Source organism: Streptomyces naganishii JCM 4654 (assembly GCF_014650575.1).
Classification (GTDB): Bacteria; Actinomycetota; Actinomycetes; order Streptomycetales; family Streptomycetaceae; genus Streptomyces; species Streptomyces naganishii.
In genome coordinates, this window is the sequence record NZ_BMVF01000002.1 from 170,371 (window position 1) to 226,893 (window position 56,523).

General features: G+C 71.5%; 54 protein-coding genes and 1 tRNA gene (1 of these 55 only partly in view). 31 read left to right on the top strand and 24 right to left on the bottom strand.

Annotated elements, in window-relative coordinates:
• Positions 1–52: 52 nt before the first annotated feature.
• On the top strand, positions 53–1,351 hold the full coding sequence (locus tag IE217_RS03630; RefSeq protein ID WP_190176218.1) for an MFS transporter: 1,299 nt from the start codon (positions 53–55) through the stop codon (positions 1,349–1,351).
• Here the strand turns inward: IE217_RS03630 and IE217_RS03635 are convergent.
• A complete protein-coding gene (locus IE217_RS03635; protein WP_190176219.1) occupies positions 1,314–1,760 on the bottom strand; it encodes an ATP-binding protein in 447 nt (148 codons plus the stop codon). The two genes, IE217_RS03630 and IE217_RS03635, sit on opposite strands and share 38 nt — an antisense overlap.
• Positions 1,761–1,982: 222 nt before the next feature.
• Between IE217_RS03635 and IE217_RS03640 the strand changes: the two genes are divergently transcribed.
• The 9 genes from IE217_RS03640 to IE217_RS03680 all read left to right on the top strand — a co-directional run bounded on the left by IE217_RS03640 (position 1,983) and on the right by IE217_RS03680 (position 12,150).
• On the top strand, positions 1,983–2,879 hold the full coding sequence (locus IE217_RS03640) for a hypothetical protein (protein WP_190176220.1): 897 nt from the start codon (positions 1,983–1,985) through the stop codon (positions 2,877–2,879).
• Positions 2,880–3,072: 193 nt separating this feature from the next.
• A complete protein-coding gene (locus IE217_RS03645) occupies positions 3,073–3,807 on the top strand; it encodes a YcnI family copper-binding membrane protein (RefSeq protein ID WP_190176529.1) in 735 nt (244 codons plus the stop codon).
• A 105-nt stretch (positions 3,808–3,912) separates the two neighbouring features.
• A complete protein-coding gene (locus IE217_RS03650; RefSeq protein ID WP_190176221.1) occupies positions 3,913–4,566 on the top strand; it encodes an SCO family protein in 654 nt (217 codons plus the stop codon).
• The gene (locus IE217_RS03655; RefSeq protein WP_190176222.1) at positions 4,563–5,072 is read left to right on the top strand and encodes a copper chaperone PCu(A)C; all 510 of its coding nucleotides are present in this window, start codon (positions 4,563–4,565) and stop codon (positions 5,070–5,072) included. Before IE217_RS03650 ends, IE217_RS03655 begins: the two co-directional genes overlap by 4 nt.
• A gap of 13 nt (positions 5,073–5,085) precedes the next feature.
• Positions 5,086–7,164: a copper resistance CopC/CopD family protein gene (locus IE217_RS03660; protein ID WP_190176223.1), complete on the top strand. Its 2,079-nt coding sequence runs from the start codon at positions 5,086–5,088 to the stop codon at positions 7,162–7,164.
• An 8-nt stretch (positions 7,165–7,172) separates the two neighbouring features.
• Complete coding sequence (gene efeB / locus IE217_RS03665) at positions 7,173–8,459, top strand: iron uptake transporter deferrochelatase/peroxidase subunit (protein ID WP_190176224.1); 1,287 nt, start codon at positions 7,173–7,175, stop codon at positions 8,457–8,459.
• A gap of 110 nt (positions 8,460–8,569) precedes the next feature.
• The gene (gene pheA / locus IE217_RS03670) at positions 8,570–9,502 is read left to right on the top strand and encodes a prephenate dehydratase (RefSeq protein ID WP_190176225.1); all 933 of its coding nucleotides are present in this window, start codon (positions 8,570–8,572) and stop codon (positions 9,500–9,502) included.
• 537 nt (positions 9,503–10,039) lie between these two features.
• Positions 10,040–11,317, top strand: a complete 1,278-nt coding sequence (serS, locus tag IE217_RS03675) for a serine--tRNA ligase (protein WP_190176226.1) — start codon at positions 10,040–10,042, stop codon at positions 11,315–11,317.
• Complete coding sequence (locus IE217_RS03680) at positions 11,314–12,150, top strand: HAD family hydrolase (protein WP_190176227.1); 837 nt, start codon at positions 11,314–11,316, stop codon at positions 12,148–12,150. Before serS ends, IE217_RS03680 begins: the two co-directional genes overlap by 4 nt.
• Positions 12,151–12,440: 290 nt before the next feature.
• Here IE217_RS03680 and IE217_RS03685 read toward each other — a convergent pair.
• From IE217_RS03685 to IE217_RS03710, 6 genes are all read right to left on the bottom strand, one after another.
• Positions 12,441–12,527: transfer RNA gene (locus IE217_RS03685), tRNA-Ser, on the bottom strand.
• A 291-nt stretch (positions 12,528–12,818) separates the two neighbouring features.
• Entirely contained in the window at positions 12,819–13,061 is a 243-nt protein-coding gene (locus IE217_RS03690; RefSeq protein ID WP_190176228.1) for an SGM_3592 family protein, read from the bottom strand.
• A 119-nt stretch (positions 13,062–13,180) separates the two neighbouring features.
• Positions 13,181–13,900 carry an ABC transporter permease subunit gene (locus IE217_RS03695; RefSeq protein ID WP_190176229.1) on the bottom strand — a complete coding sequence of 240 codons (720 nt, stop codon included), beginning with the start codon at positions 13,898–13,900 and terminating at the stop codon, positions 13,181–13,183.
• A gap of 10 nt (positions 13,901–13,910) precedes the next feature.
• On the bottom strand, positions 13,911–14,822 hold the full coding sequence (locus IE217_RS03700) for an ABC transporter ATP-binding protein (protein WP_190176230.1): 912 nt from the start codon (positions 14,820–14,822) through the stop codon (positions 13,911–13,913).
• Complete coding sequence (locus tag IE217_RS03705) at positions 14,819–15,736, bottom strand: ABC transporter permease (RefSeq protein ID WP_190176231.1); 918 nt, start codon at positions 15,734–15,736, stop codon at positions 14,819–14,821. Before IE217_RS03705 ends, IE217_RS03700 begins: the two co-directional genes overlap by 4 nt.
• Positions 15,726–16,700 carry an ABC transporter ATP-binding protein gene (locus tag IE217_RS03710; protein WP_190176530.1) on the bottom strand — a complete coding sequence of 325 codons (975 nt, stop codon included), beginning with the start codon at positions 16,698–16,700 and terminating at the stop codon, positions 15,726–15,728. The genes IE217_RS03705 and IE217_RS03710 overlap by 11 nt, the downstream gene beginning before the upstream one ends.
• Positions 16,701–16,926: 226 nt before the next feature.
• Here IE217_RS03710 and IE217_RS03715 point away from each other — a divergent pair, with 226 nt between their 5' ends.
• The 5 genes from IE217_RS03715 to IE217_RS03735 all read left to right on the top strand — a co-directional run bounded on the left by IE217_RS03715 (position 16,927) and on the right by IE217_RS03735 (position 21,858).
• Positions 16,927–18,684: an SDR family oxidoreductase gene (locus IE217_RS03715; RefSeq protein WP_190176232.1), complete on the top strand. Its 1,758-nt coding sequence runs from the start codon at positions 16,927–16,929 to the stop codon at positions 18,682–18,684.
• 209 nt (positions 18,685–18,893) lie between these two features.
• On the top strand, positions 18,894–19,442 hold the full coding sequence (locus IE217_RS03720) for an RNA 2'-phosphotransferase (protein WP_190176233.1): 549 nt from the start codon (positions 18,894–18,896) through the stop codon (positions 19,440–19,442).
• Positions 19,443–19,455: 13 nt separating this feature from the next.
• A complete protein-coding gene (locus IE217_RS03725) occupies positions 19,456–19,917 on the top strand; it encodes a hypothetical protein (RefSeq protein WP_190176234.1) in 462 nt (153 codons plus the stop codon).
• A 40-nt stretch (positions 19,918–19,957) separates the two neighbouring features.
• Positions 19,958–20,860 (top strand): LLM class flavin-dependent oxidoreductase, encoded by a 903-nt coding sequence (locus IE217_RS03730; RefSeq protein WP_190176235.1) that lies wholly within the window; start codon positions 19,958–19,960, stop codon positions 20,858–20,860.
• A 71-nt stretch (positions 20,861–20,931) separates the two neighbouring features.
• A complete protein-coding gene (locus IE217_RS03735) occupies positions 20,932–21,858 on the top strand; it encodes an HAD hydrolase family protein (protein WP_190176236.1) in 927 nt (308 codons plus the stop codon).
• 3 nt (positions 21,859–21,861) lie between these two features.
• On the opposite strand, the gene cydD is transcribed toward IE217_RS03735, so the two are convergent.
• From cydD to hisC, 4 genes are all read right to left on the bottom strand, one after another.
• Positions 21,862–25,386 (bottom strand): thiol reductant ABC exporter subunit CydD, encoded by a 3,525-nt coding sequence (gene cydD / locus IE217_RS03740; protein WP_190176237.1) that lies wholly within the window; start codon positions 25,384–25,386, stop codon positions 21,862–21,864.
• Between the two features lie 61 nt (positions 25,387–25,447).
• Positions 25,448–26,452: a cytochrome d ubiquinol oxidase subunit II gene (gene cydB, locus IE217_RS03745; RefSeq protein WP_190176238.1), complete on the bottom strand. Its 1,005-nt coding sequence runs from the start codon at positions 26,450–26,452 to the stop codon at positions 25,448–25,450.
• A 20-nt stretch (positions 26,453–26,472) separates the two neighbouring features.
• Positions 26,473–27,981 carry a cytochrome ubiquinol oxidase subunit I gene (locus tag IE217_RS03750; protein ID WP_190176239.1) on the bottom strand — a complete coding sequence of 503 codons (1,509 nt, stop codon included), beginning with the start codon at positions 27,979–27,981 and terminating at the stop codon, positions 26,473–26,475.
• 250 nt (positions 27,982–28,231) lie between these two features.
• Positions 28,232–29,311, bottom strand: a complete 1,080-nt coding sequence (gene hisC / locus IE217_RS03755) for a histidinol-phosphate transaminase (RefSeq protein WP_190176240.1) — start codon at positions 29,309–29,311, stop codon at positions 28,232–28,234.
• A gap of 421 nt (positions 29,312–29,732) precedes the next feature.
• On the opposite strand from hisC, the gene IE217_RS03760 reads away from it, so the two are divergent.
• From IE217_RS03760 to IE217_RS03770, 3 genes are all read left to right on the top strand, one after another.
• Positions 29,733–30,845, top strand: a complete 1,113-nt coding sequence (locus tag IE217_RS03760; RefSeq protein ID WP_190176241.1) for a LacI family DNA-binding transcriptional regulator — start codon at positions 29,733–29,735, stop codon at positions 30,843–30,845.
• A gap of 203 nt (positions 30,846–31,048) precedes the next feature.
• A complete protein-coding gene (locus IE217_RS03765; RefSeq protein ID WP_268249128.1) occupies positions 31,049–32,266 on the top strand; it encodes a metallophosphoesterase in 1,218 nt (405 codons plus the stop codon).
• Between the two features lie 192 nt (positions 32,267–32,458).
• On the top strand, positions 32,459–33,319 hold the full coding sequence (locus IE217_RS03770; RefSeq protein ID WP_190176243.1) for a hypothetical protein: 861 nt from the start codon (positions 32,459–32,461) through the stop codon (positions 33,317–33,319).
• 61 nt (positions 33,320–33,380) lie between these two features.
• Here the strand turns inward: IE217_RS03770 and thiC are convergent, their stop codons facing one another.
• Positions 33,381–35,165 (bottom strand): phosphomethylpyrimidine synthase ThiC, encoded by a 1,785-nt coding sequence (gene thiC / locus IE217_RS03775; protein ID WP_190176244.1) that lies wholly within the window; start codon positions 35,163–35,165, stop codon positions 33,381–33,383.
• 241 nt (positions 35,166–35,406) lie between these two features.
• Here thiC and IE217_RS03780 point away from each other — a divergent pair, with 241 nt between their 5' ends.
• Entirely contained in the window at positions 35,407–36,858 is a 1,452-nt protein-coding gene (locus IE217_RS03780) for a YibE/F family protein (protein ID WP_190176245.1), read from the top strand.
• A gap of 129 nt (positions 36,859–36,987) precedes the next feature.
• On the opposite strand, the gene IE217_RS03785 is transcribed toward IE217_RS03780, so the two are convergent.
• The 4 genes from IE217_RS03785 to IE217_RS03800 all read right to left on the bottom strand — a co-directional run bounded on the left by IE217_RS03785 (position 36,988) and on the right by IE217_RS03800 (position 39,320).
• Positions 36,988–37,425 (bottom strand): SsgA family sporulation/cell division regulator, encoded by a 438-nt coding sequence (locus IE217_RS03785; protein ID WP_190176246.1) that lies wholly within the window; start codon positions 37,423–37,425, stop codon positions 36,988–36,990.
• Between the two features lie 97 nt (positions 37,426–37,522).
• On the bottom strand, positions 37,523–38,413 hold the full coding sequence (locus IE217_RS03790; RefSeq protein WP_373297953.1) for an IclR family transcriptional regulator: 891 nt from the start codon (positions 38,411–38,413) through the stop codon (positions 37,523–37,525).
• A gap of 198 nt (positions 38,414–38,611) precedes the next feature.
• A complete protein-coding gene (locus IE217_RS03795; RefSeq protein ID WP_190176247.1) occupies positions 38,612–38,824 on the bottom strand; it encodes a DUF5326 family protein in 213 nt (70 codons plus the stop codon).
• 178 nt (positions 38,825–39,002) lie between these two features.
• Positions 39,003–39,320, bottom strand: coding sequence for a cupin domain-containing protein (locus IE217_RS03800; protein ID WP_190176248.1), 318 nt, complete (start codon positions 39,318–39,320; stop codon positions 39,003–39,005).
• Positions 39,321–39,368: 48 nt separating this feature from the next.
• On the opposite strand from IE217_RS03800, the gene IE217_RS03805 reads away from it, so the two are divergent.
• From IE217_RS03805 to IE217_RS03825, 5 genes are all read left to right on the top strand, one after another.
• Entirely contained in the window at positions 39,369–39,746 is a 378-nt protein-coding gene (locus tag IE217_RS03805; protein WP_190176249.1) for a phage holin family protein, read from the top strand.
• 88 nt (positions 39,747–39,834) lie between these two features.
• Positions 39,835–40,974, top strand: a complete 1,140-nt coding sequence (locus IE217_RS03810; protein ID WP_190176250.1) for a cystathionine gamma-lyase — start codon at positions 39,835–39,837, stop codon at positions 40,972–40,974.
• Positions 40,975–41,205: 231 nt separating this feature from the next.
• On the top strand, positions 41,206–42,111 hold the full coding sequence (locus IE217_RS03815) for a LysR family transcriptional regulator (protein ID WP_190176251.1): 906 nt from the start codon (positions 41,206–41,208) through the stop codon (positions 42,109–42,111).
• Positions 42,112–42,199: 88 nt separating this feature from the next.
• Positions 42,200–42,682 (top strand): NUDIX domain-containing protein, encoded by a 483-nt coding sequence (locus tag IE217_RS03820; RefSeq protein ID WP_190176252.1) that lies wholly within the window; start codon positions 42,200–42,202, stop codon positions 42,680–42,682.
• Between the two features lie 176 nt (positions 42,683–42,858).
• On the top strand, positions 42,859–43,725 hold the full coding sequence (locus IE217_RS03825; protein WP_190176253.1) for a GNAT family N-acetyltransferase: 867 nt from the start codon (positions 42,859–42,861) through the stop codon (positions 43,723–43,725).
• A 33-nt stretch (positions 43,726–43,758) separates the two neighbouring features.
• On the opposite strand, the gene IE217_RS03830 is transcribed toward IE217_RS03825, so the two are convergent.
• Positions 43,759–44,967, bottom strand: coding sequence for an MFS transporter (locus IE217_RS03830; RefSeq protein ID WP_190176254.1), 1,209 nt, complete (start codon positions 44,965–44,967; stop codon positions 43,759–43,761).
• A 143-nt stretch (positions 44,968–45,110) separates the two neighbouring features.
• Between IE217_RS03830 and IE217_RS03835 the strand changes: the two genes are divergently transcribed.
• Both IE217_RS03835 and IE217_RS03840 read left to right on the top strand, forming a co-directional pair.
• Positions 45,111–45,575 carry a MarR family winged helix-turn-helix transcriptional regulator gene (locus IE217_RS03835; RefSeq protein ID WP_190176255.1) on the top strand — a complete coding sequence of 155 codons (465 nt, stop codon included), beginning with the start codon at positions 45,111–45,113 and terminating at the stop codon, positions 45,573–45,575.
• A gap of 48 nt (positions 45,576–45,623) precedes the next feature.
• Positions 45,624–46,076 carry a GNAT family N-acetyltransferase gene (locus IE217_RS03840; RefSeq protein ID WP_190176256.1) on the top strand — a complete coding sequence of 151 codons (453 nt, stop codon included), beginning with the start codon at positions 45,624–45,626 and terminating at the stop codon, positions 46,074–46,076.
• 67 nt (positions 46,077–46,143) lie between these two features.
• On the opposite strand, the gene IE217_RS03845 is transcribed toward IE217_RS03840, so the two are convergent.
• Together IE217_RS03845 and IE217_RS03850 are read right to left on the bottom strand one after the other, a co-directional pair.
• The gene (locus tag IE217_RS03845; RefSeq protein WP_190176257.1) at positions 46,144–47,532 is read right to left on the bottom strand and encodes a serine hydrolase domain-containing protein; all 1,389 of its coding nucleotides are present in this window, start codon (positions 47,530–47,532) and stop codon (positions 46,144–46,146) included.
• A 105-nt stretch (positions 47,533–47,637) separates the two neighbouring features.
• Positions 47,638–48,276 (bottom strand): winged helix-turn-helix transcriptional regulator, encoded by a 639-nt coding sequence (locus IE217_RS03850; protein WP_190176258.1) that lies wholly within the window; start codon positions 48,274–48,276, stop codon positions 47,638–47,640.
• A gap of 108 nt (positions 48,277–48,384) precedes the next feature.
• On the opposite strand from IE217_RS03850, the gene IE217_RS03855 reads away from it, so the two are divergent.
• On the top strand, positions 48,385–49,176 hold the full coding sequence (locus tag IE217_RS03855) for an SAM-dependent methyltransferase (RefSeq protein WP_190176259.1): 792 nt from the start codon (positions 48,385–48,387) through the stop codon (positions 49,174–49,176).
• Positions 49,177–49,242: 66 nt separating this feature from the next.
• Here the strand turns inward: IE217_RS03855 and dnaB are convergent, their stop codons facing one another.
• On the bottom strand, positions 49,243–50,721 hold the full coding sequence (gene dnaB / locus IE217_RS03860; RefSeq protein ID WP_190176260.1) for a replicative DNA helicase: 1,479 nt from the start codon (positions 50,719–50,721) through the stop codon (positions 49,243–49,245).
• 460 nt (positions 50,722–51,181) lie between these two features.
• On the opposite strand from dnaB, the gene IE217_RS03865 reads away from it, so the two are divergent.
• Positions 51,182–52,519: an MATE family efflux transporter gene (locus tag IE217_RS03865; RefSeq protein WP_190176261.1), complete on the top strand. Its 1,338-nt coding sequence runs from the start codon at positions 51,182–51,184 to the stop codon at positions 52,517–52,519.
• A 131-nt stretch (positions 52,520–52,650) separates the two neighbouring features.
• Here the strand turns inward: IE217_RS03865 and rplI are convergent, their stop codons facing one another.
• From rplI to rpsF, 4 genes are all read right to left on the bottom strand, one after another.
• Positions 52,651–53,097, bottom strand: coding sequence for a 50S ribosomal protein L9 (gene rplI / locus IE217_RS03870; RefSeq protein WP_190176262.1), 447 nt, complete (start codon positions 53,095–53,097; stop codon positions 52,651–52,653).
• An 18-nt stretch (positions 53,098–53,115) separates the two neighbouring features.
• Positions 53,116–53,352, bottom strand: a complete 237-nt coding sequence (rpsR, locus tag IE217_RS03875) for a 30S ribosomal protein S18 (RefSeq protein ID WP_003949403.1) — start codon at positions 53,350–53,352, stop codon at positions 53,116–53,118.
• Between the two features lie 40 nt (positions 53,353–53,392).
• Positions 53,393–53,968, bottom strand: a complete 576-nt coding sequence (locus IE217_RS03880; RefSeq protein WP_190176263.1) for a single-stranded DNA-binding protein — start codon at positions 53,966–53,968, stop codon at positions 53,393–53,395.
• Between the two features lie 74 nt (positions 53,969–54,042).
• On the bottom strand, positions 54,043–54,333 hold the full coding sequence (rpsF, locus tag IE217_RS03885; protein ID WP_019324683.1) for a 30S ribosomal protein S6: 291 nt from the start codon (positions 54,331–54,333) through the stop codon (positions 54,043–54,045).
• A 277-nt stretch (positions 54,334–54,610) separates the two neighbouring features.
• Between rpsF and IE217_RS03890 the strand changes: the two genes are divergently transcribed.
• From IE217_RS03890 to IE217_RS03900, 3 genes are all read left to right on the top strand, one after another.
• On the top strand, positions 54,611–54,940 hold the full coding sequence (locus IE217_RS03890) for a hypothetical protein (protein WP_190176264.1): 330 nt from the start codon (positions 54,611–54,613) through the stop codon (positions 54,938–54,940).
• A gap of 173 nt (positions 54,941–55,113) precedes the next feature.
• The gene (gene femX, locus IE217_RS03895; RefSeq protein WP_190176265.1) at positions 55,114–56,235 is read left to right on the top strand and encodes a peptidoglycan bridge formation glycyltransferase FemX; all 1,122 of its coding nucleotides are present in this window, start codon (positions 55,114–55,116) and stop codon (positions 56,233–56,235) included.
• Positions 56,236–56,330: 95 nt separating this feature from the next.
• Positions 56,331–56,523, top strand: the 5' portion of a protein-coding gene (locus IE217_RS03900; RefSeq protein ID WP_190176266.1) for an alanine racemase. 839 nt of this gene lie beyond the right edge of the window; 193 of the gene's 1,032 nt are visible here — the first part of the coding sequence; it begins with the start codon at positions 56,331–56,333; its stop codon lies off the right edge, out of view.

The window sequence follows — 56,523 nt, forward strand, 5'->3', positions numbered from 1 at the left end:
GGCTCGGGAATGGGTCTGCCGAGGGGTCCGCCCACTTCCTAGAGTCGTCGGCATGACGGCCTCTCCCGCCCCGCCCGCAGGGCCGCAACGGCTGCTGGCGCTCGCCCAGTTGAGCAACTCCATCGGTGACGGCGCCTTCTACGTCACCTCCGCGCTGTACTTCACGCGTGTCGTGGGGCTGACGCCCGCGCGCGTGGGACTCGGACTGACCCTCGCCTGGGCGGTCGGCTCGCTGGCCGGGGTGCCGCTCGGGCGGCTCGCGGACCGGCGTGGGCCGCGCGGCGCGGCGGTGCTGCTGGCCCTGGCCACCGGTCTGTCGGTGGCGGCCTTCCTCGTCGTGCGCGGCTTCCTGCCCTTCGTGGCGGCCGCCTGCACCTACGCCTGCGCGCAGTCCGGGCTCGCCGCGGCCCGCCAGGCGCTGCTGGCGGGACTCGTAGCGTCCGGGCAGCGCACCCGGCTGCTGGCGTACCTGCAGTCGACGCTCAACGCCGGCCTCGCGGCGGGCGCGGCGCTCGGGGGCCTCGCCCTGCACCTGGGGACGCGGACGGCCTACCTCGGCGTGTTCGCGCTCGACGCGGCCGGCTTCCTGCTGTGCGGCGCGTTGCTGCTGCGGGTGCCGGCGGTGCCGGGGCGGGGGACGGCGGTGCCGCCGGCCGGGGAGCACGGGTGCGAGTGCGAGTGCGAGAACGGGAGCGGGCGCGGGCGCGAGCGGTCGCGGCCTGCCGTGGTGCGGGACCGGCCGTACATCGCGCTGACCCTGCTCAACACCGTGCTGCTGCTGCGGATGCCGCTGCTCAGCCTCGGGCTGCCGCTGTGGATCACCCAGCGGACCGGCGCCGCCGACTGGCTGGTGTCCGCGCTGTTCGTGCTGAACACCGGGGCGGTGACGCTCTTCCAGGTGCGCGTGGCCCGCGGGATCGGCTCGCCGGGTTCGGCCACGCGCGCGGTGCGGCGCTCGGGGTGGGTGATGCTGGCGGCCTGCGCGGTGTTCGCGCTGTCGGCCGGGGTCCCCGCACCGGTGGCGGCGGCCGTGCTGGTGGCCGGGGCCGCGCTCCAGGCGGCCGCCGAGATGGGGCAGTCGGCGGGCGCCTGGCAGCTGTCCTTCGACCTCGCGCCGGCCGACCGCGTCGGCGAGTACCAGGGCTTCTTCGGCACCGGCGTCACCGTGGCCCGCACCCTCGGCCCGCTGGTCCTGACGTCGCTGCTGGTGGAGTGGGGCACGCCGGGGTGGCTGCTGCTCGGCGGCGCGACGCTGGCCGCCTCGTACGCGATGGGCCCCGTCGCCCGCCGGGCGGCCGTCCGGACCGAGCGCCCTACACCGCTACCAGCGGCGCGTCCTTGCGCCACTTGAGCATCTTGTCGAAGCTCACCACGGCGCCCTCGCGCCCCGGTGTGCTCCCGATGTGGACGTGGTCGGCGAGTGCCTGGATCAGGCACAGGCCCCGGCCGTGCTCGGCCTCGGGGTGCGCGGCGCGCACCGGCGCCCGGCGGCCCGCGGCGGGGAAGCCGGGCCCCGCGTCGGCCACCTCGATGCGGCACCGCTCCCCGTCGAGGTAGGCGGTGACCCGGTAGGGCTCCGAGGAGCCGGCGTCCCCGCCGTGCTCGACGGCGTTCGCGCAGGCCTCGCTGAGGGCGACGGACAGGTCGTAGGAGATGTCGGGGTCGACGCCGGCGGTCTCCATCGTGCCGAGGAGGAGCCGCCGGGCGAGGGGAACGCTCGCAGCGTCACGCCGCAGATGGAGTGACCACCAGATGCTCATGCTCCAGCCTCCCGGCCGCGGCTCGACATACCGTTACGTATTGCCCCCCGTGCCCACTCGTAAGCACCGAGTTGACGCCATCCCGCACGATCGGCGGATGCGGCGGGGACGGAATCGGTGTATGCGCGCGCCCCCGGCCGACGAGTCCGGCCATTCAGACGTACGGCATCTTGTGGACCTGCCGTACGGCGGCCGGGGCGCCAGTGGGATGATGAGGCCGCCATGACTGCCCCCCACCCGCGCACGGCACGCACCGGACGCGATCTGCGGATGCTGCGGGCCGCGGTGTTCGCCGCGGTCTGCGTCGTGCTTGCCGCGGCCGGGCACACCCTGGCGTCCTGCGCCACGGTGCCGCTGTGGACGCTCGGCGCGGGCTTCCTGGGGGCGCTCGCCGTCGTCGTGCCGCTCGCGGGTCGGGCCCGCTCGCTGCCGGGGATCGTGACGCTGCTCGCGGTCGGCCAGACCCTGCTGCACACGCTGTTCGGCATGGGCCAGCTCACCACCGGCGGCGGCACCGGCTCCATGAGCGGCATGGGCTCGATGAGTTCCATGGACGCCATGGGGTCGATGGGGTCGGTTGGGTCGATGGGATCCATGCCCGCGATGTCGGGCACCGAGATGGTCGCGCGGGCCGCGCACCTCATGTGCGGGGTCTCGGCGGCGTCGCTCACCCCCGGCCAGGCCTACCGGATACTCGTCACCGCGCACGTCTACCAGGGCGGCACGGACACGGGGTCCATGGGCGCCACACACCACCCGGCGGACGCGCCGGCCTCCGCCGGCCCGGCGGCCTCGCTGCTGCCGTCCCTGCCGATGCTCCTCGGTCACCTGCTGGCCGCGCTCGCCGCGGGCTGGCTGCTGCGGCGCGGCGACCTCGCGCTGCTGCGCCTGATCGAACTGTCGGCGCAGGGCGTCGCCGAGACCGCTCTCGTACGGTCCCTGCGCGGGGCCCTCGCCCTGGTGCGCGCCCTGACCGCCGGACTGCCGGCCGCGCCCGCGACCGGCCCGCGCTACCGGCGCGCCGCCGACCACCCGGTCCCCGCGCCGCACACCACCGCGCTCCAGCACTCCGTGATCCGCCGCGGCCCGCCCGCCGCCGCCTGCCTCCTCGCTGCCTGACGCGACGCGACCAGCACCCCACGACCGGGCGGGTTCCGCCCACGGGAGCGGCCGCCGTCGTGCGGCACACGCGCGTGCCCCGAACCGGGGCTCTCGTCCCGGAAAGGCCCTCGGGCCCGTGCACGCGCTCCCTCTCGTCAACGGAACCCTTCCTCCACAGGAGTGCTTTCCCGTCATGAAGACCCTCAGGACCATCAGGGCGTCCCGTCTCGCCGCCGCCGGCGCCCTCGCGGGCTCGGCCGTCCTCGCCCTGTCCGCCCCCGCGTTCGCCCACGTCACCGTGCAGCCGGAGACCACCCCGGCCAAGGGCGGCTACGTCGTCGTCGACTTCAAGGTCCCCAACGAGCGCGACAACGCCTCCACCACCAAGGTCGAGGTCAACTTCCCCACCGACCACCCGCTGGCCTCGGTGATGCCGGAGAAGATCGACGGCTGGAGGACCGACGTCACCAGGTCCAAGCTCGCCAAGCCGATCGAGATGCACGGCGAGAAGATCTCCGAGGCCGTCACCAAGGTCACCTGGACCGCCGACGGCAAGGGCATCGAGCCCGGCTACTTCCAGAAGTTCCCGGTCTCCGTCGGCGCGCTCCCCGAGGACGCCGACCAGCTCGTCTTCAAGGCGCTGCAGACGTACTCCGACAAGCAGGTCGTCCGCTGGATCGAGGTCCAGGCCAAGGGCGGCCCGGAGCCGCAGAACCCGGCGCCGGTGCTGGAACTGGCCGCCGCCAAGGACGGCGACGCCCACGGCACGGCGGCGAGCGCCGCCGGCGACGCCGAGCCCGCCGCCCGGACCGCGGCCGCCGCGGCCTCCGGATCGAAGGGCGGCAGCGACACCACCGCCCGCGTGCTCGGCGTCGTGGGCATCGTCGTCGGCGCGGCCGGAGTGGCCTACGGCGTGCTCGCCGGCCGCAGGCGCACCACCGCCTGACCCCCGCCAGCCCGTCCCGCGCACCAGGGGTCGTACGACGGTCGTGCGACCCTGGCGTACGACCCCGGTGCGCGCCGGAGCCATCACAACTGGGACATTTTTTCTATGCGCAAGAAGACGTTCGCCGCGGCCGCCCTGCTCGCCGCCGCCACCCTGACCCTGTCCGCCTGCGGCAGCGGCGACGACGGCGGCAAGCCCGTCGTCTCCGTCTCCGAGGACAGTGCCCAGCACCGGGCGGTGACGGTCCTCGACCAGCCCTTCGAGAAGCCGGACCTGGTCCTCACCGACACGCACGGCGGGAAGTACGACCTCCGCAAGGAGACCGCGGGCCGGCCGACGCTGCTGTACTTCGGCTACACCCACTGCCCCGACATCTGCCCGCTGACGATGAACAACATCGCGGTCGCCAAGAAGGCGCTGCCCAAGGCCGACCAGGACAAGCTGCGCGTGGTGTTCGTCACCACCGACCCCGCCCGCGACACCCCCGCCGAACTGGGCAAGTGGCTCAAGGGCATCGACCCCCAGTTCATCGGTCTGACCGGCGACTTCGCCACCATCCAGGCCGCCGCGCGCAGTGTCGGCATCTCCATCGAGCCGACGACGAAGGACAAGAACGGCAAGCTCGTCTCGGTGCACGGCACCCAGGTGGTCGCCTTCTCCCCGAAGACGGACGGCGGCTACCTGTTCTACGGCGAGGACGCCTCCGTCGACGACTACACCAAGGGCCTGCCCAAGATCATCAAGGGGCAGAACCCGTGAGGCGCCCGGCAGCCGCGGCCGCGCTGCTCGCCGGCGCCGTCGCCGCGAGCGCCCTGCTGACCGGGTGCGGCGGCACCGCCTCGGGCGCCACCTCCGGTTCCGGGTCCGCTTCGGGTTCCGGTTCGGGCGGGAAGCCGGAGCTGTCCGTGAGCGGCGCCTACATGCCCCAGCCGGTCTCGGACTCCATGGCGGCGGGCTTCCTGGTCATCACCAACAAGGGCGGCGCCAAGGACGAACTGACCTCGGTCACCAGTCCCGACGCCGGCGACGTCACCGTGCACGAGACGGCCGGCGGCGCGATGCGGGAGGTCAGCCGCCTCGCCGTGCCCGCCCACGGCCGGCTGGTGTTCAGGAGCGGCGGCAACCACCTGATGTTCGACCGGCTCGCGCACAAGCCCGTCCAGGGCCGCACGGTCACCGTGAAACTGCACTTCGCCGCCTCCGGTGACCTCACGGTTGAGATGCCGGTCAAGCCGGCCACGTACAACCCCGCGACCGGACACTGAGGGAGGCTCCATCTTGACGCAGACCATCACCCCCCGCGTCCGGACCCTGGTACTGCTGCTCCTGGCCGTCACCGGGATCCTCCTCGCCGGCGCCGGCCCGGCCTCCGCGCACGCCGCGCTGACCGGCAGCGACCCCCAGCAGGGGGTGGTGGTCGACAAGGCGCCCACCCAGGTGTCGCTGACCTTCTCCGAGAAGGTCGCCATGAACGACGACTCGCTGCGCGTCCTCGACCCGCAGGGCAAGCGCGTCGACACCGGGAAGCCCTCCAACATCAGCGGGACGACGTACGCCGTGCGGCTGCGCGCCGGACTGGCCAAGGGCACCTACACCGTCACCTACCAGGTGGTCTCCGCCGACAGCCATCCGGTCGGCGGCGCCTACACCTTCTCCGTGGGCGCCCCCTCCAAGACCTCGGTCGCGGTCGGCGGGCAGGACGTGGGCGGCACAGCCGTCGGCCGGCTCTACGGGTTCGGGCGCTATCTGTCGTACGCCGGTTTCATCGTCCTGGTCGGCGGCGCCGCCTTCGTGCTGGCCTGCTGGCAGCGCGGGGCGGGTGTGCGGGCCGTGCAGCGGCTGGTCGTCTCCGGCTGGGTCACCCTCACTGCGGCCACGCTCGCGCTGCTGCTCCTGCGCGGCTCCTACACCACCTCCGGCCGACTCGGCGACGTCCTCGACCTGAACCTCCTGGGCCAGGTGCTCCAGACCAAGACCGGCGCGGCCCTGGTCTCCCGGCTGTTGCTGCTCGCCGCGGCCGCGCTGTTCGTCGCGGTGCTCTTCGGGGCGTACGAGAAGCGCGAGGAGGAGGAGAAGCGGGACCTGACCTTCGGGCTCGCGATCGGCGGTGTCGTGGTCGCCGCCGGGCTCGCGGCGAGCTGGGCGATGGCCGAGCACGCCTCCACGGGACTCCAGCCGGGCATCGCCATGCCGGTCGACGTCGTCCACCTGCTGGCGGTGGCCACCTGGCTCGGCGGGCTGGCCGCCCTCCTGGCCGGGCTGTACCGGGCGCCCGCGCGGACCCCGGTGACGACGGCGGCCGTGCGCCGCTTCTCGCGCGTCGCCTTCGGCTCGGTCGTCGCGCTCGTCGCCACCGGGATCTACCAGTCCTGGCGCCAGGTCGGCTCCTGGTCGGCCCTCACCGGCACCCGCTACGGGCAGCTGCTCCTGGTCAAGGTCGGGCTCGTGGTGGTGCTGGTCGGCATCGCCTCCGTCTCCCGCCGCTGGACCGGCCGGCTGACCGAGGCACCGGCCGCGAAGGCGGGCAAGGACGCGGCGGGCAAGGCCGCGGCGGCCAGGGAGGCCGTCAAGCAGAAGGAGCCCGCGGGCAAGGGGGCTTCGGGCGGCGGCGGTGCGCCGGGGGGCAAGGGCGCCGTGAGCGGCAAGGGGGCGGTGGCCGGCGAGGGCGCGGCCGGCGGGAAGGGTTCCGCCGGAGGCGAGGCCCCGGCCACGACCGTCGGCGGCAAGAAGTCCGGCGGCGCGGCCAAGGCGGCGGGCGGCGACTCGCGGCGGGCCGCCCAGCTCGCCCGGCAGCGTGCCGCCGTGGACGCGACTCGCCGGAAGCGGCTGCGCGACGCCGATTCCGGCCGGTCCGGGCTGCGCCGCTCCGTGCTGGCCGAGGCCGGTGTCGCCGTCGTCCTGCTCGCCGTCACCACCGTGCTGACGCAGACCGAGCCGGGCCGCACGGAGGAGGAGGCCAAGGCGGCCACCTCGTCCTCGTCGTCCTCGTCGTCCTCCGCGTCCTCCTCCTCGTCGGGCGCGGTCACCCTGGACATGCCCTTCGACACCGGCGGCCAGAACGGCAAGGGCGTCGTACGGCTCGACATCGACCCCGCGCGCGTGGGCGGCAACGAGATGCACGTCTACGTCCAGCGGCCCGACGGGCGGCCCTTCGACATCCCCGAGGTCAAGATCGCCTTCACCCTCACGGCGAAGAAGATCGGCCCGCTGCCGGTGGCGCCCGACCGCATCACCACCGGGCACTGGGCCGCGAGCCGGGTGCAGATCCCCATGGCGGGCGACTGGAAGATCGCCGTGACCGTGCGGACCTCCGACATCGACCAGACGACCGTCACCAAGAACGCGCAGATCGGCTGAGCACCGCCATGACCGACCAGTCCACCCCGGCCGTCTCCTCCTCCCCCGTGCCCCGCCAGTCCGGGGGCGGCGACTCCGCGCGGGCGGGTGTGTCGCGCCGGCGGCTGCTGGGCACCGCCGGCGCCACCGGGCTCGTCCTCGGCGCGGCGGGCGCGGCCGCGGGGTACGCGAGCGCGCCCGCGGGGGCCACCCCGCTCACCTCGCTCGGCGCCGGCCGGGCGATGTTTCACGGGAAACATCAGCCCGGCATCACCGACCCCCTCCAGTCCTGCGGGCATCTCATCGCCTTCGACCTGGCGGCGGGCGCGGGCCGCAAGGAGGCCGCCGCGCTGCTGCGCCGCTGGTCGGCGACGGCCGAGCACCTGATGGCGGGCGAGCCGGCCCCGCACGGCGACACCGGCGTCGCCCGCGATGCCGGCCCCTCCTCCCTGACCCTCACCTTCGGCTTCGGCCGGACCTTCTTCGACCGCACCGGCCTCCAGGGGCAGCGGCCCGCCGCCCTCGACCCGCTGCCGGACTTCTCCTCCGACCACCTCGACAAGTCCCGCAGCGAGGGCGATCTGTGGGTGCAGATCGGCGCCGACGACGCGCTGGTCGCCTTCCACGCCCTGCGCGCGGTGCAGAAGGACGCCGGAAGCGCCGCCCGGGTGCGCTGGCAGATGAACGGCTTCAACCGCTCGCCGGGCGCCACCGCCCACCCCATGACGGCCCGCAACCTGATGGGCCAGATCGACGGCACCCGCAACCCCAAGCCCTCGGACGCCGACTTCAACAAGCGGATCTTCGTGCCCGCCGCCGGTGAGCCCGCCTGGATGGCGGGCGGCTCCTACGCCGTCGTACGCCGGATCCGCATGCTCCTGGACGACTGGGAGAAGCTCTCCCTCACCCAGCAGGAGAACGTCATCGGCCGCCGCAAGGCCGACGGCGCCCCGCTGAGCGGCGGCACCGAGACCACCGCGATGGACCTGGAGAAGACCGGCGCGGACGGCTCCTACGTCATCCCGGTCAACGCCCACGCCCGCATCACGCGCCCCGACCAGAACGGCGGCGCCGCCATGGTCCGCCGCCCCTTCTCCTACCACGACGGCTTCGACGCGGACGGCGCCCCCGACGCGGGCCTGCTGTTCATCTGCTGGCAGGCCGACCCGCTGCGCGGCTTCGTGCCGGTGCAGCGCAAGCTCGACCGCGGCGACGCGCTCTCGCAGTACATCCGGCACGAGGCGAGCGGCCTGTTCGCGGTGCCCGGCGGTGCGGCGAAGGGCGAGTACGTGGGCCAGCGGCTCCTGGAGGGGTGAGCACGCGGGAGCGAGCGGGGAAAGGCGGCCAGGGGTGAGCGGGAAGGGGTGAGCGGGGAGGGTGCGCACCGCGCGGACGGCCATGCCCGCGGTTGGCCTAGGGTGAGGTCATGCCAGCGAGCTACGCGTATCTCGGCCCCGAGGGGACCTTCACCGAAGTCGCCCTGCGCACGCTTCCCGAGACGGCCACCCGGGAGCTGATCCCGTACGTGTCCGTGCAGTCCGCGCTGGACGCGGTCCGCGCCGGTGACGCCGAGGCCGCGTTCGTGCCGATCGAGAACTCCGTCGAGGGCGGGATCACCACCACCCTGGACGAGCTGGTCGCGGGCGAGCCGCTGATGATCTACCGCGAGGTGCTGCTGTCGATCACCTTCGCCCTGCTGGTGCGGCCCGGCACCAGGCTGTCGGACGTCAAGACGGTCACCGCCCACCCGGCGGCCCAGCCGCAGGTCCGCAACTGGCTGAAGGCGAATCTTCCCGACGCCGTCTGGGAGTCGTCGGCCTCGAACGCGGACGGCGCCCGTCTGGTCCAGGAGGGCCGCTACGACGCCGCGTTCGCGGGCGAGTTCGCCGCCGCCCGGTACGGGCTCGAGCCGCTGGTCACCGAGATCCACGACGCGGAGAACGCGCAGACCCGGTTCGTGCTGGTCGGCCGTCCGGCCCGGCCCGCCGCGCCGAGCGGCGCCGACAAGACGTCCGTGGTGCTGTGGCAGCGCGACGACCATCCCGGGGGCCTGCGCGACCTGCTCGGCGAGTTCGCCACCCGGGGCATCAACCTCATGCTGCTGCAGTCCCGCCCTACGGGCGCGGGGATCGGCAATTACTGCTTCTGCGTCGACGCCGAGGGCCACATCACCGACCGCCGGATGGCGGAGGCCCTGATGGGGCTGAAGCGGATCTGTTTGCAGGTGCGCTTTCTCGGTTCGTACCCGCGTGCGGGTCTCGGACCGGCGGACGTACGGCCGCCGCTGGCCGGCACCTCGGACGAGGAGTTCGTGGCGGCGGCGGACTGGGTGGCCCGCTGCCAGGACGGACGTTTCTGAGCCCCACCTGTGGGTCTTCGTTGTCCACAGAAGTTATCCACAGGCCTGCCGGTCTACCTGGGGACAAGTCGATACGGAGGAGCGACTCGGTCGACAAATCGCCCTACGACCGGCACGCACCCCCCTCGTCGCGCAACTCACCCTTCGTCCACCTGTTTCCTTTGGTTCATCTTTTGGGGCGACCCTTTTCCACCCGAAAGTGGGGGTCAGCGCCCTTTGGGCCAGGAATTCTTCCTTCCACTGCAGACTTCCGGAGTGATCAATTCCGACTTCCACAGATCATGCACACAGCCTGTGGATAACTTTCCACGGCGGTGGATTCCTGTGGACAACCACACCGCGGCGGGCTTCCCCAAGTCCCGTTCCGCGCAAGGGAATCCAGTCAACCCCACGCCCGCGCCCTGCCTCGTTCCAGGGAGCCGGATGTGATCTCATTGACGACACGGACGTGCGGATCAATCCCCCATAACGGTACGTAATAGGCGGTTCGGAATACCGAGTCGTGACGTGGAAGGCCGCACCGGTAGCCTTGACCGCGTGATTGACCTTCGCCTGCTCCGTGAGGACCCCGACCGTGTGCGCGCCTCCCAGCGTGCCCGTGGAGAGGACGTCGCGCTCGTCGACTCCCTCCTGTCTGCCGACGAGCGGCGCAGGTCGTCCGGCGTCCGCTTCGACGAACTGCGCGCCGAGCAGAAGGCGCTGGGCAAGCTCATCCCCAAGGCCTCCGGCGACGAGAAGGCGGAGCTGCTGAAGAAGGCCGGCCAGCTGGCCGCCGACGTCAAGGCGGCCGACGCCGAGCGCGACGAGGCCGACGCCCGGACGCAGGAACTGCTGCTCCAGCTCGGCAACATCGTGCACCCCGACGTGCCCGTCGGCGGCGAGGAGGACTTCGTCACGCTGGAGACGCACGGCGAGCTCCGCGACTTCGCCGCCGAGGGCTTCGAGCCCAAGGACCACCTGGAGCTCGGCCAGCTGCTCGGCGCGATCGACGTGGAGCGCGGCGCGAAGGTCTCCGGCTCCCGCTTCTACTTCCTCACCGGCGTCGGCGCCCTGCTGGAGCTGGCGCTGGTGAACGCGGCGATCGCCCAGGCCACCGCCGCCGGCTTCACGCCGATGCTGACCCCGGCACTGGTCCGCCCCCAGTCGATGGCGGGCACCGGCTTCCTCGGCCAGGCCGCCCAGGACGTCTACCACCTCGACAAGGACGACCTGTACCTGGTCGGCACCTCGGAGGTGCCGCTGGCGGCCTACCACATGGACGAGATCCTCGACGCCGAGCGCCTGCCGCTGCGCTACGCGGGCTTCTCGCCGTGCTTCCGCCGCGAGGCCGGCTCGCACGGCAAGGACACCCGCGGCATCTTCCGCGTGCACCAGTTCGACAAGGTGGAGATGTTCTCCTACGTGCGGCCCGAGGAGTCGCAGGAGGAGCACCGCCGGCTGCTGGCGTGGGAGAAGCAGTGGCTGACCTCGCTGGAACTGCCGTTCAGGGTCATCGACGTCGCCACCGGTGACCTCGGCTCCTCCGCCTCGCGCAAGTTCGACTGCGAGGCGTGGATCCCGACCCAGGGCAAGTACCGCGAGCTGACGTCCACCTCCGACTGCACCGAGTACCAGTCCCGCCGGCTGTCCATCCGGTTCCGCGAGGGCAAGACGGTCCGCCCGCTGGCCACGCTCAACGGCACCCTGTGCGCCGTGCCCCGCACCATCGTCGCCATCCTGGAGAACCACCAGCAGGCCGACGGTTCCGTGCGCGTGCCCGAGGTGCTGCGTCCCTACCTCGGCGGCCGGGAGGTCCTGGAGCCGGTGGCCAAGTGACCGCCACGGTGCCCGCGCCCGCCGGTGAGGCGACCGGGGGCTTCCCCTTCACGCTGGTCGCGACCGACCTCGACGGCACGCTCCTGCGCTCCGACGGGTCGGTCTCCCGGCGCACCCGTGAGGCACTGGCCGCGGCCACCGCGGCCGGCGCCGCGCACATCGTGGTCACGGGCCGCGCGGTGCCCTGGACCCGGCACATCCTCGACGACCTCGGCTACCGGGGCCTCGCGGTCTGCGGCCAGGGCGCCCAGGTGTACGACGCCGGCGAGCACCGCCTGCTGACCTCGGTGACCCTGGACCGGAAGGTGGCCGCGGTCGCCCTGGCCAAGATCGAGGCCGAGACCGGCCCGCTGCGTCTGGCGGCGAGCCGTGACGGGCTGGACGGCGAGGTGCTGGTCGGGCCGGGCTACCGGGTCGGGGGCCCGCTCCCGGCGACGCCGTTCACCGACGTGGCCGACCTGTGGAGCGCCCCCCTCAACAAGATCTACATCCAGCATCCGGCTCTCACGGACGACGAACTGGCCGACGTGGCCCGCCGCAGCGCCGGCGGCCTGGTGTCGGTCACCATGGCCGGCGAGGGCATAGTCGAACTGCTGCCGCTCGGCCTGTCGAAGGCGACGGGCCTGTCGCTGGCGGCCCGGCGGCTGGGCGCGAAGGCGTCCGGCACGGTCGCCTTCGGCGACATGCCCAACGACGTCCCGATGTTCGCCTGGGCGGCCCACGGCGTCGCCATGGCCAACGCCCACGAGGAGCTGAGGGCGGTCGCCGACGAGGTCACCGCGTCCAACGAGGACGACGGCATCGCGGTGGTCCTGGAGCGGTTGCTCGGCTGAGGGCCGGCCGGGCCCTAGGCTACGGCCTCTCTTCCGGATCTTGCCGCCGGTCGCGGGGTCTGGCACGCACTCCCCCAAGCTCTTCGAGCAGGGGGACCCCCAGCGGCGTTGTCGTCACTCGCCGACTCCCCCAAGCTCTTGACGAGCAAGGGGGGACCCCCATCGTGTCGACTCCCTCCTCCGCCTTGCAGCTGCACGCACCAGACCCCGCTCGAGTCGGCCAAGAGGTGAGGTGACTCGGGGCCGGCCTGATCCGGAAGAAAGACCCTAGCCCTGAGCGGGGTTGTTCGCGGAGGATGCACGGATCGAACGTGCGCGGGCTGTCACACCCGACCACGGCTTAGCAAGCCGGTGCCTTGCCACTCGGCCAATCCTCCGGGTGGGCGGCCCACGCGAGGCGAGTCGCGTGCTCGAAGCGGCCGCCCCGGGCAGTCCCGGTGCGGAAGCGGGGTCGACGGAGCGGTGGCGACTACTCCGGAGCCCGCCGCGGGCTGCCCTGCCGGGAACCCCGCGTACTGCCGTGCATGGGCATCGCCGGGCTCCTCTCCCAGAACGTGACGCCGGCTCGGCCCGGCGCTGTGGACACGACTACTGTGCCCGCGCGCCGGCCCGGGCGCCACCGAATTACCGGCCGCCCGGCCGCGTACCGCCGCGCCTCGGCCGGGCGGTCAGTGCCGGCGCCACCTGCGCCGGCGGACCCTGCTGAAGAACCACCCGGCGGGCGGCTCGTCCGAACGCCACGGCTGCGGCTCCGGCCGCTCACGGCGCCAGCGGGCCGCGAGCATCCGGGCCCGCGCGGAGGGCTCGGCGGTCTCGGCGGCCCGTATGAAGGCGGCGTCCAGGACGACGTCGTCCCACTCGTCGCCGGGAGCGCCTCCCGCCTCGCTGCCCGGCTGCCCGTCGCCCGCCATCCCCGTCCTCCCGGTCGTCCGAGGTCCGCTTCGCCCGTCTGCGCCCAGTCTGACCGGGTGCGGGTGAAGCCCGCGTCAAGAGCGGGCGACTGGGCCCGCTCCCGGCGCGGGCCGGAGTCTCACTCCTCTCCGGCCAGGGTCAGCGACCGCAGCTTCTGTCCCGCGTACCAGGTGGCCAGCACGGTCACCGCCACGAGCAGCACCGTCGCCGTGGTCAGACTCACGTCGGAGGTGACCAGGTCCCCGCCGGCGACCCGGTGCGCCACCGCCAGCGCCCACTGCTGGATGCTCAGGGTGCGCGCCCCGGGCACCAGGGAGCCGAACAGCGCCTCCCAGACCAGCGCGTAGACGAGGCCGAAGACCACCGCGTGCCGGGACACCGTGCCCAGCAGGAGGAAGAGGGCGGCGTACGCGATGGAGGCGACCAGCGCGGCCACCGTGTAGGCCACGGCTATCCGCTGCCCGTTGCCGTTGAGGATCAGCCCGGCGATCATCGTGGGCACCGCCGAGAAGACCATGGTCACCGCGATCGCCACGATCAGCTTGGTGAAGATGATCGTCGGCCGCTTCAGCGGCTTGGACAGCAGGTAGACCACCGAGCCGTCGTCGATCTCCGGCCCGATGGCGCCGGTGCCGGCGATGACGCCGATGATCGGCACCATCGTGGCTAGGGCGAACCCGCCCAGGACGTTCACCGCGGTCTGGTCGTCCGCGCCGGTGAGGCCGCGGACCACCACGGCGATCACGATCAGCAGCAGCGGCAGCGCGCCGAGGATGAGGGCCCGGCGCCGGCCGAGCAGGGCCCGGTAGGTGAGCCGGGCGACTGTGGGGTCGTACATCTTCGGCCTCCTACGCCGCGACCAGATACGAGAAGACGGACTCGAGGGACTCGTCGGACGGCGAGACCGTGTGCAGCCGGATGCCGTGGTCCCGCGCCACCCGGGGGAGCAGGGCCGTGAACCGGCCGAAGTCGACGGCCTGGACGCGCAGCGCGCCCTCGGCGAGGTCGACCTCGATCCCGGAGGTGGAGGGGTCGGCGATCAGCGCGGCGGCGAGCGCCCGGTCGTCGCTGGAGCGGACGAGGTAGCGGTGCGGCCGGTCGGTCATCAGGCGGCGGATCTTGCGGAAGTCGCCGCTGGCCGCGTGCCGTCCGGCGACGACGACCTCGATGTGCCAGGCGAGCTGCTCGACCTCTTCCAGGATGTGGGAGGAGAACAGCACGGTGCGGCCCTCGTCGCCCATGCGCCGCAGCAGTTCCATCAACTGCATGCGCTGGCGTGGGTCCATGCCGTTGAACGGCTCGTCGAGCAGGAGCAGCGAGGGGTCGTGGACGAGCGCGGAGGCCATCTTCACGCGCTGCCGCATGCCCTTGGAGTACGTGGAGATCTTCCGGTCCTGCGCGTACTCCATCTCCACCGTGGCCAGCGCCTTCTGGGCCGCCTTGGCGCCGAGGCCGTGCAGTTCGGCGTTGGCGACGACGAACTCGCGGCCGGTGAGGAAGTCGTACATCGCCTCGCGCTCGGGGACGACGCCGATGTGCCGGTAGATCTGCTCGTTGCGCCACACCGGCTGCCCGTCGAGCGTGACGGAACCGGTGGACGGCGCCAGGAAGCCGCCCATCATGTTGATGAGCGTGGACTTGCCGGCGCCGTTGGGGCCGAGCAGGCCGGTGACGCCGGGGCCGATCGTCATGGTGATGTCGTTGACGGCGACCACGTTGCCGAACCAGCGCGAGACGTGGTCGATGCTGAGGGTCGTCACAGTCCCACCTTCTTGTAGCGGCGCAGCAGGAGGCCGTAGGCGGCGGCGATCAGCCCCAGGACGACGAGGACGTAGACCACGCCCTGCCCGCTGCCGGGGCCGACGGCGCCGGGTGCCGACGAGGTCGCGCCGAGGAAGGCGGTCTGTACGCCGTCGATGAGGGTGACCGGCGAGAACAGGCCGATCCAGGGGATGGCGGCGGTGTTGTTCTGGGCGTCGGCGATGGCCTGGAGGGTGGACACCGCGCCGTAGGAGATGATCAGCACGGCGATCACGGCGGCTATGCCGAAGCCGCGGCGCGGGGTGACGGCGGCGATGACCAGGCCGATGCCGGCGAAGAGCAGGGAGAGCAGTGCCACGGAGACCAGCCCTTCGGCGAATCCCTTGCTCTGGTCGGCGAAGTCCAGCTTGGCCAGCAGCGCGCCGATGTAGAGCACGAGGAGCGGCGCGGCGGTCAGGACGAACATCGCCGAGGCCAGCGCCGCGTACTTGGCGCGGACGTAGTCGGCGGTCTCGATCGGGCGCGAGAAGTACAGCGGCACGGTCTTGAAGCGCAGGTCGCGCGAGACGGACTGGGGTGCCTGCGAGGCGACGTACAGGCTGATGACGCCCTGCATGATGATCGCGTAGCGCGTGTACTCGACGGGCAGGTCCTTGGCCTTGGTGGCGACCGCGACGGCGACCATGATGGCCGCGGGCACGCACATGACCACGAACAGCAGCATCGGCAGGACCTTGGACTTGACCGAGCGGCCGAGGCCGTAGGCGCCGCGCAGGGACTGCGAGTACAGCGAGCGGCGGGCGTAGGCGCGGCCGAGGCGGGGGCCGTCGTAGTTGCGGTACCCGATGTTGTGGATGCGGGTCTGGTCCCCCGGGGGTGGCGCCGGTGATGCCAGGGGCTGCTCAACCGCCATGGCCGACCGCCTCCTTCCGCTGCTCGTCGCGCTGTTCGTCGCTGTCCCGGAAGACCTCCGAGATGTGGTGCCGGCGCTGCTCCATGCGGACCAGGCCGAGGCCGAGGTCGGCGATCACGTCCCGCACCAGGTCGTAGGTCTCCTCGCCCTTCGCGGTGAGCAGCAGGACGTGGCCGGAGCCCGGCAGGCCGGTGCCGTGCTGGGTCTCCACCCCGCGCTCGTGCAGCGCCTCGCGCACCGCGCGGGTGCCGTCCGGGTGCTCCTCGCTGTCGGTGACCTCGATGGCGAGGGTGGTCGTGGTCTGGGTGAAGTCGGTGGTGGAGCTGGAGCGCAGCAGCTTGCCGCCGTCGACGACGACCACGTGGTCGCAGGTGCGCTCGAGCTCGCCCAGCAGGTGGGAGGTGACCAGGACCGAGATGCCGAAGTCGGTGTGGATGCGGCGGATCAGGCCGAGCATCTCGTCGCGGCCGACCGGGTCGAGGCCGTTGGTCGGCTCGTCGAGGAAGACGAGCTGCGGGTCGTGCACCAGGGCCTGGGCGAGTTTGACGCGCTGCTTCATGCCGGTGGAGTAGCCGCCTATGGGGCGGTACCGCTCCTCGTACAGACCCACGTGGCGCAGGGTGTCCGCGGTGCGCTCGCGGGCGGCGGCCGGGGGCAGGCCGGACATGCGCGCCATGTGGACGACGAACTCGGTGGCCGAGACGTCGGGCGGCAGGCAGTCGTGCTCCGGCATGTAGCCGACGCGCTCGCGGATGGCGGCGCCCTTGGTGGCGACGTCGAGGCCGAGCACCTCGGCGCGGCCCTCGGTGGCGGGGGACAGACCCAGCAGGATCTTGATCAGTGTGGACTTGCCGGCTCCGTTGGCGCCGACGAGTCCCGTCACACCGGGTCCGACGTCCACGGAGAGCCGGTCAAGCGCGGTCACCCGGGGGAACCGCTTGCTCAGGCTTTCGGTCGCGATCACAGTCACGTCCTAGACGATAGTGACGCGCGCCACGCCGGTCGTCAGACCCCAGAGCCGTCTTGCCGTCCGCCTCGAGTATTACGGGACCCTGGGGGACGCAGCTCTCAGGTCTTACCCGGAGTGGGACATTCCGGCCGCCCAAGGCCCTGTTGACGTTCGGTCTAACAACTGCGACAGTCGCCGGACGGGATTCCCGAGGGGGAAGCGGCACAGGAAGGCGGCACACGTGACGTCACTGGAAGGCGCGCGCGAGCGGCGGATCCGCACCGGCGGGGTCGAGCTGTGCGTGGCCGAACTCGGCGACCCGGGCCGGCCGACGGTCGTGCTGGTGCACGGCTACCCCGACAGCAAGGAGGTCTGGTCGGAGGTGGCCGGGCGCCTCGCCGGCCGCTTCCACGTCGTCCTCTACGACGTCCGCGGCCACGGCCGCTCCACCGCGCCCTCGCCGCTGCGCGGCGGCTTCACCCTGGAGAAGCTCACCGACGACTTCCTGGCGGTCGCGGACGCGGTCAGCCCGGGCCGGCCGGTGCATCTGGTCGGGCACGACTGGGGCTCGGTGCAGGGCTGGGAGTTCGTGACCGTCGGGCGCACCGAGGGCCGGATCGCCTCCTTCACCTCCGTCTCCGGGCCGTCCCTCGACCACTTCGGCCACTGGCTGGGCAAGCGCGTCAAGCGCCCGACCCCGCGCCGGGTGGGCCAGCTCCTGGGCCAGGGCGCCAAGTCCTGGTACGTGTACCTGCTGCACACGCCGAAAGTGCCCGAGCTGGCCTGGCGCGGCCCGCTCGGCCGGGCCTGGCCGAAGATCCTCGCGCGCACCGAGCGGATGCCGCGGGGCGACTACCCGACGCGGTCCCTGCCGCAGGACGCGGCGCACGGCGCGTGGCTGTACCGGGACAACGTGCGGGCCCGGCTGCGCGACCCGCGCACGGACGCCCACGCCCACGTCCCCGTCCAGCTGATCACGCCCCTTCAGGACGCCTTCCTGTCGGAGCGGCTTTACGACGAACTGGAGCAGTGGGTCCCGCAGCTGGTCCGCCGCACCCTTCCGGCCGGGCACTGGGTCCCGCGCACCCGGCCCGACCAGCTGGCCGCCTGGATCACGGAGTTCGTCACGGCCACCGAGGACGGTCGCACGCAGCCCGCGGCCACCGGGAGGCACGCCGACCGCTTCGGCGGGCAGCTCGTCCTGGTCACCGGCGCGGGCGGCGGCATCGGGCGGGCCACGGCCCTCGCGTTCGCCGCGGCCGGGGCACGCGTCGTCGCCGTCGACCGCAACGCCGAGGCCGCCGTCGACACCGCCGAGCGGGCACTCCTCGCCGGCGCGCCGGCCGCCTGGGCGGAGACGGTGGACGTGTCCGACGAGCAGGCCATGGAGAAGCTGGCCGAGAAGGTCACCGCCGACCACGGCGTGGTCGACGTGCTGGTGAACAACGCCGGGATCGGGCTGGCCGGCGCCTTCTTCGACCACACCACCGAGGACTGGAAGCAGGTCCTGGACGTCAATCTGTGGGGCGTGATCCACGGCTGCCGGCTGTTCGGCGCCCGGATGGCCGCGCGCGGGCAGGGCGGGCACATCGTCAACATCGCGTCCGCCGCCGCCTACCAGCCCTCCAGGGCGCTGCCCGCCTACAGCACCTCCAAGGCGGCGGTGCTGATGCTGAGCGAGTGCCTGCGCGCGGAACTGGCCGGTCAGGGGATCGGCGTGACGGCGATCTGCCCCGGCTTCGTCAACACCGGCATAACGTCGGCCGCGCACTTCGCGGGTGTGGACGCCGAGGAGGAGAGGCGCCGGCAGCGGCGCACCGCCCGGCTGTACGGGCTGCGCAACTACCCGGCGGAGAAGGTCGCCGACGCCGTGGTACGCGCGGTGGTGCGTAACGAGGCGGTGGTGCCGGTGACGCCGGAGGCCCGGCTCCTGCACGCGATGTCCCGCTTCGCCCCGAGAGCGCTGCGCAGGCTCGCGCGGGTCGAACCGCGGCTGTGATCGGCGCGCGACCCGCCCTGGAGGCGCCGCGGTGCGCCTTGGGGAGGCCGGGAGGCGGCGCGCCTTGGGGAGGCCGGGAGGCGGTGGACGGGTCCGGTTGTCCACAGCATCGCCGCTTCCGGCTGTGGACAACACGGTTCGGCTGTGGACCAAACCTCCGCGGCGAAATTCACCTGCGTGATCCGTGTCTCGCGCGGCACGCTGACGGCATGGACGAAAGACGCCTCGTCAAGGTCTCGAAGTACCTCTCCAAGCACCTGCGCCACCAGCCGGAGCGGATCGGGCTCACCCTCGACCCGGCCGGCTGGACGGAGATCGATGCGCTGATCGCGGCGGCGGACGCACACGGGTTCCGGTTCACCCGCGAGGAACTGGACGAGGTGGTCGCCGGCAACGACAAGCGGCGCTTCGCGATCGAGGGCACCCGTATCCGCGCGAGCCAGGGCCACAGCGTCGAGGTCGAGCTCGGACTGCCGCCGGCGACCCCGCCGCCGTACCTCTACCACGGGACGGTGGCCCGCAGCCTGGAGCCGATCCGCGCCGAGGGGCTGCGGCCCATGAACCGGCACGACGTGCACCTCTCGCCCGACCGGGAGACCGCGGCGCGCGTCGGCGCCCGTCGCGGCCGCCCGGTCGTCCTCGCCGTGGACGCCGGCGCCATGCACCGCGACGGGCACGTCTTCCACGTCAGCGCGAACGGCGTCTGGCTGACGAAGGCCGTGCCCGTGCGCTATCTGCGGTTCCCGAAGGGCCACTGACGGCGGGTCGGGCATGATCGGCGGCATGGACGACCACCTGCCCAGCACCGAGGCCGCCGTCACCGCCTGCCGCGCCATAGCCGACGAGTACGCCCGCGAGATCTCGGTGACGCACGACATCGGCGCCGACGAGACCTCCCGCCGCACCGCCGCGGGCGTCGGCGTCACCACCGACCCGGACGGCTCGCTGCCGCACGAGGCCTTCGTCGAGTTCGGCGGGCTGCCCCGGGTGACCGTGCGGCTCTTCCCCGAGGACGACGCCCTGATCACCGTGGAGGGCATCGACTTCCCCGACCTTCCCCGTGACGAGGTGTCCGCCTTTCTCCACGCCGTCTTCGGCGACAGGGCCCATGTGAAGGCGCGGCGCTTCCCGCCCGGCTACCGCCTGGTCGTGCCCCTGCCCGCCGATCGCACGTACAAGGAGTACGTCCCGATGTTCGGCCTCACCCCGTGGCTCAGCAGCCGCGTCCAGTGATGTTTCACGTGAAACTGCCGCGGCGCTTAGGCTCGGGCCCATGAGTCTGCGCCTGAGCACCGTGATCCTTCCCTACCGCCGCTGGCACGAAGGCGGCCGTGCGGCCTGGACACGTGCCGAGGAGCTCGGCTTCCACACCGCCTACACCTACGACCACCTGTCCTGGCGCACCTTCCGGGACGGCCCGTGGTTCGGTGCCGTGCCCACCCTGACCGCCGCCGCGGCCGCGACCGGGCGCCTGAGGCTGGGCACTCTGGTCACCTCGCCGAACTTCCGCCATCCGGTCACCCTCGCCAAGGAACTGATCTCCCTGGACGACATCTCCGGCGGCCGGATCACGCTCGGCATCGGTGCGGGCGGCACCGGCTTCGACGCCACCGCGCTCGGCCAGGAGCCCTGGACGCCCCGCGAACGCGCCGACCGCTTCGCCGAGTTCGTTCCGCTCCTCGACCGGCTGCTGACCGAGGACGCGGTGTCCCACGACGGCGACTTCTACTCGGCGCACGAGGCCCGCAACATCCCCGGCTGTGTGCAGCGCCCCCGGCTCCCGTTCGCCGTGGCGGCCACCGGCCCCCGGGGACTGCGGCTCGCCGCGCGGTACGGGCAGGCCTGGGTGACCACGGGCGACCCGAAGCTGTACGAGGACGGCACCCCTGAGCAGTCGGTGCGGGCCATCCGCGGCCAGGCCGAGAAGCTCGCCGACGCCTGCGCCTCCGTCGGCCGGGACGTCTCGGAACTCGGCAAGGTACTGCTCACCGGGTTCACCCCGGACCGCTCACGTCCGCTGGAGTCCCTCGACGCGTTCGTCGACTTCGCGGGCCGGCACCAGGAGCTCGGCTTCACCGAGATCGTGATCCACTGGCCGATCCCCGACTCCGACTTCGCGGCCGACCAGAAGGTCTTCGAGCGGATCGCCATGGAAGCGCCCACCCAGCTGACGTGACCGGGCCCGGCTGCTCACGTGACCGAGTCGACTACTCACATGTGCGCACTCTCGCACGACCGTGCGGGCATATGCGGGACAATGCCCCGGTGACCTCAGCGACTCGAAAGCCCGAGCCCCCGGCCTCCCCCAAGCTCTCGGCCTCGTTCGACCAGGAAGGTGCCCCCGTCGTGCCGCCGCGGCTGATCGCCACCGACCTCGACGGGACCCTGCTGCGCGACGACAAGTCGGTGTCCCCCCGCACGGTCGCCGCCCTGGCCGCGGCCGAGGAGGCGGGCATCGAGGTCTTCTTCGTGACCGGCCGCCCGGCCCGCTGGATGGACGTCGTCAGCGACCACGTGCACGGCCACGGCCTCGCCATCTGCGGAAACGGCGCCGCCGTGGTCGATCTGCACGGCGGCCCGGGCGCCCACAGGTTCGTGAAGGTGCGCGACCTCGCCCGGGAGAACGCGCTGGACGCGGTCGGCCTGCTGCGCGACGCCGCGCCGGGCACCGTCTACGCGGTCGAGCAGACGTACGGCTTCTACCAGGAGCCGGCGTATCCCAAGCTGCACATGGAGATACCGGACGCGCTCGCCCCGGCCGAGGACCTGCTGGCGCCGGACGGAGCCGGCACCGGCCAGCCGATCCTGAAGATCCTCGCCTATCACCCGACGCTGGACCCGGACGCCTTCCTGACCGTCGCCCGCCTCGCGGTCGGCGGACGTGCCACCGTCACCCGCTCCAGCCCCAGCGCCCTGCTGGAGATCAGCGGCCCGAGCGTCTCCAAGGCGAGCACGCTCGCGCTGTGCTGCGCCGAGCGCGGCATCTCGCACGAGGAGGTCGTCGCCTTCGGCGACATGCCGAACGACGTCGAGATGCTCACCTGGGCCGGCCGCTCCTACGCCATGGGCAACGCGCACCCGGACGTGCTCGCCGCGGCCTCCGGCCGGACGGTCGCCAACAACGAGGACGGCGTCGCGGTCGTGATCGAACGGCTGCTGGGGGAGCGGGGGTAGCCGCTACCGCGCCGCGACCAGCAGCTCCGCCTCACTCTCGCGTTCGATCATCCCGCGCAGCGGTCCCGGCGCGGCCGCCAGTTCCGCGTACGGTCCCCGCTGGACGACCCGCCCCGCGTCCAGCACGAGCACCTCGTCCACCGCCTCCAGTCCGGCCAGGCGGTGGGTGATGAGCAAGGTCGTACGGCCCTCGGTGGCGGCCAGCAGATCGGCGGTGAGCTCGTCGGCGGTCGCCAGGTCCAGGTGTTCCGCCGGCTCGTCGAGCACGAGGACCGGGAAGTCGGCGAGCAGCGCCCGGGCCAGCGCCAGCCGCTGCCGCTGTCCTCCGGACAGCCGGGCGCCATGCTCGCCGACGAGCGTGTCGAGCCCGTCGGGGAGGGTGCCGGTCCAGTCGAGGAGCCGGGCCCGCGCGAGCGCGTCCCGCAGTTCGGCCTCGGTGGCGTCCTTCTTCGCCAGCAGCAGGTTCTCCCGTACGGAGCTGTCGAAGAGGTGCGCGTCCTGGGCGCACAGCCCCACGAGCCGCCGTACGTCGTCGCCGTCCAGTGCGGAGGCGTCGACGCCGCCGAGGGTGTACGTGCCCGTCTCCGCGTCCAGGAACCGCAGCAGCACCTGTGCGAGGGTCGTCTTGCCGGACCCGGACGGCCCGACCACGGCCACCCTGCGGCCCTTGTCCAGGGTCAGGTCGAGCCCGGCGAGCGCCGGGAGGCGCCGGCCGGCGTGCCGGGCGCCGAGGTCCCTGACGACGAGCGGGAACGGCGACGCGGGCGCCTGCCGCGGCCGCTCCGGCTCACGAACGGGCACGGGAGCGTCGAGGACCTCGTACACGCGCTCCGCGCTGCGGCGGACGCGCTGGCGGTGCTGGACGGCCAGGGGCATGCCGAGGACGGCCTCAAAGGCGGCCAGCGGGGTGAGCACGACGACGGCCATGGCCACGCCCCCGAGCCGGCCGGCGGCGACCGCCTGGGCGCCGGCCAGGGCCGCCGCGGCCACCGTCAGCCCCGAGACCAGCGCGGTGAGCCCGTCCCCGAGCGCGGTGGCCGTGGCGGCGCGCGAGGCGATCCGGGTGAGGACGGAGTCGGCCCGCCGCGCCTCGGCGGTGCGGGCGGGCAGGGCGCCGGCGACCGTCAACTCGGCCGTGCCGGTGAGCAGGTCGCCCACGCGGGTCGCCAGGACGCCCCGGGCGGGCGCCAGCCGGTGCTCCGCACGGCGTGCCACGGCCGCGGTGAGCAGCGGGACGCCCGCCCCGGCCGCGAGCAGACCGGCGGCGAGCACCGCCCCCGCCTCCGGCAGCAGCCACGCCGTGAAGGCGACCGACGCGGCGGACACCGCGAACGCAGCGCCCGCGGGCAGCAGCCAGCGCAGCCAGTAGTCCTGCAAGGCGTCCACATCGGCGACGAGCCGCGTGAGCAGATCACCGCGGCGGGTCCGGCGCAGCCCGGCGGGGGCCAGCCGCTCCAGCCGCCGGTAGACGGCGACCCGGGTGTCGGCCAGCATCCGCAGCACCGCGTCGTGCGACACCAGCCGCTCCCCGTACCGGAAGACGGCCCGCCCGATGCCGAACGCCCGCGTCGCGGTGACGGCCACCATCAGGTACAGCACCGGCGGGTGCTGGGAGGCGCGCGAGATGAGCCAGCCGGAGGTGGCCATGAGGCCGACCGCGCTGCCGAGCGCGAGGGCGCCCAGCAGCAGGGCGAGGGCCAGACGGCCGCGCCGGGCACCTGACATCCCCCGGACGCGGGCGAGGACGTCACCGCCGGCCTTCGCGGAACCGGCCCCGGCCTCTGACGGGACACCCGATGCGGTGGCCCGGACGCCGTCCCCCGCTGTCCCGGCCTCCCGTGGCGCCGAGGATGCCGCGGAGGCACCGGGCTTCGGCAGGGCGGCTCCGGAGGACTCGCCGCCTTCGAGGCGCACCACACGGTCGGCCACACTCAGCAGCGCCGGCCGGTGGACGACGAGCAGTACCGTCCGCCCTGCGGCGAGCCCGCGCACCGCTTCCACCACCTCGGCCTCGGTGGCACCGTCGAGCGCGGCGGTCGGCTCGTCGAGCAGCAGGACGGGCCGGTCCGCGAGGAAGGCCCGGGCCAGCGCGAGGCGTTGGCGCTGCCCGGCGGACAGCCCGCCGCCGTCCTCGCCGAGCACGGTGCCCGCCCCGTCCGGCAGGGCGTCGACGAACTCCAGCGCGCCCGCGTCCCTGAGCGCCCGGCGCACGGCGTCGTCGTCGGCGTCGGGCCGGGCGAGCCGGACGTTCTCGGCGATCGTCCCGGCGTACAGGTGCGGCCGCTGGGGCACCCAGGCGACACGTGAGCGCCACTGCCCGGGGTCGATGTCCGAGAGATCCACTCCCCCGATGCGGACCCGGCCCCCGGTGGGCCGTACGAACCCCAGCAGGACGTTCAGCAGCGTCGACTTCCCGGCGCCGCTGGGGCCGACGAGCGCGACCGTCTCCCCGGGCAGCACGGTGAAGGACACATCGGTCACGGCGTCCGTGGACCGGCCGGGGTAGCGCACGCTCACGCCCTCGAGGGCGAGCGACGCCCGGGCCGGGACGGCCCCGCTGCCGGTCCGCGGCAGCGGTGTCTCGAGCACGGCGAAGATGTCCTCGGCCGCCGCCAGTCCCTCCGCGGCCGCGTGGTACTGGGCGCCGACCTGGCGCAGCGGCAGGTAGGCCTCGGGGGCGAGGACGAGGATGACCAGGCCGGTGTAGAGGTCCATGTCGCCGTTGACCAGCCGCATGCCGATGGTCACGGCGACGAGGGCGACCGACAGCGTGGCGAGCAGTTCCAGGGCGAAGGAGGAGAGGAAGGCGATCCTCAGGGTGCGCATCGTCGCCCGCCGGTACTCGGCGGTGATGCGCCTGATCGACTCCGCCTGCGCCCTGGCCCGGCCGAACACCTTCAGGGTCGGCAGTCCCGCCACCACGTCGAGGAAGTGCCCGGACAGCCGTGACAGCAGCCGCCACTGCCGGTCCATCCGGGACTGCGTGGCCCAGCCGATCAGCATCATGAAGACGGGGATGAGGGGAAGGGTTCCGACGATGATGGCCGCCGAGACCCAGTCCTCCGTGACGACCCGCGCCAGCACGGCCGCGGGTACCACCACGGCGAGGCCCAACTGCGGCAGATAGCGGGAGAAGTAGTCGTCCAGGGCATCGACGCCCCGCGTGGCCAGCGCGACCAGTGAGCCGGTCCGCTGCCCGCTCAGCCAGCCGGGGCCGAGCGCCGCCGCGCGTTCCAGCAGCCGCCCCCGCAGTTCGGATTTCACCGCCGCCCCGGCCCGGTGCGCTGCCAGTTCGGTGAGCCAGGACACCAGTGCGCGGCCGAGGGCCACGGCCACCAACAGCAGCAGGGGAGTGCGCAGTTCGGCGACCGTGAGGTGGTGCTGGAAGGCGCCGACCACCACCTCGGCGATGAGCATCGCCTGGGCGATGACCAGGCCCGCTCCGAGGGCGCCCAGGCCCACGACCGCGATCAGGAAGAGCCGGGTGGCACGGGCGTAGCGGAGGAGGCGGGGATCGATCGGTTTCACGTGAAACATGCCCTTCGGTCCACAGGGGTGTGTTTCACGTGAAACGCACCCCTTTCCGGACTCAGTGCGCGGCTTCGGCGAGGTGCTGTGTGCCGATCCGCTTACGGAAGACCCAGTAGGTCCATCCCTGGTAGAGCAGGACGATCGGCGTGGCGACGCCCGCGCACCAGGTCATGATCTTCAGGGTGTAGGGGCTGGAAGAGGCGTTGGTCACCGTCAGGCTCCAGTCCGCGTTGAGGGTGGACGGCATGACGTTCGGGAACAGCGAGAGGAACAGCATCGCCACGGCGGCCACGATCGTGACGCCGGACAGTGCGAACGACCACCCCTCGCGTCCCGCCTGGTTGGCGACGAGCGCGGCCACCAGTGCGATCACCGCCACGATCAGCGCCACCAGGCTCCGGCCGTTGCCCGTGTCGGCCTGCGTCCACAGCAGGAAGGCGAGCGCCACGACGGCCGTGACGAGGCCGAGGCGCAGGGCCAGCTTCCGCGCCCGCTCCCGGATGTCACCGACGGTCTTCAGGGCGGTGAACACCGCGCCGTGGAAGGTGAACAGCGTCAGCGTGACCAGCCCGCCGAGCAGTGCGTAGGGGTTGAGCAGGTCCCCCAGGTTGCCCACGTACTCCAGGTTCCGGTCGATCTTGACGCCCCGGACGATGTTGCCGAAGGCCACGCCCCACAGGAAGGCGGGGATCAGCGAGCTCCAGAAGATCGCGGTCTCCCAGTTGCGCTGCCAGTTCTCCTCGGGCCGCTTGGCGCGGTACTCGAAGGCGACACCCCGGACGATCAGGCTGACCAGGATGACCAGCAGCGGCAGGTAGAAGCCGGAGAAGAGCGTGGCGTACCACTCGGGGAAGGCGGCGAAGGTGGCGCCGCCCGCGGTGAGCAGCCACACCTCGTTGCCGTCCCAGACGGGTCCGATGGTGTTGATCAGCACCCGCTTCTCGGGCCGGTTCCGGGCGAGCAGCTTGGTGAGGATGCCGACCCCGAAGTCGAAGCCCTCCAGGAAGAAGTAGCCGGTCCACAGGACGGCGATGAGGACGAACCAGACGTCGTGCAGTTCCATGACTGTGTGGCTCCCTTGGCCTAGTACGAGAAGGCCATCGGCTTGTCGGCGTCACGGACGTCGCCGCCGATCTTCGTGGGCGGGTTGAGGTCGGCCTCCGTGAGCTCCGGCGGGCCGGCCTTGACGTACTTCGCGAGCAGCTTCACCTCGACGACGGCGAGGATGGCGTAGAGCAGCGTGAAGACGGTCATCGAGGTGATGACCTCGCCCTGGGAGACACCGGGGGAGACCGCGTGCCGGGTCTGCAGCACGCCGTAGACGGCCCACGGCTGGCGGCCCATCTCGGTGAAGATCCAGCCCCAGGAGTTGGCGATCAGCGGGAAGGCCAGCGTCCAGACGGCGATGCGCCAGTACCACTCGGTCAGCCGGGGGCTGAGGGCCTTGCCCGGGAGCAGGACCAGGTGCGGCACCTCGTCCTCGCCGACCCGCAGGTGCTGGGGCAGCATGAACTTCTTGCGGGTGAGCCAGAGCCCGGCCAGGCCGACACCGAAGGACGCCATGCCGAAGCCGATCATCCAGCGGAAGCCCCAGAAGGTCACCGGGATGTTGGGCCGGTAGTCGCCGGGCCCGAACTGCTGCTGCTCGGCCTTGTTGACGTCGTTGATGCCGGGGATGTACGAGCTGAAGTCGTCGTTGGCCAGGAAGGACAGCAGTCCGGGAATCTCGATGGCCACCGAGTTGTGGCCCTTCTCGACGTCGCCGTAGGCGAAGACCGAGAACGGCGCAGGCTTCCGGCCGTCCCACAGGGCCTCGGCCGCCGCCATCTTCATCGGCTGCTGCTTGAACATCACCTTGCCGAGGACGTCACCGCTGACCGCGGTGAGCAGACCGGCGATGACGACGGTGACCAGGCCGAGCCGCAGCGAGGTCTTCATCGTGGCGACGTGCTTCTTGCGGGCCAGGTGGAAGGCGGCGATGCCGATCATGAAGGCGCCGCCGGTCAGGAAGGCCGCGGAGAGTGTGTGGAAGACCTGGCTGAGGGCCGTGTTCTGGGTGAGCACCGCCCAGAAGTCGGTGAGCTCGGCGCGCCCCTTGGCCTTGTTGATCCGGTAGCCGACGGGGTGCTGCATCCAGGAGTTGGCAGCGAGGATGAAGTACGCGGAGAGGATGGTGCCGATCGACACCATCCATATGCACGCCAGGTGGATCTTCTTGGGCAGCTTGTCCCAGCCGAAGATCCACAGCCCGATGAACGTGGACTCGAAGAAGAAGGCGATCAGGGCCTCGAAGGCGAGCGGGGCACCGAAGATGTCACCGACGAAGCGCGAGTAGTCCGACCAGTTCATGCCGAACTGGAACTCCTGGACGATGCCGGTGACCACGCCCATGGCGATGTTGATCAGGAAAAGCTTGCCCCAGAACTTGGTGGCTCTGAGGTACTTCTCCTTGTCCGTGCGCACCCAGGCGGTCTGCAAGCCGGCCGTCAGGGCGGCCAGCGAGATCGTCAGGGGTACGAACAGGAAGTGGTAGACGGTCGTGATGCCGAACTGCCAGCGCGCCAGTGTCTCCGGCGCCAAAGCCAGGTTCACGTCGTCACTCTCCTTACGCCGCCGGGGTCTCAGCGGCGGTTTGCCCCGGTACGGCCTGCACAACAGGGCAGCAATCGGACTCGCTTGTGAACGCGTTCACATTCACAAGCAATTATGACTCACCCGATTTCCAGCGGCGACGGGGGGTCCCTGTGACGTGGGTCGCTCGAACGCCTGGAGGGCCCCGCGCCGAGTGCGCGGGGCCCTCCAGGACCGTCGGACCGCTCGTGACCCGCGAGCGGGGGGACCGTCACATCTCCCTGCGGAACGCCTCCGCCGCCTTGAGGAAGATGTCGTTCGCCTCGGCCTCGCCGATCGTCACCCGCACGCCCTCACCCGCGAACGGCCGGACCACCACGCCCGCCTGCTCGCAGGCCCCGGCGAAGTCGGTCGTGCGCTCCCCCAGCCGCAGCCACACGAAGTTGGCCTGGGTCTCCGGCACCGTCCAGCCCTGCGCGCGCAGCGCGTCGACCACCCGGACGCGCTCGCACACCAGCGAGCCGACCCGGCCCAGCAGCTCGTCCTCGGCACGCAGCGAGGCGATCGCCGCCTCCTGCGCCAGCTGGCTCACGCCGAAGGGCACCGCCGTCTTGCGCAGCGCCGCCGCCACCGGCTCGTGGGCGATGGCGAAGCCGACCCTGAGCCCCGCGAGGCCGTAGGCCTTGGAGAACGTGCGCAGCACGCAGACGTTCGGGCGCTCGCGGTACAGCGTCACGCCGTCGGGCACCTCGGGGTCGCGGATGAACTCGCGGTAGGCCTCGTCGAACACCACCAGCACGTCGGAGGGCACCCGGTCGAGGAAGCGCTCCAGCTCGGCCCGGCGCACCACCGTGCCGGTGGGGTTGTTCGGGTTGCAGACGAAGATCAGACGGGTGCGGTCGGTGATCGCGTCCGCCATCGCGTCCAGGTCGTGCACGTCGCCCGGCGTCAGCGGCACCTGGACGGAGGTCGCCCCGCTGATCTGCGTGATGATCGGGTAGGCCTCGAAGGACCGCCAGGCGTAGACGACCTCGTCACCGGGGCCGCTGGTCGCCTGGATCAGCTGCTGGGCGACCCCGACCGAGCCGGTGCCGGTGGCCACGTGGGAGGCCGGCACGCCGAAGCGTTCGGCCAGCTCGGCGGTGAGCGCCGCGCACGCCATGTCCGGGTAGCGGTTGAAGGAGCAGGCGGCCGCGGTCACCGTCTCCATCACGCCCGGCAGCGGCGGGTAGGGGTTCTCGTTGGACGACAGCTTGTAGGCCACCGGACCGTCGGCCGCGGCGGGCTTGCCCGGCTTGTAGGTGGGGATACCCTCCAGCTCGGCACGCAGCTTCGGGCTCGTCTCGCTCACCGCAGTCCTCCTCGTGACCACCACCGGCTTTCCAATACTGCTCACCTTAAGAGGATTGGGCGCCGCTGCGTATGGGTCGGGAGAGATCACCATCGGCGAGACGCATCTCGTCCGTCACAGCGGCATCAGGGGCACCGCTGTACGAAGGTGTACGAATTGGGGGGCGTGCCACACATATATCTACGCGCCGGTGGCTCACGCCGTGGCGCGCATCCCCCGTGCAGGTGAGTTGAGACCTCTTCGAAACATGGCGGGCTCAACAGGCCCATGCGCGCCGACACGCCACGTACTGGCATCGAATCGCCCAACTTACTTACTTTCAAAGGCAGTTGGACCGTGATGACCATGCAGAAACGTGCCTGTCAACGCGTGCATATGCGTCCGCACTACCCCACCTCATGAGCCCTACTATCGGCTCGCCATGACAGCAGCAGGGAAGCACCAGGTGAGCCGCGCGGAAACCTCCCGTCGAGGCAGCCGGCCGGGCCGAGCGGGCATCAGAGACGTGGCCGCCGCCGCCGGAGTCTCCATCACGACCGTCTCCGACGCCCTCAACGGCAAGGGCCGGCTCCCGGACGCCACCCGACGCCATGTGCGCGAGGTCGCCGACCGGCTGGGCTACCGCCCCTCGGCCGCGGCCCGAACCCTCCGTACCGGGAAGTCAGGACTCATCGGCCTGACCGTGACGACGTACGGGGATGAACCTTTCACCTTCACCGAGTTCGCCTACTTCGCCGAGATGGCCCGCGCCGCCACCTCCGCCGCACTCGCCCGGGGCTACGCCCTGGTGATCCTGCCCGCGACCTCGCGCCACGACGTGTGGTCGAACGTCGCACTGGACGGCACGGTCGTCATCGACCCCTCCGACCAGGACCCGGTCGTCAGCGAGCTGGTCCGCCAGGGATTACCGGTGGTCAGCGACGGCCGCCCGGCCGGCACCCTCCCGGTGACCGCCTGGGTCGACAACGACCACGAGGCAGCCGTACTCGACATCCTCGACCACCTCGCCGAGGCCGGCGCCCGCCGCATCGGCCTGCTCACCGGCACCACCACCGACACGTACACGCACCTGTCGACCACGGCCTACCTGCACTGGTGCGAGCGCATCGGCCAGGACCCGGTGTACGAGGCCTACCCGGCCCACGACCCCTGTGCGGGCGCCGTCGCCGCCGACCGGCTGCTGGCCCGCCCCGACCGCCCGGACGCCGTCTACGGACTGTTCGACCCCAACGGCACCGACCTGCTCGCCGCCGCCCGCCGCTACGGCCTGCGCGTCCCGGAGGACCTGCTGCTGGTGTGCTGCAGCGAGTCCACCGTCTACGCCAACACCGAGCCGCCCATCACCACCCTGTCCCTCAAGCCGCGGCGCATCGGCACGGCGGTGGTCCAGCTCCTGATCGACGCCATCGAGGGCGTCGACTCCGACCAGCCGGTCGAGCAGGTCATACCGACCGAACTGATCGTGCGCACGTCGTCCCAGCGGCGGCCGCCGCGCACGACCGTCAGCCCGCCGCGCGCGCCGGAAGGACGGTAGGCGCACCGAAGGAGCAGGACGAACAGCCGGTCGCGTGACCGCCGAAGAGTGCCCAATCGGGGCGAAAGCCCCGGTGAACCTGAGGACTGCTCCGATTCACCACCCCTGGGTCATCACATGGCGCGATCCGCATTCCTATGATGGGCCCACGACACCGCGGGCCGCTGCGACCAGGCAGTCCGAAGCGGTGCAGATGCGGCGCGATGGTGGAGGGGTCGATGACTCAGGGGGCCGGTCAGGGGCCCGAGATGGAGCGCACGGCGACGCTGCGCGACTTCCGGGTGCCCGCGTACGTCAACGAGACCGGTCCGTACGCCCACAGCCCCCACCCCGCCGAGGCGGCCCCGTACCCCGGCGGTCCGCACACGGACGAGAACGGTGCGTACGGCGGCGCCGCGCACACGGGCGAGAACAACCCCTACGCCGACGCCCCGCGCGCCGCCGAAAGCGCCCCGCCCGTCGAGGAGGGCCCTCCGGCGAGCCCTGAGGGCTACCCGGACGCGTACACGCCCACCCAGCGCGACCTGCCCGTCATCACCCGCACGGACACCGTCCAGGTGACCGTGGACCCGGCCTCGGCGCCGACGGCACAGCCCGGCACCGGCTCCGGCCCCCTGTACGTCGTCGGCGACGTACACGGCTACCTCGACCAGCTGGTCGCCGCCCTCCAGGACAAGGGCCTCGTCGACGCCGCCGGCCAGTGGTGCGCGGGCACGGCGCGGCTGTGGTTCCTCGGCGACTTCACCGACCGCGGCCCGGACGGCATCGGCGTCATCGACCTGGTGATGCGGCTGTCCGCGGAGGCCGCCGCGGCCGGCGGCTACTGCAAGGCCCTCATGGGCAACCACGAGCTGCTGCTGCTCGGCGCCAAGCGCTTCGGCGACACCCCGGTCAACTCCGGCGCGGGCACCGCCACCTTCCAGGCGGCCTGGCTGCTCAACGGCGGGCAGAAGTCGGACATGGACCGCCTCCAGGACCACCACCTGCAGTGGATGGCCCGCCTGGACGCCGTCGAGGAGGTCGACGGCTACCTGCTCGTCCACTCCGACACCACCGCCTATCTCGACTACGGCGACTCGATCGAGGCGGTCAACGACACCGTCCGCGAGACGCTCACCCGCAACGACGCGGACGAGGTCTGGGACCTGTTCCGCAAGTTCACCAAGCGCTTCTCCTTCCGCGACGACGGCGCCGACGCCGTGCGCTCCCTGCTCGATACGTACGGCGGCACCCGGATCGTTCACGGCCACAGCCCGATCCCCTACCTCCTGGGCGAGGTCGGCTCCGAGGACGGCGAGGACACCGCGGGCCCGGTGGTGGAGGGACCGCACGTCTACGCCGACGGACTCGCCATCGCCATGGACGGCGGCGTCACCATGGCCGGAAAGCTGCTGGTCCAGCAACTTCCCCTGGAGAACTGACCGTTCACCGGCGCGTCCGGCCGCGCCGGTGGGCACCGGCCGACCGCCCAGGTCGGCGGCCAATTTGTGGAAACCCCCTGTCACCGCGCGCCGTCACGGCTCTACCATCGGCTTATCCGTAGCAGGCTCCCCTCCGTTTCTGCCCGACGGCTCGCCGCCATGCGAGCCCCAAGCCCTACGGAGCATCGGGGGATGCACATGAACAGCGTTCCGCAGCACCTGCTGAGCGAGGACCGCCAGGAATACGAGCGGATCCTCGATGAGGCGCTGCGCTCCGCCCCACACCGCCCGGAGTCGGCCGGCGTGGGACAGCGGCTCAACTCCGAACAACTGCGCACCATGGCACTCGACGCCACCGCCCTGATAACGGCGGCCGCGGCGAGCGAGTACCAGCACTACGTGAAGGTCCGCGAGGAACTGCGCCGCCCGGCCGCCACCCAGCCGACCCTGCGCGGCGCCACAACCGCCGAGCCGGACGGCGCCACGGTGTCGCTCGCCGCCGCCGTGGGGGAGGCCGCCGAGACCACCGGCGCGGGCGCGGGCGCCGTCGTCGCCGTCCTCGCACCCGTGCTCGCCGGCGTCGCCGCGGCGCTCTTCCTCCTCGTCGGCTACGCGCTCAAGATGCTCGACCCTGCCCCCGCCTTCGCCCAGACGATGATCACCACCGGCTGGGTGTTCGGCGCGGTGACCGCCGCGGCGATCCTCGTGGCGGCCGTCGGACTGCTCCTCACCGCCCTGCGCAACCGCCCCTCGCCGGCGGCCGGACCCTACGGCGAACTGGGCGAGGAGGTCGCCCGCGCCAGGGACGCCTGGCACGACGCCCTGCTCGAACGGGGCATCCTGCCCTTCCTGCGTGACGCGCTCGCCGACCCCGGCTCGGCCGCACTGCACCCCACGGCCCCCTCCGCGCCGGCCGGCCGCATCCCGCAACTGGGCTACGACCGGCCGGGCTTCAGCAGCCCCGGCGACGGGGCCCCGGGACCCCGCCCCAGCTACACCAGCCCCGACTTCACCAGCCCGGACTTCGGAGGCCCCGAACACCAGCCGGAGTGAGCGCCCCACCGCGAAACGGTGCGGCGCCGGCCGGTCGGGACACCCGGCAGGCCTGCCGGAATCACTCCGTGACCGGCAGATACACCCGATTGCCCGCCGCCGCGAACTCCTCCGACTTCCGCGCCATGCCCTCCTCGATCTCGACGGCCGTGGCCCCGTGCTCCCGGCGGATGTCCTGCGAGATCTTCATCGAACAGAACTTCGGACCGCACATAGAGCAGAAGTGGGCCGTCTTGGCGGGCTCCGCCGGGAGGGTCTCGTCGTGGAACTCGCGGGCCGTGTCGGGGTCCAGGGCGAGGTTGAACTGGTCCTCCCACCGGAACTCGAAGCGGGCGTCGGACAGCGCGTCGTCCCACTCCTGCGCACCGGGGTGTCCCTTGGCGAGGTCGGCCGCGTGGGCGGCGATCTTGTAGGTGATGACGCCGGTCTTGACGTCGTCGCGATTGGGCAGGCCCAGGTGCTCCTTGGGCGTGACGTAGCAGAGCATGGCCGTGCCCCACCAGGCGATCATCGCGGCGCCGATGCCCGAGGTGATGTGGTCGTACGCCGGGGCGACGTCCGTCGTCAGCGGCCCGAGCGTATAGAACGGGGCTTCATCGCAGATCTCCTGCTGAAGGTCGATGTTCTCCTTGATCTTGTGCATCGGGACGTGTCCCGGGCCCTCGATCATGGTCTGCACTTCGAAACGCCTGGCGATCCGGTTGAGTTCCCCGAGCGTGCGCAACTCCGCGAACTGGGCCTCGTCGTTGGCGTCCGCGATGGAGCCCGGCCGCAGGCCGTCACCGAGGGAGTAGGTGACGTCGTAGGCGGCGAGGATCTCGCAGAGTTCCTCGAAGTTCTCGTAGAGGAACGACTCCTTGTGGTGGGCCAGGCACCAGGCCGCCATGATGGAGCCGCCGCGCGAGACGATGCCGGTCTTGCGGTTGGCCGTCAGCGGGACGTACGCCAGGCGCACGCCGGCGTGGACCGTCATGTAGTCCACGCCCTGCTCGGCCTGCTCGATGACCGTGTCCTTGTAGATCTCCCAGGTCAGCTCCTCGGCCCTGCCGTCGACCTTCTCCAGCGCCTGATAGAGCGGCACCGTGCCGATGGGGACGGGGGAGTTGCGCAGCACCCACTCGCGGGTGGTGTGGATGTTGCGGCCGGTGGAGAGGTCCATCACCGTGTCGGCGCCCCATCGGGTCGCCCACGTCATCTTCTCGACCTCCTCCTCGATGGAGGACGTCACGGCGGAGTTGCCGATGTTGGCGTTGACCTTGACCAGGAACCGCTTGCCGATGATCATCGGCTCGATCTCCGGGTGGTTGACGTTGGCCGGCAGCACGGCCCGGCCGGCCGCGATCTCCTCGCGGACGACCTCGGGAGAGACGTTCTCCCGGACCGCCACGAACTCCATCTCCGGTGTGATCTCCCCACGGCGCGCGTAGGCGAGCTGGGTCACCGCCCGGCCGCCGCGTGCGCGGCGCGGCTGCCGCGGGCGTCCCGGGAAGACCGCGTCGAGGTTGCGCAGCCCTCCGCGCGGGGAGGTGTGCTTGAGGCCGTCGTCCTCGGGACGGACGGGACGGCCCGCGTACTCCTCGGTGTCGCCGCGGCTGATGATCCAGTTGTCCCGCAGCGGCGGCAGACCCCTGCGGACATCGGTGTCGACGAGTGGATCGGTGTACGGGCCCGATGTGTCGTACAAGGTGACCGACTGCCCGTTGGTGAGGTGCACCTGACGGACCGGCACCCGCAGGTCGGGGCGCGAGCCCTCGACATACGCCTTGTGCCAGCCGACGGACTTCCCGGCCTCCTGGGACGTGTCGTCCTGGGCGGAGGCAGGCGTGCGTGCGTCCTTGTTGGTCATGAGACCTACTCCCTACGCCGGCATTACCCGGTAACAGGTTCGGCGGTCGACGCAGCGGTTCTCGTCTGTCGGTGTTTCATGTGAAACGACGGATGTTCCACGTGAAACATCGCGAAGACGAAGTTCAGCGCCCTCTCAGCCCGGTGCTCCGAGCTCCCGCGTGTGCAAAGGTGCCTCCACGCTAGCGCCATGTGTGGCACGGTGAACAGTGGGCCTCCACCGTTCTTGCGATGATCGGGCGGTGACCACGACAGAGCAGTTCCCGCAACCGCACGGCCCGGAGGACGGTGGCCGGCGCGGACCGGGCCGGCAGCACCCGCCGCAACAGGGGCACGGCCACAGGCACGAGCCGGGGCACGGAGGCGGGCACGAGCCTGGGCACGGGGGCGGGCAGGAGCCTGGGCACGGGGGCGGCCACGGACATGGGCACTCGCACAGTCACAGCCACGGGCCCGCCACTCCCGTCTCCCAGCACCTCCGCAAGGTCATTGCGGCCATCCTGATCCCGTTCGCCGCGGCGGTGCTGGTCGGACTCGCGGTGCTGTGGCCGGGCGGCGCGCCCTCGCACCAGCGCACCGGTGTCGGCTTCGACCGTCAGACGCAGCGGGCGACGGTCACCGAAATGGCCGAGGTGAGCTGCAAGACCGTGAACGCCTCCGGCAGTTCGCCCACGCAGGCACGGTCCTCCGGCGACTGCAAGAAGGCCACGATCCGGGTCGACACCGGCAAGGACAAGGGCCGTACCTTCACCGAGATCGTGCAGCCGGACCAGCCACGGCAGTTGCACCAGGGGCAGAAGGTCGTGGTCGCCTACGAGCCCTCGGCACCCAGGGATCTGCAGTACTCGGTCGCGGACGTCGACCGGCGCCTTCCCGTGGCGCTCCTGGCCGGCATCTTCGCGCTCGCCGTCGTGGTCGTCGGGCGGATGCGCGGTGTCATGGCGCTGATCGCGCTGGCCATCAGCTTCCTGGTGCTGAGCCTCTTCGTCCTGCCCGCGATCCTTCAGGGCTCGAATCCGCTTCTCGTGGCGGTGGTGGGGTCCAGCGCCATCATGCTGATCGCCCTGTACATGTGCCACGGTCTGTCCGCCCGCACCTCTGTCGCGGTGCTCGGCACGCTGATCTCGCTGGTGCTCATCGGCGTTCTGGGCTCGCTGTTCATCGGGTGGGCCGCGCTGACCGGCAACACCGACGACAGCACCGGTCTGATCCACGGCCTGTACCCGTCGATCGACATGAGCGGGCTGCTGCTGGCCGGCGTCATCATCGGCTCGCTCGGTGTCCTGGACGACGTGACGGTGACGCAGACGTCGGCCGTGTGGGAGCTGCACGAGGCCAATCCGGCGATGGGCTGGCGCGGGCTCTACCGCGCGGGCATCCGGATCGGGCGCGACCACATCGCCTCCGTCGTCAACACCCTCGTCCTCGCCTACGCGGGCGCCGCGCTCCCCCTGCTGCTGCTGTTCTCCATCGCGCGGAGCGGTGTGGCGACCGTGGCCAACAGCGAACTCGTCGCCGAGGAGATCGTGCGGACGCTGGTGGGCTCGATCGGCCTGGTCGCCTCGGTGCCGGTCACCACGGCGCTCGCCGCCCTGGTCGTCTCGGCCGACCGCCCGGCGCACGGGCGGCCCAGCGCACCGCCGGCCGTGCCGGCTGCGGCGCGGGGAGGACGGGGGCGGCGGCGCAAGCGATGACCGGCGGGCCCGTCACGGGACGCCGTTGGCGCGGCGCCGGTGTCAGGGCGCAGGGCCCCGGCGTCACTCCGCGTCCGCCCGGCGGCCGGTGAAGCGTTACGCCGGTGCACGCGCCGTTGCCGTAACGCTTCAGCCCGCGCTCTGCTCCTCGGCCAGGATGCGGTCCAGGGCCTCGTCGAGGTGGGCGTCGAAGTCGGCGAGGGCGCCCTCCTGACCGAGCGGCACCAGCTTGTCCGTACGGTCGAGGAACGCCACCAGCGGCGCCGTGGAGGAGCGGAACAGGGCGCGGTCCCCGCCGACCTGAAGACGGATCAGCACCTCGCTCAGTGAGTCGCTGTCCGCGGGCGAGATCCGCACATCACCGTCGCCGCACGGGGTGCCCACCCCGTCGATCAGCAATTCCCGGCCGAAGGCCCAGGTCACAGGGGCGTCCCCGGGAAGGTGGAAGGTGAGCCGTACGGCGTAGGGATCACAGGTCTCGTACCGCAGCTCCACCGGGATGCGGAAGGAGAGCTCCTCGGACACGAGAAAGCTCATCATGACCTCTGCCTGTACGGACTCGCGCATCGCTACCCCGTGATCTGCCGTCGACTGGCCGGGAATCATCCCCGTGACACTGTGGCATCTTGCTGAACGTACACGGTAGATCACAAGGAGTGAGTTTTCAGATACTGATAGAGAGCGCGAGCGCGCCCAGGTGTTCTCCGACCTCGCTCTGCAGCTGCCGTGCCGCGGGCATCAGCCGGCCGGCCTGGCGGGCCGGCAGGGAGAGGGCCACGGTGGCCGCGACCGCGCCCGCCGTGATGGGGACGGCCGCGCAGACGGTCCCGAGCGCGTACTCCTGCCGCTCGGTGACCGGTTCCGTCCGCCGCAGCCGCCCCAGGCGCCGCAGGAGGGTGTGGTCGTCACGCACCGTGTACGGGGTCAGCGAGCTCACGGGATGGCGGTCGAGGTGGTCGCGGCGGGCGTCCTCGTCGAGCTGGGACAGCAGGCACTGGCCGACGGCGTGCGCGTGCCCGGTCTCGCGGAAGTCGGCCCACTCCTCGACCGCCGGGCTGCCGGGGCTGTCGGAGACGCACAGGACGTCGATCTCGCCGTCCTGGTAGGCCGCGTAGTACACCGGCGCACCGATCAGATCCCGCCACTGCGCGAGCAGGCCGGCGATCGTGCTGCGACGTTTCTGCGCCGCTCCGCTGCTGCCCAGCCGCTCCGCCGCCTCACCGAGGAAGAACAGCCCGCGGTCGCGCTGGAGATAGCCCTCGTGGACGAGGGTGCGCAGCAGGTGGTAGGTGGTCGGCAGGGCCAGGCCGGTCTCGCGGGCCAGTTGCTTCGCGGGGGCGCCGTACTCGTGCCGGGCGACGGTCTCCAGCAGGCGCATAGCGCGCTGCACGGAGGCGATGAGGGTGGTCGGGGACTGCTGCTCCGGCACCGAGGCGCAGGGCCGCTCCGCGGGGTCCGAGGAGCGCGGCTGGGCGGGGAGCGCCGTCGAGTGGCCGGGGGCCCTGGGTGCGGGCGGCACGAGCCGTTGTGCGGAGGCGGTGTCAGCCGTGGCCAAGGGGCACTCCCGTAGCGCGAGGGGGCAGCCCGTGCGGGGGAACACGGGGAGGGCGTGTACGCCGCTCGCGGGGTCCGGCCCCGCGTTGACTCCGGACCTTATCCGCCTGTCGCCGCTCGGGGGCCGTTCGTGCGCGAAACTTCCCTCCCGCGAGGGAACCGGTGATTCCTGTTACCGGTCACCGGTGCCCCGCGTTCCTCACCAGTCGCCGCGCGAGGACGAGCTCGAGGTGAACTTGCGCACGATGTAGATGAGGCCGCCGACCAGCGCCACGAAGACCAGCAACTTGAACAGCAGGCCGATCACGACGCCGACCACGCTCACGATCACGCTGCCGAACACGACCAGGGCGATGACCGGCACCGCGACCCACTTCACCCACCACGGCAGACCCGCGAAGATCTCTCGCATTGTCCTCGTCCTTACCTCTCCGCCCGCCCAGTACCGGGTCCTGTCGGTGCCCGCGCCGCCAGGCGCGGGCCCTCGTCGATGTCCTGCTTCGATGCTAGGGGCGGGCAGGGGTCCGGCGGGGGGTCCGCGTCCCTTGTCCTCCCCTGACCGTTCCCCTAGGGAACCCCGAGACGGCGCCTCAGGCTTCGGGTGGAGAGAACACCACCAGGACCCTCAGGTCCTCGCTGATGTGGTGGAACTTGTGGGCGACCCCGGCCGGCACGTACACCACGCTGCCGCGCGCCACCTCGGTCGTCTCCAGGCCGACGGTGATCGAGGCGCGTCCGCTGACGACGACGTACACCTCGTCCTGGCTGTGGGGGTTCTGCGGGTCGTGCGCGCCCGCGTCGAGCGCGTAGAGGCCGACCGACATGTTCCGCTCCCGCAGGAACTGAAGGTAGGCGCCCTCGTTGGCGGCTCGCTCCGCCTCCAGTTCGTCCAGCCTGAATGCCTTCATCGCCCTCGCCCGTATTCGTAGTCGATCTCGTCTGCCACGATCAGACACATGAAGAATTTCGTAGTCAAGACGATCGCCAACGCGGGCGCCCTGGCGGTCGCCGTCTGGCTGCTCGACAAGATCACCCTGACCGGCGACAGCACGGCGAAGGAGGCCGGCACGCTGATAGTCGTCGCCCTGGTCTTCGGGCTGGTGAACTTCCTGGTCAAGCCGATCGTGAAGGTGCTGACCTTCCCGCTGTTCATCCTGACGCTCGGACTGATCACCCTGGTCGTCAACGCGCTCATGCTGCTGCTGACCTCGTGGGTGTGCGGCAAGCTGCACCTGAGCTTCCACGTCGAGGGCTTCTGGACCGCCGTCCTGGGCGGCCTGATCATCTCGGTCGTCTCCTGGGCCCTGCACATGATCCTGCCGGACGAGGACTGAGCGGGTCCGGAAGGTCTTCTGAGATGGTGGAGACGGCGGGCACCTGCGTGCTCGCCGCGGAAAGGGAGCAAGTGGAGGGACGGGCGGCATGAGCGATTCGACTGCGGGCGACCGGGACGGCACGCGCGTGGTGCGCGCCGGGCTGCCCGAACCGGTCAAGCACGAACCGACGCTGCCCGGCCCGGTCTTCGCCGCCCACTTCCACCTGCCGGGCGACCCGACCGGCCCATACGCCTACGGACGGGACGAGAACCCCACCTGGACGCTGCTGGAGCGGGCCATCGGCGAGCTGGAGGCCCCCGGGCAGGGGGACGTGGAGACCTTGGCGTTCGGCTCGGGCATGGCCGCCATCTCCTCGGTGCTCTTCTCGCAGCTGCGCGCGGGGGACGCGGTGGTCCTGCCGGACGACGGCTACCAGGCGCTGCCGCTTGCCGGGCAGCAGCTCGAGGCGTACGGCATCGAGGTGCGCACCGCGCCGACCGGCGGGGACGCCCAGCTCGAGCTGCTGGAGGGCGCCCGGCTGCTGTGGATCGAGTCCCCGTGCAACCCGGGGCTCGACGTGTGCGACATCCGGCGGCTGGCCGAGGCGGCGCACGCGCGCGGCGCGCTGGTCGCCGTCGACAACACGCTCGCCACCCCGCTCGGGCAGCGTCCCCTGGAGCTGGGCGCGGACTTCGCCGTGGCCAGCGGCACCAAGCAGCTCACCGGGCACGGCGACATCCTGCTGGGCTATGTGGCGGGCCGTGAGGGCGAGGCCATGGCGGCCGTGCGCCGCTGGCGCAAGATCGTCGGGGCGATCCCGGGCCCCATGGAGGCCTGGCTCGCACATCGCTCCATCGCCACCCTGCAACTGCGCGCGGACCGGCAGAACGCGACGGCTCTGGCGCTGGCCGAGGCGCTGAGCACCCGCGAGGACGTCACCGGGCTGCGCTATCCGGGGCTGCCCGGCGATCCCTCGCACAAGGTCGCCGCACGGCAGATGCGGCGCTTCGGGTGCGTGGTGTCCTTCACGCTGGCCACGCGCGCGCGTGCCGACCGTTTCCTCGACGCCCTGCGGCTCGTGGACGACGCGACGAGTTTCGGCGGGGTGCGCTCCACGGCCGAGCGGCGCGGGCGCTGGGGCGGCGACGCGGTGCCGGAGGGCTTCATCCGCATGTCGGTGGGCGCCGAGGACCCCGAGGACCTGGTGGCGGATGTGATGCGGGCGCTGGACGAGTCGGCCGGGTGACCTTCCCCGCGGACACCGGTCGGTGTCCGGCTACGCACGACGGACGGTCCGAGCCTCCCCCCTCATGGCTCGGACCGCCCTCGGTTCCGCGCGCGAAGAACCGCGCGACCAAGGCTAGTTGACTCTGTGTCAGTGTCCAATCACGGTAGCGACAGAGACCTATCGACATATTTATAGTTGGGCGCGGGCCGGGGGGCCGGAAGACAGGGCACCGACAGGGGAGGGCGTGCCGTGGACCTGGCACTGCTGCGTACGTTCGTGACCGTGCACCGGGCGGGCTCGTTCACCCGGGCCGCCGCGCTGCTCGGCCTTTCCCAGCCGGCCGTCACCTCCCAGATACGCACGCTGGAACGGCAGCTGGGCCGTCCCCTGTTCCTGCGCCAGGCCCGCGGTGTGACGCCCACGACCATCGGGGACGAGCTCGCCCACAAGGCCGCGCCGCACCTGGACGCCCTGGTGGAGATCACCGAGTCGGGCCTCGACGAGAAATCCCGGTTACGCACCCTCCATCTGGCCGGGCCGCCCGAGTTCACCGCCGAGCGGGCGCTGCCCGCGCTCACCGGGCTCGCCGCCGAGGACGGGCAGGGCCTCGCGCTGCGCGCCTCCTTCGGCACCGCCGAGGAGGTCCTGGAGGGACTCTCCGCCGGGCACCACGATCTGGCCATCAGCACGGCCCGGCCACGTGGCGCGCTGCTCACCGCGGCTCCCCTGTGCGACGAGGAGCACGTCCTGGTCGCCGCTCCGCGCTGGGCGGCCGGAACGGGTGTGCCGCCGCTGCGCCGAGAGGACGTCTCGGCGCTGGACGGCGTCCCCGTGATCGAGGTCCACGAGTCGCTGCCCTTCGTCTCCCGCTACTGGCTCTCCGTCTTCGACGCGCGGCCGGCCGGGCCCGGCACCGTGATCGTCCCGGATCTGCGCGCGGTCCTGGCCTGCGCGGTGGCGGGTGCGGGACTCGCGGTGCTGCCCCGCTATCTGTGCGCGGAGGCTCTGCGCCGCGGTGATGTGCTCGCTCTTCACGAACCGGCGGTGCCGCCCCTGCGGACCTACTTCCTGGTGGTCCGCACCGGCACCCTGGCGTTGCCGCATGTCGCGCGGGCCCACGAGCGGCTGTTCCAGGCGGCGGCGGACTGGTGCTGAGCGCCCGTCCGGGGTCCGTCACCCGGTGAGCTCACGTGGTCGCGTTTCGCGATGTTTCATGTGGAACCAGCCGGGCCACATTTCTCCCATGACCGTCCGACCCGTGGTCAAGCGCACCGCCCGCGCCGTTCTCCTCGACGGTGACGACCTGATCCTGATCAAGCGCACCAAGCCTGGCGTCGATCCCTACTGGGTCACTCCCGGCGGCGGGGTCGAACCGGGGGACACGACCGTCGTCGACGCCCTGCACCGCGAGGTGTACGAGGAGCTCGGCGCGAAGGTCACCGACGTGGTGCCGTGTTTCGTGGACACCGTGGAGCACATCGGCGAGGACGGTGGCGCGACCGGCGTCAAAGTGCAGCACTTCTTCGTCTGCCGGCTGGAGTCCATGGACCCCGCCCTGCGGCACGGGCCCGAGATCGACGAGCCCACCGGTGAGTACGAGATCGTCCGCGTGCCGTTCACCCGGGTCGGCATCGCCTCCGTGCACCTCGTCCCGCTCTCGCTGCGCCACTACCTGGACGGCAACATCGAGGGCGTACGCGCCATGCACGCCCCCGACCTGGGCTGACACGGCCGGCCACACCCTGGGCGGGACGTTTCACGTGAAACGTCCGGCCGGTCCTCCAGCGGGGTGCGCCGGGGCCACGGCCCGCCGCGCGGTCGGGCCACGAGATGGCCAAAACCACGTACGTCTCCCCCGAAACGGGTGGACGCCGAGGGCGCCCATCGGACAGCCTGACCTGCGTGTCGACTCCTTCTCCCGCCGCTCTCCCCATCCGTCGTCTGACGCTTCGTGACCTCAGCGCGTGCGCCGACTTGTCCGAGGACCGGGGGTGGCAGCGCGAGGAGCACAAGTGGGGCCTTCTCCTCACGGCCGGGCAGGGCTACGGCATCGACGATCCCGACGGCGGACTCGTCGCCGCGTGCTCCATCACCCCGTACGGGCCGCAGGGCGATCCCGACCTGGGCGCCGTCGGCATGGTCCTCGTCGCCGAACGGCATGCCCGCCAGGGCGTCGGACGCCGCATGATGCGCCACGTCCTGTCGACGATGGGCACCACCCCGCTGACCCTGTACGCGACCCCCTCCGGCCGCCCGCTGTACGAGGAGCTCGGTTTCAAGGTCATCGGGCGGGCGGAGATGGTGTGCGGTCACTTCACGCCGGAGGCGGTGCCCCCGGCGATCGCCACCCGGGCGGCCACCGCCGAGGACATGACCCGCATCCTCCGGCTCGACGAGGAGGTGTTCGGGGTCGACCGGACCCTCCTGGTCACCAGGCTGCCCGCGTTCGCCGACCAGTTGCGGGTCGCCGAGGACGGGGACCACCTCATCGGGTACGCCGCCGCCTGGCCCAACATGCGGACCCACGTGGTGGGCCCGCTGATCGCCCGGGACACGGAGACGGCGAAGGCCCTCGTCGCCTCCCTCGCCGCCCACACCGACCGGCCCCTGCGGACCGACATCGACCTGCGTCACGGGGAACTGCTCGCGTGGCTCAAGGAGCGCGGGCTCGCCCCCGTCGTCATGAACGACGTCATGACCTACGGCATCGGGGACCTGCCCGGCGACTTGTCCCGCCGCTTCGCCCCGCTGACCGTGGCGGCGGGCTGACCGGCCCGCACTGCCGAGCGGGGTCCGGGCGGGTCACCGGCGGACGGTGATCCGCTGCCCGGCCGGTGTGCCCCCGGCGACGACGACCCCGGCAGGGGACCTCCGGCGCTCCAGCGCGGAGGAGAGGACGGCGAGCACCAGGGCGCCCGCCGCGAGCGCCGCGCCCACCCAGTTCGGAGCGGTGTAGCCGAGGCCGGCCGAGATGACGAGACCGCCGAGCCAGGCGGACAGCGCGTTGCCGAGGTTGAAGGCGCCGATGTTGACGGCCGAGGCCAGGGTCGGAGCGCCGTGCGCCTGGTCGAGGACGCGCTTTTGCAGGGGCGGGACGGTGGCGAAGCCCAGGGCGCCGATCAGCACGATCGTGACGGCCGCCGCGGCCTTGTTGTGCGCCGTGAGCGTGAAGAGCGCGAGGACGACGGCGAGGGCGCCCAGAGAGACGTACAGCATGGGCATCAGGGCACGGTCGGCGTACCTGCCGCCGACGAGGTTGCCGCCGACCATTCCGAGGCCGAACAGGACCAGCAGCCAGGTGACGGAGCCGTCGGAGAAGCCGGTCACGCGGGTCGCCATCGGCGCGATGTAGGTGACGGCCGCGAAGACACCGCCGAAGCCGAGCACGGTCATCGCCATCGCGAGGAGCACCTGGGCGTTCTTGAAGGCGGCCAGTTCGTGGCGCAGGCGCACGCCTTCCGGCTTCGGCATGTCGGGGACGAGCCGGGCGATCCCGGCCAGGCCCACGACTCCGAGCGCGGCCACGAGGGCGAAGGTGACACGCCAGCCGGCAATCTGGCCGACCAGGGTGCCCAGCGGCACGCCGATCACGTTGGCGACGGTCAGACCGGTGAACATCATGGCGATGGCGCCGGCCTTCCTCTCCGGGGCGACCAGGTCCGCTGCGACGACGGAACCGATGCCGAAGAACGCGCCGTGGGCGAGTGAGGCGACCACCCGGCCGATCAGCATGACGGAGAAGGCGGGGGCCAGCGCGGAGAGCAGGTTGCCCGCGATGAACAGGCCCATGAGCAGCATCAGCATCCGCTTGCGGGACACCTTGGTGCCGAGCACGGTCATCAGCGGGGCACCGGACATGACGCCGAGCGCGTAGCCGGTGACCAGCAGGCCGGCCGTGGGGATGGAGACCCCGAAGTCGCCCGCGACCTCGGGCAGCAGGCCCATGACCACGAACTCGGTCGTTCCGATTCCGAAGGCCCCGATCGCCAGGGCCAGCAGCGCGAGAGGCATGGGGGGTGACACCTTCCCAGAAGGTTGCAGATGCGCTTTGAGTGCGTTCACAATAATTGCAGACGCGGGCTTTATGCAACCGCCGTCTATTGCGGCACTGCCCTATCCTGGGAACAAGCCGCTCCGGGACGGAGGAAACGCCGATGACAGCGACGGACCCCGCGCTCACCGCCCTGGCCCAGGGATGGTCCGCCCTGGCCCTGCTGCACGGGAGGATCGAGGCGCGGGTCGAGCGCGCCCTGCAGACCGGCCACGGCCTGAGCGTGCGCGAGTACTCCCTGCTCGACGTGCTCAGCCGACAGCACGACGGCGAGGGCGGCCATCTCCAGATGAAGCAGGTGGCCGACGCGGTGGTCCTGAGCCAGAGCGCCACCACCCGGCTGGTCACCCGTCTCGAGGACCGCGGCCTGCTGGAGCGCTACCTCTGCCCCACCGACCGCCGCGGCATCTACACCAACGTCACCGGGGCCGGGCTGAAGCTCCTGGATGCGGCCCGGCCGACGAACGACGCCGCCCTGCGGGAGGCACTCGACGAGGCCGCGAAGAACCCGGAGCTGGCTCCCCTGGTGCGAGCGGTGGAATCGCTGCACGCGCCGGCCCCGGTATGACGCCCGCCTTTACGGCGTGCGCCGCCCGGCCCCCCTACAGTGCCCGGCATGGAAGATCTTGAGATACGCGCCGCCGTCGCCGCCGACGTGCCCGCGATCGTCGCGATGCTCGCGGACGACCCGCTCGGCGCCCGGCGCGAGTCGCCGGACGACCTCACCCCGTATCTGACCGCCCTCGAACGCCTCAGCGCCGACCCCCACCAGCACCTGGTGGTCGCCGTTCGCGGGAACAGGGTGGTCGGAACGCTGCAGCTCTCGGTGATTCCCGGATTGTCGCGGCGCGGCTCCACGCGCTCGATCATCGAGGGCGTCCGCATCCACGCCGACGAGCGCGGCGGTGGACTGGGCACACGGCTCGTCGAGTGGGCGGTCGACACGTCCCGCGACCTGGGCTGCGGCCTCGTGCAGCTGACGTCGGACAGGACACGGACCGACGCACATCGCTTCTACGAGCGGCTGGGTTTCGAGCCCTCACACATCGGCTTCAAGCTTCAGCTCTGAGGGCTGAGGGGCTTGAGGGGTGGGTCTGTTTCACGTGAAACAGACCCACCCCTCAACCGGTCACCGGCTACTGGTCGATGCCCTGCCACCCCTCCGGATCGACACCGCCGGGCACACTGGCCTGCTCGTCGTAGGGCCGGCGGGTGAACACGAACGAGCCGAGGTCGAGGTGATCCACCGACCCGTCCGGTCGCCGCACGACCCGCAGGGATTCCCCGGTGTAGTAGCCCTCCAGTCCCGTCCAGGTGCCGTCGCCGTTCGGCCGGAACCGCGAGCGTCTGCCGTTGCCGGTCAGCGGCTCCAGCGCGAGGAGCCCGTCGGCGGACAGGCGCAGGCCGAAGCCCTGCGTTCCCCAGTACCACTGGCCCGTCAACTCCAGCACGGCCGGGTCCACTTGACGCAGCGGGCGCCACGGCCCGGGAATCCTCGGCTCGGCCTCGGCGACGATACGGACCAGATCGGCCGCGGTCGCCCACATCATCGGGCCTGACGTGCAGTTGGCCAGGGCGACGGCCGCGATGTCGTCCTCCACGCTGATGGTGAGGCCCGCCAGGAAGCCCGGCAGCGACCCGCTGTGTCCCACGAGCAGCCGGCCGTCCCTGTGCTCGATCTGCATCCCGAGGCCGTAAGTGGACCCGGACGCGACGTCCGCCGCCTCGGCGGGCGCCGCGGGCGTCCTCATCTCCCCCACCGACTCCGCGCTCAGCACCCGGTCGTCCCCCCGGGCGAGGAAGGCCGCGAACCGGGCCAGGTCGCCGGTGGTCGACCAGAGTTGGCCGGCGGGCGCCATCCGGCCCAGGTCCTCGGCCGGCTCCGGCATGAGGGCATCCGCCCAGGGGTGCACCGCCCAGCCGCCGGCGTGCGGCGCCACGGGCCGGACACCGGTGCGGCGAAGACCGAGCGGTTCGAGCACCTCGGCGCGCAGCACCTCCTCCCACGGCGCACCGCGCACCTCCTCCACGAGCGCGCCCAGCAGTGTGTAGCCGGGGTTCGAGTAGTGGTGGAGCCGGCCGACCGGATGCAGCAGCGGCCGCTCGCCCAGGACATCGGCCAGTTCCGGGCGCAGGGCCCCCGGTGTCCGCTCCCACCAGGGCGCCGGTGACTCGGCCGCCAGACCGCCCGTGTGCGCGAGGAGGGAGGCGACGGTGGCCTCGCCCGCCCCGGTGCCCGGCAGGTGCTTCTCCAGCGGATCGCCGAGGTCGAGGAGGCCCTCGTCGCGCAGCCGCAGCACCAGGACCGCGGTGAAGGTCTTGGTGATCGAGCCGATGCGGTACTGCGTGTTCTCGTCCGGGCCGTGCCCGTCCACCGAGGTCCGCGCTCCGTGCCACACCGTCCGGCCGTCCCGTACGACGGCGGCGACGAGCGAGGGCGCCCGTCCCTCGCTCTGGGCGACGGCGACACGGTGCAGCAGCGCCCGTCGCGTACCGGGCAGCAGGTCTTCGTGCGAAGTCGTCATGCGCACAGTCCACCCCGACCGGCACCCCGCGTCGAGCGCATATCACCGCGGCTGTAGGACAGCATGCACAATGTCCCATTCCGCCGTGTCGTCCGGGGTGCGCGTTCAGTCCTGCGTGACCGGCTGGAGACGGGTGAGCAGGTCGCGTCGGCCGTGGACGGACAAGCCGAGTCGGCCGGCGAGTTCGCGATCGATCACGCCGGTGAGCAGCCCGAGAACGGCCCGGGGTGGTCCGTCCAGGACGAGGTCCGGGTCGGTGGCGTGGCCGAGCCGGGTGTGGATCCGGCCGTCCCGCAGTTCGATGACGGCCGTCTCGTCGGCCGCGACGACCTGAATGACCACAGGCGGGCCGTCGGGATCCGCGTCAGTGGTGAACCAGACCGGGGCGTAGGCCAGCCACCGTCCCTGGAACGCGTCGTCCGGCCGTTCGTCGGTCATGAACCGCAGGCCCCACAGCCCAAGTGACTTCAGCACCGGCTCCAGTGCCAGACCGTCCTCGCTCAGGGTGTAGAGGGCCGTGGCCACCGGCGGCGGCGCGTCCTCCCGCGTGATCAGTCCGGCTTCCTCAAGTTCTCTGAGGCGGGACGAGAGCAGGTTCGTCGCGATGCCCGGCAGCCCCTTCTTCAGGTCCGTGAACCGGCACGGTCCTTGGAGCAGCAACTCCCGGACGATCAGCAGCGTCCAGCGGTCCCCCACAACGTCGAGGGCCCGGGCGATCGAACAGTACTGACCATAGCTCCGCATAGGCCCAGCGTAACCGACGCGTGGTTTACTTCAGAAATCAGCTAGTTGAAAAGTCCACCATCTGTCCAAGTCGACTGACACCACCGGCCCCTGAGAGGACCTAGTGCGATGACCTACGGAGAAACCGCCCTCAACCAGACCATCGACCGACTCCTGAGCGACCATCGCGATCTCGACGCCTCGGCAGACGGGGCCCTGGACAACCTCGACCAGTTCCACATCGGCGGCGCGGACGCGGTCGAACGGCTCATCCCCGCCCTTGCCCTCGCGCACGGTGACGTCGTCCTGGACATCGGCTCCGGATTCGGCGGACCCGCACGCCAGATCGCCCGCCGCACCGGCAACCACGTGGTCGGCGTCGACATCACCCCGGCCTACGTCGACGCCGCACGCGACCTCACCGATCGGGCCGGACTGAGCGACATGGTCCGGTTCCACGCGGGGGACATCGCCGGGCTCCAGCCCGATCCGCCCTTCGATGCCGCGCTCACCATGCACGTCCAGATGAACGTGCGGGACAAGACCACCTGGTTCCGTCACATCGCCGAACGCCTCGCCCCTGGCGCACGCCTGGTCCTCTGGGAAGTCTGCCAACCACACCGGGCCGCCCTGCCCTGGCCCATGCCCTGGTCACTCGACGGCACCGACAGCTTCGTCGTGTCCCCCGACACACTGCTCGCCCACGTCGAGGGTGCGGGCTTCACCGTCATCGAATGGACGAACGAGTCGGCATGGGTCCAGGATTGGATCACCAGGACCTTCGCGAGCGGCCTGCCCGCGGGACCCGCCCTGCCCATGCTCCTCGACGACGGCTACACCCGCGTCATCAACTACGCCACCGCGCTCACCAACGGCTCCCTCGAAGTCTGGCGCGGCTGCTTCACCAAGGGCACCGGCTGAAGCCGGACGAAGGACACCGGCAACGAGAAAGAGACACGCGAAAGGCGAACCCAAAGCGGCGGCGGGTCAGGTCTGCGCCATGTCCACGAACCGTGAGTAGTGGCCCTGGAAGGCGACGGTGATGGTCGCGGTCGGGCCGTTGCGGTGCTTGGCGACGATCAGGTCGGCCTCACCTGCGCGGGGTGACTCCTTCTCGTAGGCGTCCTCGCGGTGCAGCAGGATGACCATGTCGGCGTCCTGCTCGATGGAGCCGGACTCACGCAGGTCGGAGACCATCGGCTTCTTGTCGGTGCGCTGCTCGGGACCACGGTTGAGCTGGGAGAGCGCGATGACCGGGATCTCCAGTTCCTTAGCGAGAAGCTTGAGGTTCCGGGACATGTCGGAGACCTCCTGCTGACGGCTCTCGGCGCGCTTGGAGCCTCCGGACTGCATCAGCTGGAGGTAGTCGATGACGACCAGCTTCAGATCGTTGCGCTGCTTCAGCCGGCGGCACTTGGCCCGGATCTCCATCATCGACAGGTTCGGCGAGTCGTCGATGTAGAGGGGGGCCGCCGAGACGTCCGGCATGCGGCGGGCCAGCCGCGTCCAGTCCTCGTCGGTCATCGTTCCCGAACGCATGTGGTGCAGGGCGACGCGGGCCTCGGCGGACAGCAGGCGCATCGCGATCTCGTTGCGCCCCATCTCCAGGGAGAAGATGACGCTCGGGAGGTTGTGCTTGATCGAGGCGGCCCGCGCGAAGTCCAGTGCGAGCGTCGACTTGCCCATCGCGGGACGGGCGGCGATGACGATCATCTGCCCAGGGTGCAGGCCGTTGGTCAGCGAGTCGAAGTCGGTGAAACCGGTCGGCACACCGGTCATCTCCCCGCTGCGCGAGCCGATCGCCTCGATCTCGTCGAGGGCGCCCTCCATGATGTCGCCCAGCGGCAGGTAGTCCTCGCTGGTGCGCTGCTCGGTGACCGCGTAGATCTCGGCCTGGGCGCGGTTGACGATCTCGTCCACGTCGTCGTCGGCCGCGTATCCCATCTGTGTGATGCGGGTGCCCGCCTCGACCAGGCGGCGCAGCACGGCACGCTCGTGGACGATCTCGGCGTAGTACGCGGCGTTCGCGGCCGTGGGCACCGTCTGCACCAGGGAGTGCAGGTAGGAGGCGCCGCCCACCTTGTTGATCTCGCCGCGTTTGGTGAGCTCGGCGGCGATGGTGATGGGGTCGGCCGGCTCGCCCTTGGCGTAGACGTCGAGGATCGCCTGGTAGATCGTCTCGTGGGCCGGCTTGTAGAAGTCGTGGCCCTTGAGGATCTCGACGACGTCGGCGATGGCGTCCTTGGACAGCAGCATGCCGCCGAGGACGGACTGCTCGGCGTCGAGGTCCTGCGGGGGGACCCGCTCGAAGGAGGAGCCCGCGCTCTCCCAGGCATCGCTCTCCCTGCCCCGGTCGTGCTGCTCGTCGCGGCCGCGGCCGCCGTCGGGGCGCCGTCGGGAGGCCGGCAGACGATCACCGGGTCCGCTGTCGGCCCACGGGTCGTCCAGGGGCTCGGAAATGCTCACCGAGCGACCTCCTCCCGTCCGCCGAGCGGACCTCGCCGTGCCCCTCTTTTCTACGGCACGGCACTGACAAATGAGAGGCCCAACTCCGCTTGTGCCGCGTCAGGTTTGTGACGGTTTGGAAGGCCGGTGGACGGAGCGGGCGCCGGACAACGGTAGGCCCCCGGGCACCGTCAGCCAATCTGGTTATCCACAGGCCATGTGGACGACGGCCCCGATGCTGTGGAGAACTCGTCGAAACCTGTGCACGGCCCGGTGGACAGTGCTGTGAACAAGCACTCGACGGTTCCCGTAGAGGCCGTCTGACCTGCTGCTTTCCCGTCCACCGGCTGTGCAGAAGAAAAAACTGCCCGCTCGGACCAAGATCGGTTCGAACGGTGCGCACACATGCACACCGCAACCAGGCAAGTAAGGATCAGAAGGGCTTTGCATCTCTTACCTGTGGACGATTAGATTGGTGCTCATGACACAGGCTCCCGCACGCCGTCCGCCGGCCCGGCGCCGGCACGACCGCGAGATCGTCGCCCTGGCGGTCCCGGCCTTCGGCGCGCTCGTCGCCGAGCCCCTCTTCGTCATGGCCGACAGCGCGATCGTCGGCCATCTCGGCACCGCGCAACTCGCCGGGCTCGGCGTCGCCTCGGCCCTGCTGACCACCGCCGTCAGCGTCTTCGTCTTCCTCGCCTATGCCACCACCGCGGCCGTCGCCCGTCGCGTGGGCGCCGGCGACCTCCAGGCCGCCATCCGGCAGGGCATGGACGGCATCTGGCTCGCACTGCTGCTCGGCGCCCTCGTCATCGCGGCCGTGCTTCCCACCGCCCCCGCCCTGGTGAGCCTCTTCGGTGCCTCGCACACGGCCGCGCCGTACGCGACGACGTATCTGCGCGTCTCGGCCCTCGGGATCCCGGCCATGCTGGTCGTGCTCGCCGCCACCGGCGTCCTGCGCGGGCTCCAGAACACGAGGACCCCGCTCTACGTCGCCGTCGCCGGTTTCGTCGCCAACGCCGCCCTCAACGCCGCGCTGGTCTACGGCGCCGGACTCGGCATCGCCGGATCCGCCTGGGGCACCGTGATCGCCCAGTGCGGGATGGCCGCGGTCTACCTGACCGTCGTAGTCCGCGGGGCCCGCCGGCACAGCGCGTCCCTGCGTCCGGACGCCGCCGGTATCAGGGCGTCCGCGCGGGCCGGCGTTCCGCTCCTCGTCCGCACCCTCTCCCTGCGGGCGATTCTGTTGATCGCCACCGCGGTCGCGGCCCGTCTCGGTGACGCCGACATCGCCGCCCATCAGATCATCCTGTCCCTGTGGAGCCTGCTGGCCTTCGCGCTGGACGCCATCGCCATCGCCGGGCAGGCCATCATCGGCCGCTACCTCGGCGCCGACGACGCCGCCGGTGCGCGGGAAGCCTGCCGGCGCATGGTGGAGTGGGGCCTCGCGGTCGGTGTGGTGCTGGGTCTCCTGGTGATCGTGGGCCGCCCCGCCTTCCTGCCGCTGTTCACCGGTGACCCCACGGTCAAGGACACCGCGCTCCCGGCGCTGCTGGTGGTCGCGCTCTCCCAGCCGGTGTGCGGTGTGGTCTTCGTCCTCGACGGAGTGCTGATGGGCGCCGGCGACGGCCCCTACCTGGCATGGGCGATGCTGGTCACCCTGGCGGTCTTCACCCCGGCCGCGCTGCTGGTCCCCGCGCTCGGCGGCGGGCTGACCGCCCTGTGGGGCGCGATGACACTCATGATGACCGTACGGATGGCGACCCTGTGGCTGCGCGCCCGCTCCGGCCGCTGGCTGGTGACGGGGGCGACGCGCTGAGGGGCGGGCGATGCGCTGAGACGGGGGCGGTGCACCGAACGCACGGGCACTGCCCTCGGCACGTTTCACGTGAAACAGCGAAGGGCCGTACCCACCGGGTACGGCCCTTCTCAGCTGCGTGATCCTGACGATCAGGCGGCGACGACCTCGACGTTGACCTTGGCGGCAACCTCGGGGTGCAGACGCACGGACGTCTCGTGGGCGCCCAGGGTCTTGATCGGGGACGACAGCTCGATGCGGCGCTTGTCGACCTCGGGGCCACCGGAGGCCTTGATCGCCGAGGCGATGTCGGCCGGAGTGACGGAACCGAAGAGACGACCGGCGTCGCCGGAGCGGACGGCCAGACGGACCTTCACGCCCTCGAGCTGGGCCTTGATCTGGTTGGCCTGCTCGATGGTCTGGATCTCGTGGATCTTGCGAGCACGACGGATCTGCTCGACGTCCTTCTCGCCGCCCTTGGTCCAGCGGATCGCGAAGTTCCGCGGGATCAGGTAGTTGCGAGCGTAACCGTCCTTGACGTCGACGACGTCGCCCGCGGCACCGAGGCCGGAGACCTCGTGGGTGAGGATGATCTTCATGAGTCGGTCACCCTTCCCTTAGCGCGCGGTGGAGGTGTAGGGCAGCAGCGCCATCTCACGGCTGTTCTTGACGGCCGTGGCGACGTCACGCTGGTGCTGCGTGCAGTTGCCGGTCACGCGGCGGGCACGGATCTTGCCGCGGTCGGAAATGAACTTCCGCAGCATGTTCGTGTCCTTGTAGTCCACGTACGTGACCTTGTCCTTGCAGAAAGCGCAGACCTTCTTCTTAGGCTTGCGCACAGGCGGCTTCGCCATGGTGTTTCTCCTGTGTGATCAAGAAGGGGGGAAGCGAGCCCTAGAAGGGGGGCTCGTCCGAGTAGCCGCCACCGCCGCCGGAGCCGCCGCCCCAGCCGCCGCCGCCCTGGTTGCCACCGGCGGGAGCGCCGGTCGCCCACGGGTCGTCGGCCGGAGCACCGCCGCCCTGCTGGCCGCCGCCGGAGCCGCCGCCCCAGCCGCCGCCCTGCTGGCCGCCACCGCCGCCGCCGTAACCGCCCTGGCCACCGCGGCCGGAGGTCTTGGTGACCTTGGCCGTGGCGTTGCGCAGGCTGGCGCCGACTTCCTCGACGTCCAGCTCGTAGACCGTGCGCTTGACGCCCTCGCGGTCCTCGTAGGACCGCTGCTTCAGCCGGCCCTGCACGATGACGCGCATGCCTCGCTGGAGCGACTCCGCGACGTTCTCCGCCGCCTGCCGCCAGACCGAGCAGGTCAGGAACAGGCTCTCGCCGTCCTTCCACTCGTTCGTCTGACGGTCGAAGGTGCGAGGCGTGGACGCGACACGGAACTTCGCGACCGCCGCACCGGAAGGGGTGAAGCGCAGCTCGGGGTCGTCGACAAGATTGCCGATGACCGTGATGACGGTCTCGCCTGCCATGGGTGAACCTCTCGGCGGGTGTGCTGCTGGCTGCTTGGTGCTACTCGAATCCCGGGATCAGCTGAGCGGGAGGCTCAGTGGGTCTCGGGGCGGAGGACCTTGGTCCGGAGGACCGACTCGTTCAGGTTCATCTGGCGGTCGAGCTCCTTGACGACCGCAGGCTCGGCCTGCAGGTCGATGACCGAGTAGATGCCCTCGGGCTTCTTCTTGATCTCGTACGAGAGACGACGACGGCCCCAGGTGTCGACCTTCTCGACCTTTCCGCCGCCGTCACGGACGACAGAAAGGAAGTTCTCGATCAGCGGGGAGACAGAGCGCTCCTCGAGATCGGGGTCGAGGATGACCATCACCTCGTAGTGACGCATGTGGAACCCACCTCCTTTGGACTCAGCGGCCACGGTCGTTCCGTGGCAGGAGGGTTGTGATGCGCTGGTACCGATGTCCGTGAGTAAACCAGGACCCACTGACAACGGGGTCCGCTCGGCCGAATCGGCCGGGCCGCGGCACGGCAGGGCATCGGTACAGAAGCAACAGCTTACCCGGCCGCCGCCGTCCGGTTGAAATCTGGCCCCGGGGGCAGACAATCTGTACACATCGGGTTGTGCAGGGCGAAGCGATGCTGCCTTCAGCAGGAGGTATCCCATGGCTCAGATCACGCGATCGACCAAGACCGGCAACGGACTGCTGGCCACGGACGGCAGGCCGCACCCGCTGCAGAACGGCCTGCTGGCCGTGAGCGGGGTACTGGCCGCGATCTCGGTCGCCACCGCCGCGTTCCCCAGCCTCCACTTCCTCACGGCCTGGGTGGGCCTGTTCGGTGTCCTCACCGCCGGGTACGGCCAGTTCATCTCCGAGACGACACGGGAGCGCTTCGGTCTGGTCCTCGCACTGGGCGCCTCCGCGATCGGCCTCTACTTCGGCATGGCCAACGGCGGCCTCTTCGGCATCTTCAACGGGTTCGTCGGCGGCTGAGTCCGCGCCCCGCGGACGCCCCCCATGGGTCCGCGCACGGCGCCCCGGCGGGCGACAGGCCGGGGCGGAGGTCGCGTGCGGCCAGTCTGCGCGCTCCCCGGGCGCAGTAGGCTTCGGCGCGAGAGCCGGACCCCTGTACCCATGGGGACACGCCAGCCCGAGGAGCGCCCCGAATGAGCCTGACCCTGAGGACCATCAGTCGAGAGCAGCATCTGGCCTACATCCAGAACCTGCCCGCGGCGAGTCACATGCAGGTGCCGGCCTGGGCGGACGTGAAGGCCGAGTGGCGCTCGGAGAACCTGGGCTGGTTCGACGACCGTACCGGCGAGATGGTCGGCGCGGGTCTGGTCCTCTACCGCCAGCTGCCCAAGATCAAGCGCTACCTCGCCTACCTGCCCGAAGGGCCGGTCATCAACTGGTTCGCGCCGAACCTGGACGACTGGATCCAGCCGATGCTGGCGCACCTGAAGCAGCAGGGCGCGTTCTCGGTGAAGATGGGGCCGCCCGTGGTCATCCGGCGCTGGGGCTCCGACACGATCAAGAGGGGCATCCAGGACCCGGACGTGAAGCGTCTGCGCGATCTGGAGGCCGACTTCATCGAGCCCCGCGCCTTCGAGGTCGCCGACAAGCTGCGCCGCATGGGCTGGCAGCAGGGCGAGGACGGCGGCGCCGGCTTCGGCGACGTGCAGCCCCGCTACGTCTTCCAGGTGCCGCTGGCCGGCCGCTCCTTGGAAGAGGTCCACAAGAACTTCAACCAGCTGTGGCGCCGCAACATCAAGAAGGCCGAGAAGGCCGGCGTCGAGGTCGTGCAGGGCGGCTACCAGGACCTCGAGGAATGGCAGCGGCTGTACGAGATCACGGCCGTGCGCGACCACTTTCGGCCCCGCCCCCTGTCGTACTTCCAGCGCATGTGGACGGCCCTCAACACCGAGGACCCCAACCGCATGCGGCTGTACTTCGCCCGGCACAACGGCGTGAACCTGGCCGCGGCGACGATGCTGATCGTCGGCGGCCACGTCTGGTACTCCTACGGCGCCTCCGACAACATCGGCCGTGAGGTCCGGCCCTCCAACGCCATGCAGTGGCGGATGCTGCGCGACGCCTACGCGCTCGGCGCCACCGTCTACGACCTGCGCGGCATCTCCGACTCGCTGGACGAGACCGACCACCTCTTCGGACTGATCCAGTTCAAGGTGGGCACCGGAGGCCAGGCCGCCGAGTACCTCGGCGAGTGGGACTTCCCGCTGAACAAGCTGCTCCACAAGGCGCTCGACATCTACATGTCGCGCCGCTGACCCCTCGTACCCTCTCGGCACCGCCCACCCGTTGGGCGGCGCCGTCGCTCTTCCACCCCACACCCCAGCCCACGAGAAAGGTTCCGGGTCCGGCCATGGCGCTCACGCTCTACGTCGACACCGCGCGCTGGCGGGCGCACCACAAGCACGTGCAGGAGCAGTTCCCGGGACTCGTCCCGGTCTGCAAGGGCAACGGCTACGGCTTCGGCCACGAGCGGCTCGCGGAGGAGGCCACCCGGCTGGGCTCGGACGTCCTCGCCGTCGGCACCACCTACGAGGCCGCGCGCA

Bases quoted from the DNA above. Each gene is read 5' to 3' on its own strand.
- IE217_RS03630 (WP_190176218.1), top strand. From the start codon at position 53: ATGACGGCCTCTCCCGCCCCGCCCGCAGGGCCGCAACGGCTGCTGGCG.
- IE217_RS03635 (WP_190176219.1), bottom strand. From the start codon at position 1,760: ATGAGCATCTGGTGGTCACTCCATCTGCGGCGTGACGCTGCGAGCGTT.
- IE217_RS03640 (WP_190176220.1), top strand. From the start codon at position 1,983: ATGACTGCCCCCCACCCGCGCACGGCACGCACCGGACGCGATCTGCGG.
- IE217_RS03650 (WP_190176221.1), top strand. From the start codon at position 3,913: ATGCGCAAGAAGACGTTCGCCGCGGCCGCCCTGCTCGCCGCCGCCACC.
- efeB (WP_190176224.1), top strand. From the start codon at position 7,173: ATGACCGACCAGTCCACCCCGGCCGTCTCCTCCTCCCCCGTGCCCCGC.
- pheA (WP_190176225.1), top strand. From the start codon at position 8,570: ATGCCAGCGAGCTACGCGTATCTCGGCCCCGAGGGGACCTTCACCGAA.
- IE217_RS03690 (WP_190176228.1), bottom strand. From the start codon at position 13,061: ATGGCGGGCGACGGGCAGCCGGGCAGCGAGGCGGGAGGCGCTCCCGGC.
- IE217_RS03695 (WP_190176229.1), bottom strand. From the start codon at position 13,900: ATGTACGACCCCACAGTCGCCCGGCTCACCTACCGGGCCCTGCTCGGC.
- IE217_RS03705 (WP_190176231.1), bottom strand. From the start codon at position 15,736: ATGGCGGTTGAGCAGCCCCTGGCATCACCGGCGCCACCCCCGGGGGAC.
- IE217_RS03720 (WP_190176233.1), top strand. From the start codon at position 18,894: ATGGACGAAAGACGCCTCGTCAAGGTCTCGAAGTACCTCTCCAAGCAC.
- IE217_RS03725 (WP_190176234.1), top strand. From the start codon at position 19,456: ATGATCGGCGGCATGGACGACCACCTGCCCAGCACCGAGGCCGCCGTC.
- IE217_RS03730 (WP_190176235.1), top strand. From the start codon at position 19,958: ATGAGTCTGCGCCTGAGCACCGTGATCCTTCCCTACCGCCGCTGGCAC.
- IE217_RS03735 (WP_190176236.1), top strand. From the start codon at position 20,932: ATGCGGGACAATGCCCCGGTGACCTCAGCGACTCGAAAGCCCGAGCCC.
- cydB (WP_190176238.1), bottom strand. From the start codon at position 26,452: ATGGAACTGCACGACGTCTGGTTCGTCCTCATCGCCGTCCTGTGGACC.
- IE217_RS03760 (WP_190176241.1), top strand. From the start codon at position 29,733: ATGACAGCAGCAGGGAAGCACCAGGTGAGCCGCGCGGAAACCTCCCGT.
- IE217_RS03765 (WP_268249128.1), top strand. From the start codon at position 31,049: ATGGTGGAGGGGTCGATGACTCAGGGGGCCGGTCAGGGGCCCGAGATG.
- IE217_RS03770 (WP_190176243.1), top strand. From the start codon at position 32,459: ATGCACATGAACAGCGTTCCGCAGCACCTGCTGAGCGAGGACCGCCAG.
- thiC (WP_190176244.1), bottom strand. From the start codon at position 35,165: ATGACCAACAAGGACGCACGCACGCCTGCCTCCGCCCAGGACGACACG.
- IE217_RS03785 (WP_190176246.1), bottom strand. From the start codon at position 37,425: ATGCGCGAGTCCGTACAGGCAGAGGTCATGATGAGCTTTCTCGTGTCC.
- IE217_RS03795 (WP_190176247.1), bottom strand. From the start codon at position 38,824: ATGCGAGAGATCTTCGCGGGTCTGCCGTGGTGGGTGAAGTGGGTCGCG.
- IE217_RS03800 (WP_190176248.1), bottom strand. From the start codon at position 39,320: ATGAAGGCATTCAGGCTGGACGAACTGGAGGCGGAGCGAGCCGCCAAC.
- IE217_RS03805 (WP_190176249.1), top strand. From the start codon at position 39,369: ATGAAGAATTTCGTAGTCAAGACGATCGCCAACGCGGGCGCCCTGGCG.
- IE217_RS03810 (WP_190176250.1), top strand. From the start codon at position 39,835: ATGAGCGATTCGACTGCGGGCGACCGGGACGGCACGCGCGTGGTGCGC.
- IE217_RS03820 (WP_190176252.1), top strand. From the start codon at position 42,200: ATGACCGTCCGACCCGTGGTCAAGCGCACCGCCCGCGCCGTTCTCCTC.
- IE217_RS03830 (WP_190176254.1), bottom strand. From the start codon at position 44,967: ATGCCTCTCGCGCTGCTGGCCCTGGCGATCGGGGCCTTCGGAATCGGA.
- IE217_RS03835 (WP_190176255.1), top strand. From the start codon at position 45,111: ATGACAGCGACGGACCCCGCGCTCACCGCCCTGGCCCAGGGATGGTCC.
- IE217_RS03840 (WP_190176256.1), top strand. From the start codon at position 45,624: ATGGAAGATCTTGAGATACGCGCCGCCGTCGCCGCCGACGTGCCCGCG.
- IE217_RS03845 (WP_190176257.1), bottom strand. From the start codon at position 47,532: ATGACGACTTCGCACGAAGACCTGCTGCCCGGTACGCGACGGGCGCTG.
- IE217_RS03850 (WP_190176258.1), bottom strand. From the start codon at position 48,276: ATGCGGAGCTATGGTCAGTACTGTTCGATCGCCCGGGCCCTCGACGTT.
- IE217_RS03855 (WP_190176259.1), top strand. From the start codon at position 48,385: ATGACCTACGGAGAAACCGCCCTCAACCAGACCATCGACCGACTCCTG.
- IE217_RS03865 (WP_190176261.1), top strand. From the start codon at position 51,182: ATGACACAGGCTCCCGCACGCCGTCCGCCGGCCCGGCGCCGGCACGAC.
- rplI (WP_190176262.1), bottom strand. From the start codon at position 53,097: ATGAAGATCATCCTCACCCACGAGGTCTCCGGCCTCGGTGCCGCGGGC.
- rpsR (WP_003949403.1), bottom strand. From the start codon at position 53,352: ATGGCGAAGCCGCCTGTGCGCAAGCCTAAGAAGAAGGTCTGCGCTTTC.
- IE217_RS03880 (WP_190176263.1), bottom strand. From the start codon at position 53,968: ATGGCAGGCGAGACCGTCATCACGGTCATCGGCAATCTTGTCGACGAC.
- rpsF (WP_019324683.1), bottom strand. From the start codon at position 54,333: ATGCGTCACTACGAGGTGATGGTCATCCTCGACCCCGATCTCGAGGAG.
- IE217_RS03890 (WP_190176264.1), top strand. From the start codon at position 54,611: ATGGCTCAGATCACGCGATCGACCAAGACCGGCAACGGACTGCTGGCC.
- femX (WP_190176265.1), top strand. From the start codon at position 55,114: ATGAGCCTGACCCTGAGGACCATCAGTCGAGAGCAGCATCTGGCCTAC.